Origin of the sequence: Actibacterium pelagium (assembly GCF_002285415.1) — a bacterium.
GTDB lineage: Bacteria > Pseudomonadota > Alphaproteobacteria > Rhodobacterales > Rhodobacteraceae > Actibacterium_B > Actibacterium_B pelagium.
In genome coordinates this window covers 679,996-737,190 of sequence record NZ_NSBU01000004.1, presented here as the reverse complement: position 1 = coordinate 737,190, position 57,195 = coordinate 679,996, and the positions used below count along the sequence as shown (strand labels likewise).

At 56.7% G+C, this 57,195-nt stretch carries 53 protein-coding genes, 1 tRNA gene and 1 riboswitch (1 of these 55 only partly in view); of the genes, 43 read left to right on the top strand and 11 right to left on the bottom strand.

Going from position 1 to position 57,195, the window contains the following annotated elements; translation table 11 throughout:
* Positions 1-577 carry the start of an FtsX-like permease family protein gene (locus tag CLM58_RS03800; protein WP_095594554.1) on the bottom strand. Its footprint begins 1,814 nt before the window's first position, so only the first 577 of its 2,391 coding nucleotides appear in the window; its start codon is at positions 575-577; its stop codon lies beyond the left edge, outside the window.
* Positions 574-1,230 carry an ABC transporter ATP-binding protein gene (locus CLM58_RS03795; RefSeq protein WP_095594553.1) on the bottom strand — a complete coding sequence of 219 codons (657 nt, stop codon included), beginning with the start codon at positions 1,228-1,230 and terminating at the stop codon, positions 574-576. The genes CLM58_RS03800 and CLM58_RS03795 overlap by 4 nt, the downstream gene beginning before the upstream one ends.
* A gap of 327 nt (positions 1,231-1,557) precedes the next feature.
* On the opposite strand from CLM58_RS03795, the gene ffh reads away from it, so the two are divergent.
* The 11 genes from ffh to rpmE all read left to right on the top strand — a co-directional run bounded on the left by ffh (position 1,558) and on the right by rpmE (position 8,308).
* Positions 1,558-3,075 carry a signal recognition particle protein gene (gene ffh / locus CLM58_RS03790; RefSeq protein ID WP_095594552.1) on the top strand — a complete coding sequence of 506 codons (1,518 nt, stop codon included), beginning with the start codon at positions 1,558-1,560 and terminating at the stop codon, positions 3,073-3,075.
* A gap of 6 nt (positions 3,076-3,081) precedes the next feature.
* Positions 3,082-3,645, top strand: coding sequence for a GNAT family N-acetyltransferase (locus CLM58_RS03785; RefSeq protein ID WP_095594551.1), 564 nt, complete (start codon positions 3,082-3,084; stop codon positions 3,643-3,645).
* Positions 3,642-4,250, top strand: coding sequence for a GNAT family N-acetyltransferase (locus tag CLM58_RS03780; RefSeq protein ID WP_095594550.1), 609 nt, complete (start codon positions 3,642-3,644; stop codon positions 4,248-4,250). Before CLM58_RS03785 ends, CLM58_RS03780 begins: the two co-directional genes overlap by 4 nt.
* Positions 4,243-4,539 (top strand): chorismate mutase, encoded by a 297-nt coding sequence (locus CLM58_RS03775; protein WP_095594549.1) that lies wholly within the window; start codon positions 4,243-4,245, stop codon positions 4,537-4,539. The genes CLM58_RS03780 and CLM58_RS03775 overlap by 8 nt, the downstream gene beginning before the upstream one ends.
* Before the next feature lie 41 nt (positions 4,540-4,580).
* A complete protein-coding gene (gene rpsP, locus CLM58_RS03770; RefSeq protein ID WP_095594548.1) occupies positions 4,581-4,970 on the top strand; it encodes a 30S ribosomal protein S16 in 390 nt (129 codons plus the stop codon).
* 54 nt (positions 4,971-5,024) lie between these two features.
* Positions 5,025-5,162, top strand: a complete 138-nt coding sequence (locus tag CLM58_RS17235; RefSeq protein WP_188720525.1) for a hypothetical protein — start codon at positions 5,025-5,027, stop codon at positions 5,160-5,162.
* 5 nt (positions 5,163-5,167) lie between these two features.
* A complete protein-coding gene (gene rimM / locus CLM58_RS03765) occupies positions 5,168-5,671 on the top strand; it encodes a ribosome maturation factor RimM (protein WP_095594547.1) in 504 nt (167 codons plus the stop codon).
* Positions 5,672-5,929: 258 nt separating this feature from the next.
* Positions 5,930-6,739 (top strand): tRNA (guanosine(37)-N1)-methyltransferase TrmD, encoded by an 810-nt coding sequence (gene trmD, locus CLM58_RS03760; RefSeq protein WP_095594825.1) that lies wholly within the window; start codon positions 5,930-5,932, stop codon positions 6,737-6,739.
* A gap of 59 nt (positions 6,740-6,798) precedes the next feature.
* Positions 6,799-7,326: a peroxiredoxin gene (locus tag CLM58_RS03755; protein WP_095594546.1), complete on the top strand. Its 528-nt coding sequence runs from the start codon at positions 6,799-6,801 to the stop codon at positions 7,324-7,326.
* Positions 7,327-7,691: 365 nt separating this feature from the next.
* Positions 7,692-8,075, top strand: a complete 384-nt coding sequence (gene rplS / locus CLM58_RS03750) for a 50S ribosomal protein L19 (protein WP_095594545.1) — start codon at positions 7,692-7,694, stop codon at positions 8,073-8,075.
* Between the two features lie 11 nt (positions 8,076-8,086).
* Entirely contained in the window at positions 8,087-8,308 is a 222-nt protein-coding gene (gene rpmE, locus CLM58_RS03745) for a 50S ribosomal protein L31 (protein ID WP_095594544.1), read from the top strand.
* A 154-nt stretch (positions 8,309-8,462) separates the two neighbouring features.
* Here the strand turns inward: rpmE and CLM58_RS03740 are convergent, their stop codons facing one another.
* A complete protein-coding gene (locus tag CLM58_RS03740) occupies positions 8,463-8,684 on the bottom strand; it encodes a hypothetical protein (RefSeq protein WP_229666191.1) in 222 nt (73 codons plus the stop codon).
* A 217-nt stretch (positions 8,685-8,901) separates the two neighbouring features.
* On the opposite strand from CLM58_RS03740, the gene CLM58_RS03735 reads away from it, so the two are divergent.
* The 15 genes from CLM58_RS03735 to CLM58_RS17230 all read left to right on the top strand — a co-directional run bounded on the left by CLM58_RS03735 (position 8,902) and on the right by CLM58_RS17230 (position 32,481).
* Positions 8,902-9,918, top strand: coding sequence for an Ldh family oxidoreductase (locus CLM58_RS03735; RefSeq protein WP_095594542.1), 1,017 nt, complete (start codon positions 8,902-8,904; stop codon positions 9,916-9,918).
* A gap of 198 nt (positions 9,919-10,116) precedes the next feature.
* Positions 10,117-10,893 carry a hypothetical protein gene (locus CLM58_RS03730; RefSeq protein ID WP_095594541.1) on the top strand — a complete coding sequence of 259 codons (777 nt, stop codon included), beginning with the start codon at positions 10,117-10,119 and terminating at the stop codon, positions 10,891-10,893.
* 315 nt (positions 10,894-11,208) lie between these two features.
* On the top strand, positions 11,209-12,363 hold the full coding sequence (locus CLM58_RS03725) for a tyrosine-type recombinase/integrase (protein WP_095594540.1): 1,155 nt from the start codon (positions 11,209-11,211) through the stop codon (positions 12,361-12,363).
* A gap of 2 nt (positions 12,364-12,365) precedes the next feature.
* Positions 12,366-13,049, top strand: coding sequence for a hypothetical protein (locus CLM58_RS03720; protein ID WP_095594539.1), 684 nt, complete (start codon positions 12,366-12,368; stop codon positions 13,047-13,049).
* Between the two features lie 96 nt (positions 13,050-13,145).
* Entirely contained in the window at positions 13,146-13,322 is a 177-nt protein-coding gene (locus CLM58_RS03715) for a helix-turn-helix transcriptional regulator (protein ID WP_095594538.1), read from the top strand.
* Positions 13,312-16,200 carry a virulence-associated E family protein gene (locus CLM58_RS03710; protein ID WP_158221845.1) on the top strand — a complete coding sequence of 963 codons (2,889 nt, stop codon included), beginning with the start codon at positions 13,312-13,314 and terminating at the stop codon, positions 16,198-16,200. Before CLM58_RS03715 ends, CLM58_RS03710 begins: the two co-directional genes overlap by 11 nt.
* Positions 16,201-17,398: 1,198 nt before the next feature.
* Positions 17,399-17,502, top strand: a riboswitch (SAM-I-IV-variant riboswitch).
* Between the two features lie 47 nt (positions 17,503-17,549).
* Complete coding sequence (locus CLM58_RS16980; protein WP_143226515.1) at positions 17,550-18,164, top strand: twin-arginine translocation signal domain-containing protein; 615 nt, start codon at positions 17,550-17,552, stop codon at positions 18,162-18,164.
* Between the two features lie 1,066 nt (positions 18,165-19,230).
* The gene (locus tag CLM58_RS03690) at positions 19,231-20,892 is read left to right on the top strand and encodes a nuclease-related domain-containing DEAD/DEAH box helicase (RefSeq protein WP_095594533.1); all 1,662 of its coding nucleotides are present in this window, start codon (positions 19,231-19,233) and stop codon (positions 20,890-20,892) included.
* A 114-nt stretch (positions 20,893-21,006) separates the two neighbouring features.
* Positions 21,007-24,225, top strand: a complete 3,219-nt coding sequence (locus CLM58_RS03685) for a DEAD/DEAH box helicase (RefSeq protein WP_143226514.1) — start codon at positions 21,007-21,009, stop codon at positions 24,223-24,225.
* Between the two features lie 4 nt (positions 24,226-24,229).
* Positions 24,230-26,083 (top strand): DUF1998 domain-containing protein, encoded by a 1,854-nt coding sequence (gene drmB, locus CLM58_RS03680; protein WP_229666189.1) that lies wholly within the window; start codon positions 24,230-24,232, stop codon positions 26,081-26,083.
* 2 nt (positions 26,084-26,085) lie between these two features.
* Positions 26,086-27,378 carry an AAA family ATPase gene (locus CLM58_RS03675; RefSeq protein WP_095594530.1) on the top strand — a complete coding sequence of 431 codons (1,293 nt, stop codon included), beginning with the start codon at positions 26,086-26,088 and terminating at the stop codon, positions 27,376-27,378.
* Positions 27,375-28,958 (top strand): hypothetical protein, encoded by a 1,584-nt coding sequence (locus CLM58_RS03670; RefSeq protein WP_095594529.1) that lies wholly within the window; start codon positions 27,375-27,377, stop codon positions 28,956-28,958. Before CLM58_RS03675 ends, CLM58_RS03670 begins: the two co-directional genes overlap by 4 nt.
* A 358-nt stretch (positions 28,959-29,316) precedes the next feature.
* Positions 29,317-30,798 (top strand): DNA cytosine methyltransferase, encoded by a 1,482-nt coding sequence (locus CLM58_RS03665; RefSeq protein ID WP_198950946.1) that lies wholly within the window; start codon positions 29,317-29,319, stop codon positions 30,796-30,798.
* 163 nt (positions 30,799-30,961) lie between these two features.
* On the top strand, positions 30,962-31,612 hold the full coding sequence (locus tag CLM58_RS03660) for an HhH-GPD family protein (protein ID WP_229666188.1): 651 nt from the start codon (positions 30,962-30,964) through the stop codon (positions 31,610-31,612).
* An 11-nt stretch (positions 31,613-31,623) separates the two neighbouring features.
* Positions 31,624-32,481 carry a hypothetical protein gene (locus tag CLM58_RS17230; RefSeq protein WP_198950945.1) on the top strand — a complete coding sequence of 286 codons (858 nt, stop codon included), beginning with the start codon at positions 31,624-31,626 and terminating at the stop codon, positions 32,479-32,481.
* Between the two features lie 290 nt (positions 32,482-32,771).
* On the opposite strand, the gene CLM58_RS03650 is transcribed toward CLM58_RS17230, so the two are convergent.
* A tRNA-Leu gene (locus tag CLM58_RS03650) sits at positions 32,772-32,858 on the bottom strand.
* Positions 32,859-33,011: 153 nt separating this feature from the next.
* Here CLM58_RS03650 and lipB point away from each other — a divergent pair.
* The 6 genes from lipB (at position 33,012) to CLM58_RS03620 (ending at position 38,797) form a co-directional block, all read left to right on the top strand.
* Positions 33,012-33,668 carry a lipoyl(octanoyl) transferase LipB gene (gene lipB, locus CLM58_RS03645; RefSeq protein WP_095594527.1) on the top strand — a complete coding sequence of 219 codons (657 nt, stop codon included), beginning with the start codon at positions 33,012-33,014 and terminating at the stop codon, positions 33,666-33,668.
* Entirely contained in the window at positions 33,659-34,567 is a 909-nt protein-coding gene (locus CLM58_RS03640; protein WP_095594526.1) for an AEC family transporter, read from the top strand. Before lipB ends, CLM58_RS03640 begins: the two co-directional genes overlap by 10 nt.
* A gap of 161 nt (positions 34,568-34,728) precedes the next feature.
* The gene (gene ctaD / locus CLM58_RS03635) at positions 34,729-36,420 is read left to right on the top strand and encodes a cytochrome c oxidase subunit I (RefSeq protein WP_095594525.1); all 1,692 of its coding nucleotides are present in this window, start codon (positions 34,729-34,731) and stop codon (positions 36,418-36,420) included.
* Between the two features lie 72 nt (positions 36,421-36,492).
* The gene (locus tag CLM58_RS03630) at positions 36,493-36,990 is read left to right on the top strand and encodes a DUF2244 domain-containing protein (protein WP_095594524.1); all 498 of its coding nucleotides are present in this window, start codon (positions 36,493-36,495) and stop codon (positions 36,988-36,990) included.
* 180 nt (positions 36,991-37,170) lie between these two features.
* On the top strand, positions 37,171-37,470 hold the full coding sequence (locus CLM58_RS17090) for a hypothetical protein (RefSeq protein WP_158221844.1): 300 nt from the start codon (positions 37,171-37,173) through the stop codon (positions 37,468-37,470).
* A gap of 136 nt (positions 37,471-37,606) precedes the next feature.
* A complete protein-coding gene (locus tag CLM58_RS03620) occupies positions 37,607-38,797 on the top strand; it encodes a PqqD family protein (protein ID WP_158221843.1) in 1,191 nt (396 codons plus the stop codon).
* Here the strand turns inward: CLM58_RS03620 and CLM58_RS03615 are convergent.
* Positions 38,778-39,236 carry a GatB/YqeY domain-containing protein gene (locus CLM58_RS03615; protein WP_095594521.1) on the bottom strand — a complete coding sequence of 153 codons (459 nt, stop codon included), beginning with the start codon at positions 39,234-39,236 and terminating at the stop codon, positions 38,778-38,780. The genes CLM58_RS03620 and CLM58_RS03615 overlap by 20 nt on opposite strands.
* A 172-nt stretch (positions 39,237-39,408) precedes the next feature.
* Between CLM58_RS03615 and carA the strand changes: the two genes are divergently transcribed.
* Both carA and CLM58_RS03605 read left to right on the top strand, forming a co-directional pair.
* Positions 39,409-40,566, top strand: coding sequence for a glutamine-hydrolyzing carbamoyl-phosphate synthase small subunit (gene carA / locus CLM58_RS03610; RefSeq protein ID WP_095594520.1), 1,158 nt, complete (start codon positions 39,409-39,411; stop codon positions 40,564-40,566).
* A gap of 68 nt (positions 40,567-40,634) precedes the next feature.
* The gene (locus CLM58_RS03605; RefSeq protein WP_095594519.1) at positions 40,635-42,329 is read left to right on the top strand and encodes a glycosyltransferase family 2 protein; all 1,695 of its coding nucleotides are present in this window, start codon (positions 40,635-40,637) and stop codon (positions 42,327-42,329) included.
* Here CLM58_RS03605 and CLM58_RS03600 read toward each other — a convergent pair.
* A complete protein-coding gene (locus CLM58_RS03600; protein ID WP_095594518.1) occupies positions 42,311-42,964 on the bottom strand; it encodes a GntR family transcriptional regulator in 654 nt (217 codons plus the stop codon). The genes CLM58_RS03605 and CLM58_RS03600 overlap by 19 nt on opposite strands.
* Positions 42,965-43,061: 97 nt before the next feature.
* On the opposite strand from CLM58_RS03600, the gene CLM58_RS03595 reads away from it, so the two are divergent.
* Together CLM58_RS03595 and CLM58_RS03590 are read left to right on the top strand one after the other, a co-directional pair.
* The gene (locus CLM58_RS03595; RefSeq protein ID WP_095594517.1) at positions 43,062-43,706 is read left to right on the top strand and encodes a pyrimidine 5'-nucleotidase; all 645 of its coding nucleotides are present in this window, start codon (positions 43,062-43,064) and stop codon (positions 43,704-43,706) included.
* Between the two features lie 69 nt (positions 43,707-43,775).
* Positions 43,776-44,966 carry a UbiH/UbiF family hydroxylase gene (locus tag CLM58_RS03590; protein WP_095594822.1) on the top strand — a complete coding sequence of 397 codons (1,191 nt, stop codon included), beginning with the start codon at positions 43,776-43,778 and terminating at the stop codon, positions 44,964-44,966.
* On the opposite strand, the gene CLM58_RS03585 is transcribed toward CLM58_RS03590, so the two are convergent.
* From CLM58_RS03585 to CLM58_RS03575, 3 genes are all read right to left on the bottom strand, one after another.
* Positions 44,963-46,090, bottom strand: a complete 1,128-nt coding sequence (locus CLM58_RS03585) for an aminotransferase class V-fold PLP-dependent enzyme (RefSeq protein WP_095594516.1) — start codon at positions 46,088-46,090, stop codon at positions 44,963-44,965. The two genes, CLM58_RS03590 and CLM58_RS03585, sit on opposite strands and share 4 nt — an antisense overlap.
* A gap of 62 nt (positions 46,091-46,152) precedes the next feature.
* Positions 46,153-46,608: an Lrp/AsnC family transcriptional regulator gene (locus CLM58_RS03580; protein ID WP_095594515.1), complete on the bottom strand. Its 456-nt coding sequence runs from the start codon at positions 46,606-46,608 to the stop codon at positions 46,153-46,155.
* Complete coding sequence (locus CLM58_RS03575) at positions 46,605-47,063, bottom strand: Lrp/AsnC family transcriptional regulator (protein ID WP_095594514.1); 459 nt, start codon at positions 47,061-47,063, stop codon at positions 46,605-46,607. Before CLM58_RS03575 ends, CLM58_RS03580 begins: the two co-directional genes overlap by 4 nt.
* Before the next feature lie 132 nt (positions 47,064-47,195).
* On the opposite strand from CLM58_RS03575, the gene ilvC reads away from it, so the two are divergent.
* Both ilvC and CLM58_RS03565 read left to right on the top strand, forming a co-directional pair.
* Entirely contained in the window at positions 47,196-48,218 is a 1,023-nt protein-coding gene (gene ilvC, locus CLM58_RS03570; protein WP_095594513.1) for a ketol-acid reductoisomerase, read from the top strand.
* Positions 48,219-48,311: 93 nt separating this feature from the next.
* On the top strand, positions 48,312-48,938 hold the full coding sequence (locus CLM58_RS03565) for a CDGSH iron-sulfur domain-containing protein (RefSeq protein WP_095594512.1): 627 nt from the start codon (positions 48,312-48,314) through the stop codon (positions 48,936-48,938).
* Between the two features lie 70 nt (positions 48,939-49,008).
* Here CLM58_RS03565 and mgrA read toward each other — a convergent pair whose 3' ends face one another.
* The gene (gene mgrA, locus CLM58_RS03560) at positions 49,009-50,037 is read right to left on the bottom strand and encodes an L-glyceraldehyde 3-phosphate reductase (RefSeq protein WP_095594821.1); all 1,029 of its coding nucleotides are present in this window, start codon (positions 50,035-50,037) and stop codon (positions 49,009-49,011) included.
* A 219-nt stretch (positions 50,038-50,256) separates the two neighbouring features.
* On the opposite strand from mgrA, the gene rimP reads away from it, so the two are divergent.
* The 5 genes from rimP (at position 50,257) to CLM58_RS03535 (ending at position 56,541) form a co-directional block, all read left to right on the top strand.
* Positions 50,257-50,850 (top strand): ribosome maturation factor RimP, encoded by a 594-nt coding sequence (rimP, locus tag CLM58_RS03555; RefSeq protein ID WP_095594511.1) that lies wholly within the window; start codon positions 50,257-50,259, stop codon positions 50,848-50,850.
* 2 nt (positions 50,851-50,852) lie between these two features.
* Positions 50,853-52,469, top strand: coding sequence for a transcription termination factor NusA (gene nusA / locus CLM58_RS03550; RefSeq protein WP_095594510.1), 1,617 nt, complete (start codon positions 50,853-50,855; stop codon positions 52,467-52,469).
* 24 nt (positions 52,470-52,493) lie between these two features.
* Positions 52,494-53,129, top strand: coding sequence for an RNA-binding protein (locus CLM58_RS03545; protein ID WP_095594509.1), 636 nt, complete (start codon positions 52,494-52,496; stop codon positions 53,127-53,129).
* Complete coding sequence (infB, locus tag CLM58_RS03540; protein WP_095594508.1) at positions 53,126-55,684, top strand: translation initiation factor IF-2; 2,559 nt, start codon at positions 53,126-53,128, stop codon at positions 55,682-55,684. Before CLM58_RS03545 ends, infB begins: the two co-directional genes overlap by 4 nt.
* 161 nt (positions 55,685-55,845) lie before the next feature.
* Positions 55,846-56,541, top strand: a complete 696-nt coding sequence (locus tag CLM58_RS03535; RefSeq protein WP_095594507.1) for a fumarylacetoacetate hydrolase family protein — start codon at positions 55,846-55,848, stop codon at positions 56,539-56,541.
* A gap of 54 nt (positions 56,542-56,595) precedes the next feature.
* On the opposite strand, the gene CLM58_RS03530 is transcribed toward CLM58_RS03535, so the two are convergent.
* Entirely contained in the window at positions 56,596-57,108 is a 513-nt protein-coding gene (locus CLM58_RS03530) for a MarR family winged helix-turn-helix transcriptional regulator (protein ID WP_095594506.1), read from the bottom strand.
* Between the last annotated feature and the right edge of the window lie 87 nt (positions 57,109-57,195).

The following is a 57,195-nucleotide window of genomic DNA, read 5'->3' as shown; positions in this document are numbered from 1 at the left end:
TCGCCCCCTCACCACCATCTGCCAAAACCAGATGAGAGATCTGCCCTTCCATCCCCAACAGGCGCTGCGCCTGCCCGATGTCCAGAAGAACAACGCCTTCAATCAGCCCCTCCAGCGGACGCAGCTCTGGCAAAGGGTCAATCGAAGACCAATTCGCAGCTGTCGCAGGCGCGGCAAACCCGACATTACCTTGAAGGAACCGCAACAATTCATTGGTTTCTGCCAGAGGGGCTGGCGCAGCCGATGCTGGGGCCGACACAGGCTCTACCCCCATCAGCCGTGCCGTCGAACCCGCAACCCGCAGTTCGCCCTCGACCACCGGCGAAACCTTCCACCCCGCCCTGCGCAGTTTGACAAAACTTGCCTGATCGAAGAGTTGCCCGTCCTCTGCCTCGATCCGGGACAGTTGATCCTGACCCAACATCGCGGCTGCCCGTGCATAGCTGGTCCGCGCTTCGGCATTGATTGCCTGCACCCCAGTGAAGAGTGCCGTTGCCAGGGCAAGGCCCAGCAAAAGACTGGCCAGTTGGACCGGCCGCTGCACCCAATGGGACAAAAGTGCCCGCAGCACGATCATTCCAACTGCCCCGCCCGCAGGTGCACACGCCGTGACAGGCGCGCGGCCAGCCGTTCGGAATGGGTTACCATCAAAAGGGCCGCACCACTTTCGCGCACAAGCTCAAGTAACAGGTCCATCACTTTGTCGCCGGTGGCCTCATCCAGACTGCCGGTCGGCTCATCCGCAAGGATCAACGGCGGCCCCGCCGCCAAAGCTCGTCCGATTGCCACACGTTGCTGCTGCCCGCCGGACAGTTCTTCGGGATAGCGTTCCAGCAAATTCTCAAGCCCAAGCCGTTCGGCCAACGCCTCGATACGCAAGCCGCCCTCCCGCCCGGACAGGCGCGCCTGAAACGAAAGGTTCCGGCCGACCGTCAATGAGGGGATCAGGTTGAACTGCTGAAACACCAGGCCGATCTGATCACGACGCACCTTGGCGCGCGCGGCGTCCGACAAAGCGGCCAAAGCCTGCCCGCCAACCCGCACCTCGCCTGCATCCGGCACATCCAGCCCGGCACACAGATGTAATAGCGTGCTTTTTCCGCTGCCGGACTCCCCGGTCAGCGCCACGCTTTCACCCGCTGCAACCGACAGCGACACGCCGCGCAACACCTCTGACCGTCCGGTGCCCGAGCTGAAACTCTTCCAAATATCGTCCGCAACCAAAACCATAAGCCTCAACCTATCCCAAACCGCCCGCGTGAAAAGGTCAGAATACCCGCGCCACAATGTCCCCTCCCCCGGACCGGGGGAGGGTCAGGGAGGGGGCCGATGCATAGGCCTGCGCGGCACGCGCGCAATTCGACAAAGCCTTGACTCTAAGGCCCCAGAGGTCTATCGCCCCTTACCAAATCCGGAAGAGTCGTCACTTTTCCGGTCCTGCACATGCAGGATCGCCCCCCGTCAGCGAGGTTTCGCCCACGGGGGACATTGGCGTTTTGCGGGTCCGTTCCCACATAGGGCGGGCATGAGTGTAACGGTCTTAGGAGGGCCAGAGGCATGTTTGAAAATCTATCCGAACGCCTGTCTGGTGTCTTTGACCGGCTGACCAAACAGGGCGCCCTGTCCGAAGATGACGTCAAAACCGCCCTGCGCGAGGTGCGCGTTGCGCTGCTAGAGGCCGACGTCTCGCTGCCCGTCGCCCGCGACTTCGTCAAAGCGGTTCAGGAAAAGGCCACCGGCCAGACCGTGACCAAATCGGTCACCCCGGGCCAGCAGGTCATCAAGATCGTCCATGACGAACTGGTGCACTTCCTTGCTGGCGACGAAGGCGACATCGGTGCGCTGAAGGTCGATAACCCACCAGCCCCGATCCTGATGGTCGGTCTGCAGGGGGGCGGTAAAACCACCACCACCGCGAAACTGGCCAAGCGCCTGCAAGAAAAAAACGGCAAACGCGTCCTGATGGCCTCGCTTGACGTCTATCGCCCGGCGGCGATGGACCAGCTGAAGGTTCTGGGCGACCAGATCGGCGTCGACACCCTGCCGATCGTGCCCGGCCAATCCCCGGCCGACATCGCCAAGCGTGCCAAGCAGCAGGCGACCATGGGCGGCTACGACGTCTATATGCTGGACACCGCAGGCCGCTTGTCGATCGATGACGCGCTGATGACCGAGGTCGAGGAAATCCGCAACATCACCAACCCGCGTGAGACGCTGCTGGTGGTTGACGGTCTGACCGGTCAGGACGCGGTCCACACGGCCGAGAACTTTGACGAGCGTATCGGCATCTCGGGCGTCATCCTGACCCGTATGGACGGTGACGGCCGTGGTGGTGCAGCGCTGTCGATGCGCGCGGTGACCGGCAAGCCGATCAAATTCGTCGGTCTGGGCGAGAAGATGGACGCGATCGAAGAGTTCCACCCGGAACGGATCGCGGGCCGCATCCTTGGCATGGGCGATATCGTTTCGCTGGTCGAAAAAGCCCAGGAAACCATTGAGGCCGAACAAGCCGAGCGCATGATGAAGCGCTTCCAGAAGGGTCGCTTCAACATGAACGACCTTAAGATGCAGCTGGAACAGATGCTCAAGATGGGCGGCATGGAAGGCATGATGGGCATGATGCCCGGCATGAAGAAAATGTCGAAGCAGATGGAAGGCGCGGGCATCGACGACAAGATGCTGAAACGCCAGATCGCCCTGATCCAGTCCATGACCAAGAAAGAACGCGCCAACCCGCAGCTGCTGCAAGCCAGCCGCAAGAAGCGGATCGCCAAGGGCGCGGGTCTGGAAGTTTCTGAACTGAACAAACTTCTGAAGATGCAGCGCCAGATGGCCGACATGATGAAGAAGATGGGTAAGATGGGCAAAGGCGGCATGCTGAAACAGGCCATGAAAGGCATGTTCGGCAAAGGCGGCATGCCCGAGATGCCAGCTGGCATGGACCCCAACCAGATGGACCCCAAAGCACTGGAAGCAGCGGCCAAACAATTGGGCGGTGGCCTTCCGGGTGGCCTGCCCGGTCTTGGCGGTGGCGGCCTGCCCCCCGGCCTGTCCGGTTTCGGGAAGAAGAAATAAGCTGATATGATTTCGCCCGTCACCCTCCTCTGCCCCGGCGCATCTATTGCCGAAGCCGCACGCGCTGCGCTGCCTGTTCTGAAGACAGAACGGCTGATCCTGCGCGCCCCGGTTCTAGAGGATTATGACCTGTTCTCGCGGCTGTTTTCCTCGCCGTCGAGCAAGTTCATGGGCAAGGCGCCGGACGAGGCCGCAATCTGGGCTCAGTTCAGCAACTATACCGCCGGGTGGGTCCTGCGCGGGGACGGCATGTTCACCGTGACCCTGGATGGCGCGCCGATCGGCTTTGTCTTTGCTGGTGTCGAAATCGGCGATGAAGCGATCGAGCTTGGTTTCTTCATCGCGCCCGAGCATCAGCGACAAGGCTTTGCCTTTGAAGCCGCCGAGGCCGCGCTGATCCATCTGCGCAGCATCGGCCCCGATCAGATCGTCAGCTATGTCTCGCCCCAGAATACCGCCAGCCAGATGCTGGTTGCCAAACTGGGCGGGATCCAAAGCGGCACCCTCGATGGGGCAATGGTGTACACCTATCCGCAGGACACAGATGGCAGCCCGGAGGCCTACGCATGAGCCACTCGGTCAAAATCCCTACTCTGGAAACCGAACGTCTGGTCCTGCGCGGGCCGGAACCTGAAGACTATCCGGACTTCAGAGCGACGTTCAGCTCGTACCGCTCTCGCTTTATGGGCGGGCCGCTGAATAGATACGAAGCTTGGATGCTGTACGCCGCCGAGATCGGCCACTGGGAAATCCGCGGGTTCGGCATGTGGATGATCCACGACATGGACACCGACGAAACCTATGGCATGGCCGGCGGCTGGCAGCCCGCAGGCTGGCCCGAGCGTGAAATTGCTTGGATCATCTGGCCCGAAAAGAGCGGCAAAGGCTATGCGCTAGAGGCCACCCACGCCGCGCGCAAGTATTTCTATGACAAAGCAGGCTGGGAAGGCGCCGTCAGCTATATCGACCCCAAGAATTTGGACTCGATCCGCTTGGCCGAACGCCTTGGTGCCACGAAAGACCACGACGCGCCCACCATCGACGGCAACGACGCAGTCTATCGCCACCCCTCGCCCGAGCAGATGCGGTCTAGCCAGATCGCTGATGGCATCGCGCTTGAGATCAGCCATTACTGCGATCCCCTGTTCAAACCGAAAGGCTGGGCCCTTGACTGATGACGTGACACGCGCCGCAGCGCTTTTGAAAGAACATCGCGAAAGCATCGACCGCTTGGACGCGATCCTTGTCTATACGCTGGCCGAACGGTTCAAGCACACCAAGGCAGTGGGCGTACTGAAGGCCGAACATGCCCTGCCGCCCTCGGACCCTGACCGTGAGGCCAAACAAATTGCCCGTCTGGAAGACTTGGCCACCCGCGCCGATCTGGACCCCGAATTCGCTAAGAAGTTCCTGAATTTCGTCATTCAGGAAGTCATCCAACACCACAAGAAACATCAGAAATAAGCGGCCCTCGCCGCTGATCGCCAATTCAAGGAGAAACTCAAATGGCTATCAAAATTCGTCTGGCCCGTGGCGGCTCGAAAAAACGCCCCTTCTACCGCGTTGTTGCAGCTGACAGCCGCATGCCGCGCGACGGTCGCTACATCGAGCGTCTGGGCACCTACAACCCGCTGCTGCCGAAAGACAGCGAAGAGCGCATAAAGCTGGACATGGAACGTGTTCAGTACTGGCTGGGTGAAGGCGCACAACCGACCGACCGCGTTTCGCGCTTCCTGGAAGCCGCTGGCGTTCTGGACAAGAAAGAGCGTGCAAACCTGAAAAAAGGTAAGCCGGGTGCCAAAGCTGTTGAGCGTGCAGAAGAGAAAGCCGCTAAAGCAGCAGAAGCTGCCGAAGCCGCTGAAGCACCGGCAGAAGAGGCCGCAGCAGAGGAATAAGCCTCTGATCCCGGCAGGCCTTAGGTTTGCCGGGGGCTTTGAAAGGCCGCTTGCATGTTTCGCCTGATCCGTCTTGTGATCCTTTTGATGGTCTCGTTCTTGGCAGGTGCGCTGTATGAGCGGAACCATCAAGGCGAATTGTGCGAACAATCCGGCGGGCAATGGATGCGCGCCGGATTCTGCTCGGAGTGAACGGTATGAGCGACAAGGTCTGCATGGGTGCCATCATGGGCGCCTTCGGAGTGCGCGGAGAAGTGCGGGTGAAAAGCTTCAGCGCCGATCCCGCTGCAATGGGCGACTATGGCCCGTTGACCAATGAAGACGGCAGCCGCGAGTTCAACGTCAAGATCCTCCGCCCTATAAAGAACGCTTTTGCCGCCCGCCTGTCGGGCGTCAATACCAAGGAACAGGCCGACGAGCTGAAAGGCATGCAACTGTTCTTGCCTCGCGAGGCTCTGCCCGATCTTCCCGATGACGAGTTCTACCACGCCGATCTGATCGGCTTGGAAGTGCTGGACACCGGGGGCGAAGTCTTGGGCAAAGTGCGCTCGGTCCAGAACCACGGCGCGACGGATATCCTCGAAATCTTCGCACCGGGCCGCAAGACCACCGCGTTGCTGCCCTTTACCCGCGAAGCCGTGCCCACTGTCGATTTGAAAGCTGGTCGTATCATTGCCGACCCGCCTGAAGGCGTTTTCTAAAGAACCTACGGCTTTTGCGGAGAATGCACCGGATATTCCAGTGCTCAAAAACCTGTGTGATAGGGTCTTGGTGTTTGAAAGCGCTTTGTGCTCACCTACCTGCAAACCGACACGGGCCATAGTGATGTTGGGAAACGCCGGTCGCAATCGGGCGTCGGGGCAGCAGCCGCTTGGCAAACCCTTTTGGCACAGCCCTGACCGTTGAAGAACCCCGCGCTGGCCGCTAAAAGCAGGGCCTTGACCCAACGGACCGCGCATATGCCCAGTGAAAAGACACCCAAATCTCACGGTCGCCTGTCGATCAGTGCCTCGCTTCAGCCCCGGGACCTGATGGGCGAACGCCCCCGTGTCAAAGGCTCTTGGACCGCGAAGATCGTTACCCTGTTCCCACAGGCCTTCCCCGGCGTGCTGGAACAATCGCTGACCGGCCGTGCGCTGGATCAGGGAAAGTGGGCGCTGGAAACCATCGACTTGCGGCCCTTTGGGATAGGCAAACATCGGAACGTGGATGACACGCCCGCTGGCGGGGGCGCGGGCATGGTGTTGCGCGCCGATGTGGTGCACCGCGCCCTGCGGCAGGCTGCCATGGGCACACCAGCCTCACGCAAGGACTGGCCCGTTGTCTATCTGTCGCCCCGTGGAAAGCCCTTCGATCAGGCCACAGCGAAACGCTGGTCTCAGGCCGAGGGGATCACCATGCTTTGCGGGCGGTTTGAAGGCGTTGACCAACGCGTTCTGGATTATCACCGCGTGGAAGAGGTCTCTTTGGGTGACTTTGTCCTGACCGGAGGCGAGATCGCCGCCCAAGCCATGATCGATGCCACCGTGCGCCTGCTGCCGGGTGTACTGGGCAACGAAGAATCGACCGAGGACGAAAGCCACGCAAACGGTCTGTTGGAACATCCTCAATACACGCGTCCTGCCGAATGGGAGGGGCGTCCGATCCCCGAGGTTCTGCTGTCCGGAAACCACGCCAAAATCGACGAATGGCGGCGGGAGCAGGCTGAAAACCTGACCAAAGAGCGCCGCCCCGACATGTGGGACGCCTACAAGGGCACGGCTGACTGAACCTGCAGCATTGACTTCGCTGGCAAGGACGACAACCTTCTCGGTCGAAGGAGACGCCAATGACTGCAAAATCCGTGCCAAACGTGACTTTTCACACCCGGGTCCGCAACGACCAGCTAGAGGGGCCGAACCCTTACGAGTGGAAAGACGTCACCAGCGAAGAGATTTTCGCAGGTCGCAAGGTCGTTGTCTTTGGCTTGCCCGGCGCGTTCACCCCCGCCTGTTCGGAAAGCCACCTTCCGGGGTACGAAGAAACCCATCAGGCCTTTCGCGACCTTGGCATTGACGAAGTGATCTGCGTTTCGGTCAACGACGCCTTTGTCATGTTCCAATGGGGCAAAGCCCTTGGCATTGAGAACGTCCGCTTGCTTCCCGATGGGAACGGAGAGTTCTCGGAAGGCATTGGAATGCTGGTGAAACGGACAGCACAGGGCATGGGCAATCGCAGCTGGCGGTATGCGATGTATGTCGAGGATGGCCAGATCGAAAAGGTCTTCTCGGAACCCGGGTTCATGGACAATCCACCCGGTGTCCCGGTTCAGATATCCGACGCGAAGACCATGCTGGACTATCTGAAACAAAGGTAGGTCACAGTTGATCCGCTTTTGAAGTGAAACAGGGGCTTGGGCGCTTCAAAACATCTTGCAAGTCGCCTGCCCCCCATTCGAGCCTGGCAAAACCCGCATAAAGCCCTAAAAACGAGGGATCTGCGGTTGATTTACCCCCCGTTTGGCAGTAGCAAGCGACGTCCGCGGTCTCGAATGAGTCGTTCGGACCCTTTTTGTTATGGGCTTGTGGCATGCTTCTGCCGCGATCACGCCCCGCAAATCGGACTTAAGAAATCGACCTGAAGCCTCTGGCGGGCGCATCATGCGGACCCGGTGAAGACCAAGAGCTCTGAGGACGGCAGCAAACTTCGCGGGCAAACCGTGAGCAAATTAGGAGAGATGCGATGGACCTGATCGCACAGCTTGAAGCCGAGCAGATTGAAGCTCTCGGCAAGAAGATCCCGGATTTCAAAGCCGGTGACACCATCCGCGTCGGTTACAAAGTGACCGAAGGCAGCCGCACCCGTGTTCAGAACTACGAAGGTGTGTGCATTTCGCGTAAAAACGGTTCGGGCATCGCTGGCTCGTTCACCGTTCGCAAGATTTCGTTCGGCGAAGGCGTAGAACGTGTGTTCCCGCTGTACTCGACCAACATCGACAGCATCGAAGTTGTTCGCCGTGGCCGCGTACGTCGCGCCAAACTGTACTATCTGCGCTCGCGCCGTGGTAAGTCCGCGCGTATCGCAGAGGTCACCAACTACAAGCCCAAAGCTGGCGCTGAAGCGTAAGGAGACGGGACATGAAAAAAGACATCCACCCCGATTACCACTTCATCGACGTCAAGATGACCGACGGCACCATCGTCAAGATGCGCTCCACCTGGGGCAGCGAAGGCGAAACGCTGGCACTGGACATTGACCCCTCGGCTCACCCGGCATGGACCGGTGGCGGCACCCGCCTGATGGACGCTGGCGGCCGCGTGTCGAAGTTCAAAAAGAAATACGAAGGCCTGGGCTTCTAAGACCTGCCTTTTTCACAATTGCAAAACGCCGTCCATTTTGGGCGGCGTTTTCATTTGGGATTGGGTCAATCGTAACAGGACATCTGAAACAGAAAAGGCCCCCGAAATTCGGAGGCCTCTTTCAACTGCTTCTGCAAGCGTCAGGTTTTCGGCATCAAATGCCGCTGCCACCAAACACGCGGATAACAAGCTCTTCGCGCTTCAGTCCGCGCTCTTCCAGCTGTTCGTCAGTCAAGGCAGACAGTGCCTGCAGTTGTTTCACACGGACATTGTTCTCTGCGATATACATCAAAGCGTTGCCGATCGCCTGAAACGGAGCGGCGAATGCTTTGCTTACCGAGAACGACGACCCGGCGGTTTGTTCCATCATAGACATGGGTCTTCCTTCGTTTTTTTTAGTCCAGAAAATTATGTTTCATAACTAGGAGGTCTGCAGGAACAGCACCACGCACAATACTGCATAGCCGCTCTGCACTGCAGCGAAACGTCGGGAAGGGCTGCCCCGGAAGGGCAGTTCAGTTGAAATCCCCCGCAGTTCGAATGATGCTGGCACGACGTTCCGCCCTTAGAAGATACCGATTGAAGGAAAAAGCTTGGTTGCCTTGGTTCAAATCCGCCTAGACGAAATAAAACCCCTGTGCATGGACATCCTGACCACCGCTGGTTTCGGTGGTCCACAGGCTGAAGCAATCACCGAGATGCTTTACACCTGCCAGTTGGATGATTGCCAGTCCCACGGCCTGTTCCGTCTGGTTATGTGCGTGGAAACGATGCGCGCGGGCAAAATCGACGGCTCGGCCCTTCCAGTGGTTCACCGCTCTGAAGACGCGATTGTCCGGGCTGATGCGCAAAACGGCATGTCACTGCTTGCCGTGAACGAAGCGATGCCAGACCTCATCGCGAAGGCAAGGAAGTTTGGGGTAGCCGTCATGGCGGTGAACAACTGCTTCCATTTCTCAGCGCTTTGGCCAGAGGTAGAAGCCTTGGCGTCAGAGGGTCTGGCGGCAATCTCGATGGTTCCAAGCCACGCATGGGTTGCCCCCGCTGGTGGTACACGAGGCGCGCTTGGCACAAATCCGTTGGCATTCAGCTGGCCGCGACAAGGACAAAACCCGTTCTCCTTCGACTTCGCGACCAGCGGCTTCGCACGCGGAGAGATCGAGCTGTACCTTCGTGCCGGAAAACCGCTTCCTGAAGGGGTCGCGATTGACAAGAACGGCAACCCAACCACCGACCCCGCGGCCGCAATGGAAGGCGCGATGCTGACGTTCGGCGGACACAAGGGGTCCGCGCTGTCGATTATGATCGAACTCATGGCGGGTCCGCTCATCAACGACCTGACCAGCATCGAAAGCATGCAGGCCGCCGAGGGGAGAGGCGGCGCGCCGCTCCACGGCCAGATCATCATCGCATTCAACCCCACCCAGCTAAACGGCGGAACATCCAAGATGAACGACGCCCGGGCCGAGATGCTGTTTGCGGAAATACTGGATCAGGGCGCACGTTTACCGTCACAACGCAGGTTCGCTGCACGTAAACGAAACCTAGCAAGAGGTTACGTGGAAATCCCCAGATCGCTTCTGGATGAACTGAACAACCTGAATTCGTAGGCTTACTGCTGCCTCTCAGGCCATCTGTCGCTATTGCGGGTGTAATATTGGCTGACGGCCGCTCATTTCGAGCAAGCATAATGTGCCGCACAATGATCTACATCAAAGATCACGAGATTTTCTGTCGGCAGGCTACACCCTCAAAAGTCGATTAAATCCAAATGTTTTCTTTGATCTGTTTCGAGGGGAGGGAACAGAATGTCTACAACACTCAATGATCGCAATATTAAGAAAGTCCTTTCGCAGCTTGGCAAGAATGCCGTCGATGCCAAGTGGTGGAAAGAATATCGATCAAATGCAGTGGCGAGCGCCGGAGTCGAAAAAGCACTTGCTAAGTTAGAGAAGCTTGACGTCCCAAAGGACGGAAGGTGGAAAGCCAGCAAAGAAAACTTCAAAAATTTCGACAAGATTCTTCAGGCCATGGATGAGTTGGGCAACGCGCTAATCAAGGCGAGAAACAAGTGCGGAAAAGCGCAGAGTCACACCAAGCAACTGGTCGAAAAATATTCTGATTTTGCCCGTATTGCTCATGCGTACATAACTGACGAAGGCCAAAACCACATCAATATGAAGGTTGGTAATAATTATCACCACATCACAGGTACAATACGTACATTTATGATGTTTACCGACAACGCCGTCGCGGACTTTGAAAAGCAAGAGAAGGAACTTGCAGTATTCTTCAAAGGTGCAAATGGCGCAGCCGCAAAGAAACTTCTTATTCAGATCGCCAACGACGTAAAAAAGGCAAACGCCGAGTACAATAAGCACTCTAAGAAGGTGTTTGAAGCCATGAAGCTCTACGAAAAAATGAAGCTGCCCAGCTTCGCAAATGCTGAAGCGATTAAGCAACAAAAACTTGCGGGCAAAGCCTATGAAGCCGCGAAGCGGCGTGTAAAAGACTGGTCCAAGCGGATCACGGCTGTCGAGAAGACATTGAAAGCTGCAGCAAAGAAGCTGAAAGAATTCAGCTAAGACAAACGACACCGCCGGCCCTTTGATATCGCTTCATAAATGCGCGGATTATCGATCGATCCCAGCCCCCCGTAGCTTACTTGGGGTTTCTTAGGCAAACCAGACGGGAAAAGACTGCCGCAAACGGCTGAAACAAAATGAACTCTTTGAGAGAAATGGTGCGGCCGAGAGGCAAAATGGGCATGTTTCACCTTGTTTCATGGTGACCTCTTAACCCTCTAAAATATTTGAACTTTTCACTTTTTTGTCTCAGGGTACTTCAACCTGTTTCAGGGTATCCCATATAGAAAGGTGGATATTAAGGGGGACGAAAAAATGCGTGCATCGAACAAGATTTCTGCCGTCCAGGTCCGGTCTCTTCCTCCTGGAAAATACAACGACGGTGCCGGATTGTGGCTGGTTAAGCGGGATGATGGCGGCGGCCAGTGGGTTCTACGTCTGACGGTCTACGGCCGACGACGCGAGATGGGTCTTGGCGGCATCGGCGAAGTGACACTGAAAGAAGCGCGCGAGGAAGCTGCGAAGTGGCGCAGTATGGCGCGGCAGGGCAAAGACCCCATCAAAGAACGGGAACGCATGCGGCGTGAGATGTTCCGCGAAGACCAATCTCTATCCATCATCACGCATGAAGCATTCGAGGCTCGCAAGGCATCTCTCAAGAATGATGGAGAGGCCGGACGATGGATGTCGCCTTTAGATGTTCATGTGCTTCCGAAACTCGGACGTGTCCCGATCACTGAGATAGATCAGCGAGACATCAAGAACACGATTAACCCGATCTGGCATGACAAACCCGATGCTGCGCGAAAGGCTATTAACCGCCTTGGTATCGTAATGAAACACGCAGCCGCCCTTGGCTTGGATGTGGACCTTCAGGCCGTCGACAAGGCGAAGGCCCTGCTCGGAAAACAACGCCACAAAGTGAAGCATATCCCATCTCTTCCTTGGCAAGAGGTTCCGGATTTCTATCAAAGCCTGACAGATGGTAGTATAGCGCAACTCTCGCTACGACTGCTTATCCTGACAGCGGCACGCTCCGCCGAAATACGCAATCTGAATCTGAGTGAGATTGATAGTGATGTTTGGACACTCCCCGCCGAGCGTATGAAGGCAGGCCGCGAACATCGGATCCCGTTGAGCAAAGAAGCTTTGCGTACCATTGAGGAAGCGATGCCATTTGAGCGGGAAGGGTTCCTTTTTCCTGGAACTCGAAAGGGTGTTATCTCTGATGCGACCTGGACGCAAATTATGAAGCGCCGAGGCATGGAAGCACGCCCCCATGGGTTCCGCTCGTCATTTCGGACCTGGTGCGCTGAGGCGACGGACACGCCGCGGGAAGTCGCAGAGACAGCCCTTGCACATGTCGTCGGTGGCGCTGTTGAGCGTGCTTATCGCAGGACTGATTACCTCGACCAACGCCGGGAATTAATGGAAAGATGGGCCGATCATGTTTCTGGAAAGGTCGACTAAGAATGGGAGACGCAAAGAGTGAGCCATCGGAAGACGAATTCAATCAGGTTGGTGTCGCGCTCAAAGATTTCGCTGACAAAATGTCCCCAGCACAAAGGCGATCTGCTTGGGACTTTTGGCACGGGTCGAGATTAAGAAAGGAAGCCCACGGCCTGATAAAAGGATGGTCATACTTTGAAGCCCTTTGGAATGCTGGGGGGCGACTTGTTTGGAATGAGGGGGCATATGAAATCGAAAAAGATGACTTTGCTGAACTCTTCAACCATGCGCGAACATCAGTCGAGGCGTTTGATCTATTGAAAGTGGTTTGCGCCTCGCGGGTCTCTGCCGGTCTGGAACTGAGTGCCGAGCAAAAAGTTGTTGCGGCTGCTCTAATACGCGGTGATTTAAAGCGCCCTCCGAAAAAAGGTAGAAGCAGAGCCGAAAATTGGGCTCGAAACGTATTGATCATTCGTGGGGTCCAAGCTGCGATGCGTCTAGGGTTTCAGCTTGAGAGATCGGAAGGTAGCGGGTCTGATTGTGCGTTTTCCATTGTGGCTGAGACCTTCAACGAGGCGGGATACCATATGGTAACCTACGATACCGTCGCGGGGGTTTGGCGTAGAAATAAAGCTCAGCTCGGAAAAGAAATTGAGAAACTGAATTTTTCCGCTGCAGCGGCCCAGAGGCAGGAAGGTGACCAATAGTACGGGCGGACCATCTGTGAGAATGCCTGATTGTAACAGATGAACTGGCTTTGCCTGTTCAACTAAATTCGTGCTGAACCTAGATGGAGCAGCGTGATGCGTCTTTTAACCTTCAAAGAGTTGGGCGAAATCCTCGGCGGACGGAGCCGATCGTCGATCTACCGAGACGTCGAAAAGGGGCGCTTGCCAAAGCCCGTACATCTCGGCGGTCGCGTCTATTGGCGTTCGAATGAAGTTGAGGAGTTCCTCGGAGGGTTGGCTAGTGCAAATTGACCCTGCTGAGCGCGACCCGACCAAAATCCGTATCAGTGCGGTGCAGTATGATCAGCCTGTTGGCAAACGCCTGTGGCTGTCTGACGATGGTAGCGGGGTTCTGAAGGAACCCCTTCTAGGTGCTCGCAGCACCGCAGGGAAACTAGTGAACCTAACCTTCGTGACCGCAAAACAGGCGCTCGAATATCGTCTGAATTCTGGCCCTGAAACGATGTTCTTTGCGGGGACTTTCGATCCCGGCATTGAGGAAGCGTATGTCGTTCCAGAGCAGCGTCTGGAACGCGCCCGAGGTGCCCGAGACGGACAGGTCGTCGCGGCAACCGGCGAATTTCTGAACTTTCGCAAGGGCCCTGGCCTGATCAGCATCGATATCGATGTGAAGTCTCCCGACGAAGTTGCCGGAATGTACCCACCGCAAGGTATACCGCCGCTGCAATCAACGGGTGAAGTTCTCGACGCTCTGTACGAACTCCTTCCTGAGGCGGTGGGTTGCCCAATTCTGGTTATGCCGAGTTCCAGCAGTATGATTGAACGCGCTAAAGATGGTACCTCTTTGAAAGGGCCTGGTGGATGGCGTGTGATGCTGCCGACGACAGATGCGAGCCAAACGCCTCGCATCCTGAACCTGATCCATGAGCGTAGCTGGGCGCTGGGCGAGCACAACTTCGCTTTCGTTTCGAACGGAGGGGACGTGCTCGACCGCAGCCTTGCGGACCAAGCATTGGCGAGACCGACACAACCGGACTTTCCCACAGCAACGCTCGGAGAAGGCCTTCGCAAGGTAGTAGGTAGTCATCTGATGGACAATCTGGAGGCAGACCTTTTTGATCCTTCCTCCGTGAAACTCAAGGACGATGAGCGACACGCGGCTACGAAAAACAAAGAAGTAGCCAAGCGAGCTCTGGAGCCCATCGCCAAGCGCGTAAAAGAGGAACGTAAGGGCGAAGAAGTAGAGCGATTGGTCGAAGGTGGGGTGCCCCGCCCCAATGCGCGCCGCATTGCCGAAAGGAAGTTTGAGAAGGGGTATCTTCTCGGATCGGATAGCGTGGTATTCGCTGGAGACGAAAGTGTTCCAGTGAGTGTTCTCATGTCCTCACAGGGGGAGGAGCATGACGGACACGTGTGTCTCGACCCGATCGAGCCCGGTTATGACGGAGGGCGCGCGGTCGCAATATTCTACTGGAACGAAGGAGAAGCGTCTGGCGTACACAGCTTTGCGCATGGCTCGCGCTTCTACTTGATGAAGCATGACCTTGACAGCGTTGTGGCGGCAATAAGGGAAGCTGGGAGCGACCATGCTCAAGTCGTAACAGCTTTGGCGCGAGCTGATCTGGCTGAGACCGAAGTGAAATCTGCAGAGAGAGAAGCTTCAAGAGCGCTCGCTCTTGGCAACAGTAGGCGCGAGCTACGTATCGAGGTCACGCGAGAGCGTGAGCGCTTGAATGCGCGTCTGCGCCCCTTTGCTGTCGATGATAGTACGGGTGATCCGGCGGAGGGTCCGTTGCCCCTAGATCAGCGGCCCCCTGTTTCGTCGTTTCCGCAGACGCGGACGTCTGTTCAGGGTGCAGTCTCTGTAATTGACTGCCGAGAAAATGTTGGTCATCTGACGGAAACCTACGGAATTGACGTCAGATACAACGTCATTGCGAAACGGTTGGAGTGGGATCATCCCGCGATCCCGATGCAAGGGGACAACGCTGAAAACAATCTGCACTCCCGCCTCGTTGGGTTAGCAGATATGAACAGTGTCCCGAAGGGTCATCTTGACCTTCACCTGACCGCGCTAGGGGAGACTAACGCGTACAATCCCGTGACCGACTACCTATCGGGCTTGAACTGGGACGGGGCCGAACGGATCAATGAGGCAGCAGAAAAGCTGAATTCCAGCGACGCTGAAATTGCGAGGATTGCGCTTCGCCTGTTTTTTATCCAGGCCTGTGCTGCCGCTGACAACGGCGAAATTGCGCGATCGCGAAACGACAATATAGAGGCGCATTTCGAGTATGTGCTGGTACTGGTCGGTGACCAAGGCGTTGGGAAAACCAAGGGTTTTAGGAGGCTTCTTCCCCCACCGCTCCGGAAGTACTATGGCGAGGGTCAGGTCTTGAATGTGAACGACAAAGATAGCGTGAAGCGTGTCGTGTCATTCTGGGTTGTTGAGCTCGGCGAATTGGACGCGACCTTCAATAAGTCTGATGTCTCTCATCTGAAAGCGTTTACGTCGCAAAGCGAAGATCGGATCCGCGCGCCGTATGCGCGGAAAGCTTCTAACTATGCGCGTCGAACGGTCTTTGTCGGGACTGTCAACGAGGAGAGCTTCCTTGCTGACGAGACAGGAAATCGGCGCTATCTCCCCTTAAAAGTCGGCGGGGTGGACGCGGACTGGAGCGACGATTTCGTCGAACAGCTTTGGGCAGAAGCATGGCAACTGTATGAGAATGGCGCTCAGTGGTGGCCAACTGAAGAAGAGGCCCAACTCCTCGCCGCTAACGCAGAAAAGTACCGCATTAAGAGCGAAGTCGAAGAGCGTATTGAAAAGAAATACGCTTGGGGCACGGCCGACTTTGAGGAATGCAGGCGCATGACCGCGTCTGAAATCTATGAGGATGCGATGCCTCACGGCGCTCGTCGCCCGGGCCCCAAAGATCTCAAGACCACCGCGGCTGCGGTGAAGATCGCCTGGCGAAACACAGGCCGCACCGAAAGCCAGAACGGAGTGTTGATGCTGCGGAAGTCAGACGGATCCCTCGTCAAGTTAAACGCAGAAAGCGGGAAAAACCGGGGCTGGCTGATGCCTCCGAAAAGAAGTGATATGGGCCTAGACTTGGCCCAAGGGGCTGAACAGGCCGCACAGATTGGCCGGGCTCGACTGTCGTGATGAGTTGGACGCAGCGTTTCGGCTCGCCGGAAGACGCGCCCTGCTCGCGCTTTGAGGGGGTGAAGGGGTGAAGGGGTAATTACTAAGGTAAATCGGATGAAGAATGAGACTATAATATAACCTAATTATACTCTCATTTGAGGCCGAATTTTTGAGAACGTACCCCTTCACCTTCACACACGCGCGAGGCCCATTCGGAACCCGAAAGGTGTTGAAGTTTTGAAAACGATGGTGGGACCAACTTCTTTGAACACCGAAATTCAATTGATTTCGAGGAAGTGAGTACATGGCAAGGCGCTCAGTGAAACGGTTGGCTGACACATTTCTTCAAGTCAGTATCGGCCAAATTCTCGATGTTATCCGAGCTAGCGGATCAGGAATTGTCCCGATCGGGACCGCTGTCGACGAGGCGCGCCTTGCCGCTTGGGTTGAGCACGACGAGAACCACATTTTGTTCGAAATGGCGGTAGGCTGGGGCAACGTTGAACAAAGAATAGAACTGTCAGAAACCCCTTGCCACTTCGGTGGTAAAAGGAATTGGTTTCTATGCCCGTGCTGTGAGCGCCGCTGCGGAGTTCTCTATATCGGCAAACACGTCGCCTGCCGAATATGTCACGACCTTATGTACGAATGCCAGTTCGAGGCGCCACGCGACCGCACGCTCCGCAGGTTGAAGAAGATCCGAAGATTGATCGGTGCGGGCATGGAGCTTGGTGGGCCACTTAACCCTCCTCCGAAAGGTATGTCATTGCGGCGTTGGCGCGCGCTGATTGAAGATTATAATCGACTGCGGGAAGCCTATTACATAGAGAGCCGGTTTCCGCGGAAGTGGAAGAATGACGCCCCTCGGGGCAGGAGATGAAAGATCAAGACAGTTGGATACATTCCGAGGCCGACGCGGCTGTGAAGCCTGAAAAGTTTGCAGCTTAAGATTCCCACTTAAGTTTAGTCCATTCAGCAGAAAACACCCTATTTGCGGCCACAGGTGCCGACATGCGGCACCGCATTAGTCGGCTAAATAACTAATTAAGTTACGTAATTTCTTTGTCTTTCTTGGCTTGTCCAACTATTTATCCACCTCAATACTTAGCCCCCTCTTCGCCTTTTAAGGTCTGGGAGGTATAAGATGTTGGTAATGCAAACCGGCGGGCGTTGCTCGGCCATACCTTGAGTTCTCGATCTGTTACTTCTAGTTTGAGCTGTGCATCAAGAGCGGGGCGATAGCCCCCACCAACCTGCCAAACCCGGCAAGGTGGTCGCCCGCAAGGGGATGTGGCCGGTTCGGCAAAGAATGGGTTTGCATCATCCAAACAGCGATCATCGCGCCGGTCTTAGCCCTGGAGACCGACATGATTACACGTAGAAAATTTTTAAAAACGGCAGCAGCTAGCACTGCTGCGACACCTCTAGCAGAGAACGCGGGCGCGACCCCCGACGAGCGTTCAGCGGACCGGAGCAGGCGCCCCTTACGCGCTGAACCAAGGCGACGCATCATCTTTGCGAAATCGGCTCCCAACGGTGCGCTGCGCCTTTATAGTGATGGCTCGCCTGACCCACGACCGCTCATCCGCACTGAGGCGCTAGAGAGAGAGTTTGGTAAGGGTATTGAGCAATCTCTACGACAGCCGGATCATTGGCGAATGATCGACGAGGGTTGGTTTAAAGGAGACGAACTCTTCGAACTGAACGACCTCGGTTCTTGGAGCTATGCAGTTTGGAAAGCCAACTACCATCCAGAATGCGAAGCCCATGATCTTCTTTTTGAATTCTTTCGCTCCGGAATGTTTCCCGGCGGGGGCATAAACAAGGAATTTGATCTTGCGTTCTCGGAACACCCCTGCACACCCCGCTTCGCCACAGTGACGCTTCTCAATGAAAACCGCCTAACTAAACTGGCGACACGGGTTGCCGCCCTTACGGAATGGGTGTCGATTGCGCGAGATGCTTGGGGGAGCGACGGGTGACAGAAAAGGCAGGATGAACGGGAGCGAATGTACGGCTTTTCAACCGATCTTGTTTTTTACAACCTTGACCGCTTCACCTCCACTCTGCTTCGATATTTGATCAATGCAATGAAAGCGAATGAACTGTCACCAAGTCTAGTCAATCATAGCCGCAGGATGTTGTAGATGCGCGATTTCTCTGAGATACGAATGCTTCCGAATAAATCAGGGGTTTACTGCCTGCTAGGGAGCAGCGTCCGTAGCCCGTATCCTGCATACGTTGGTATTGGAACTAACCTCAGAAACCGTGTCTCGCAGCATCTTGAGTACCGTAACTCAAGTGTGACAACCGGTGCTTCAGCCGTGTCCTTGGACGCAAGTCAGGTAGGGGGATGCCAATGGTGGACTGACCCGGTTCTCGAAGACGCCATACGCCTTCATGCATTCGAGTTGGTAGCATTCGACCACCTAAACCCCACCCTACGGAGCCGAGGGGGTATCAGATCAGAAGCGCGCAAACTTAGCAAAGAAGGCGAATTTCGAACTTGGGCTATCGAGCTATTGGAAAACCCAAGTGGCACTGTTCACTTTCCTGGAATTTCTGAACTGACAAAGACTGTACAGGCACTGACAGAACGGGTGATGGAACTGGAACGTAGCCTGCAGAAATAGCGCTTCTCATTCGCTAGCTTGCCCGACCTCCTTCGCCGCCTTCATTTCCAGCTGCATTGCCTTCAATCACTTCGGGACCGTTTGGTTCTGGAAAGCCTCCTAGGCAACGTCTTTGAAAGATGTCGAGACAATCGATGTATATTACTCACGGCAGCCAATGTGGACTGGAGAACCCGTGCTAGTTCCACAGGCGTGTTGAGGCGGTCGGCTCCTAGCTAACATTCAGAGTTTACGCTACGAAAAGGGCAAAGGTTTGCAGCGTGGACTTTGCGGAATTCGAATTGCGGAGAAACACCCTTATAGTGAATTTTATATTCACGTTTACAACCTACATGCTTTGGGCGATCATTTTGTTAACGACGGTTGTGGATGTGAATCACCGGCAAAGAAGTAAGAAAAGAGCAGAACTAATTTCATGAAAATGCTTCCACCGTCAGTACTTGAGTTCAAGAGTTCAGCGGAAGAGCGTGTTTTCCGGATGCTTGAGCAGATCAAGTTCGGTCCAGCGGACGTGGCGCTACACTCGCTCAACCTTGGCAAACATAAGTATAAGCGTTGGGGAGAAATCGACTTCCTACTTGTCACGCGGAAAGGAATCATCGCGCTCGAGGTAAAGGGGGGGCGCGTTGCGTGTCGAAATGGCATTTGGGAATATACCAACCGCTTCGGGGAGGTCTCACGGCGCAAGGAAAGTCCTGCGGCCCAAGCGGTGTCGGCTTTCTTTTCCTTGATGGATAACTACCTTAAGCCGAGATTTCGGAAAGAGCTTGATGGCATCCCCGCAGGCTGGGCGCTCCTGTTTGAGGGAATTGACCGCGTCGTTACGGTCGGAACCTCGAAAATGCCAGAGCTTCCTGATGAAATAACAGGCTACAAACCCGAATGCGCAGGTCATAATACGTTCAAGGCTTACATTGATCGGGTCTTGGATCACTTCGGAGAGCGGGAAAGAGGCACGAGCCAGCAGATACCCGACGGACTCATTTCCGATATCGTTTCCTTTCTACGCCCAAATTTCGAGCAAGTGCCGCCGCTTAACAGCCAATTGCAGGAGTTCGACAAGGAACTGTGCGAGTTGAGCGAGGAGCAAGTTCGTCGTCTTGATGAACTACAGGAAAACGATCGCATGTCGATCTTCGGTGGGGCAGGAACGGGCAAGACTTTTTTGGCGATGGCGACTGCTCGGTACGATGCTGCAGAGGGAAAGACAGTTCTCGTCGTGACACGAAGCCGTTTTCTTTCGAGTTTCTTGGAATCGCATGAATTGCCGGAAGGCATCCGAGTTTGCTGCCTTGATGATCTAACCGCAGAAATAGCCGAGAACGGGAAGCGGGACGTACTCGTAATCGACGAGGGGCAAGACCTTTGCCAGATTGAAACCTTGGAAACCTTGGAGGGGGCAGTACATCAGGGTTTGGAGGGCGGGAGATGGCGTTGGTTCGGCGACCCGAACAACCAGCTAAGCTCGGCCTTTCACTTCGACGATTTCGCCTACGACTACATCAAGAGCCACTCATTCACGCGGCGCCTGTTAGACAACATCAGGAATGCGCCACCGATCGTGGAGTCCATGACATCAATAGCGGAAGTTGATCTCGGCACGCCGCGCTCGCTTGGAGTTGGTAGCGAGGTCAAGGTATCGCGTGTTGGCTCCGCCGCGGATATCCCGTCAAGGTGCGCAGCAATTGTTGCCAAGATCGTGTCTGGCAATCAGCCTGTTCAAAGATCAGACGTTGCCGTTTTACTCGCAGGTGACGTAGCCGTTCAGGATACAGTGGAAGAACTGAGGTCAGCCGGGGTTCGAACCGAGCCGCTATCAAGCAGAGCACTCTCTGGGCGCAAACGAGACTGCGTTCTTGTTTCCACAGCCGAGGAATTCAAGGGCCTTGAACGCAAGGTGATATTCGTTGCCGGGCTTGGCGATTGTAAAGAGGAGATAAGTTTCAAGCGTTCCGCGTACGCCGCCTTTTCACGCGCAAATCATACCTTGCAAATCATTTGTACAGAGGAGCAGGCAAACCTCTTGAGCAAGCTTCAGGTTGAAAGAGAGCGCAAGAAAACGATTAGACAGGGGTAAACTGTGCCAGGAAGAGACGACATTGTAGAATGGCTAGAGCGCAAGATTGTCGGGCCGGGTCTTGGAATACCGGACGACGAGCATGGATGGGAGAGAGAAGTCATCGAGGGTCGGATGAGCCTCGCCTACATGCAGGGCATGCTATACCCGCGATCATCGGCCCAGTCGGGTGACACGGGCGGCGATGACGAGGGTGAGAACACCGATGGTGGCGGTTTCGAAACCTCCGATGACCCACTCGCCATGGCGACCGCCTTAATGCCCGCATCTATGGGGATCACGTTTTGTGTGTCCAGAGAGACCGAGTTCGAAATCGTCGTCGAAGGTGCCTTGTACCACAAAGTCGACGGGGTAGGTGAAGTTGAGAACGACTTGCCAGACCGTGACTCGGACGAAAATGCTGCTGGAAAGGGCGACAAATCGAATAGCTCGGAGTGCTGGAAAAGGCATCCAATCGAACCTTCAAGGTTACCGTTGAAAGCTGGGGAGTCCCTCGCTGAGCCCAAAAAATGTTTGGCCGAAATGGCCTCGATCTCGATTCTCCCCAGAAAGCTTCCCGACGATCGCTGGCTAATGACGGTCAGCTTATCCAATGACAACGAGGCAGGCAGGCCGGACCCTTCAAAAACCATTTACCAGGCAAAGCTCAGCGTGGTTCCTAAAAGTGGGACAATAGCTCCATACCCAACCGGGGAGTATCTACCTCCGAGCGAAGAGGAACGCGAACTGCAAGTGATCTACGGCACGCACGAGGTCTACGCGGTTGGTCATGGGGTATCCGCAGACTGGGAACTCGATGCAGCCGGAAATTGTATCCGCGTCTGCACCCAAGGAATGCCGATTGCACATGTTTGGCGGCCACGCTTCGATCAACTGATCATTCGCGAAGGCGAGGCACCGTTCGCCGACACAGAAATTTTCAATTTGTCGTTCTTAGCTTCTGGCAAAGCGGGCCGGCGAGTTCTTGGAGAGCGTCTCAAAAAATTTGTAGCCTTCTACGAGGAATGGATCGGCGCGCAGGAGGATATCGATGTACCGACGCGGTTACAGGTCGATGCCGACAGGATACTAAGCAGGTGCCGGAGAAGCGCGGCGAGAATGCATGAAGGGGTTGTCTTGCTGTCGCAAGACGAGGAAGTTTTCAAGGCATTCACCCTCGCAAACAAGGCGATGCTAATGTCGATGTCGCATTTCGCGCGCGCGAGCGGCGCGGCCCGTAACGATGGTAAACAAGGCCCATTCGAACTGGGAGAAGCGGAAACTGGCGAAATCGACTACCTGTCGAATACAAAGCCTTCTTGGCGAGCATTCCAACTCGCATTCATCCTGCAACTGCTGCCTTCGCTTTGCGATGGCCAACACGAAGACCGGGATGCGGTTGACGTGATTTGGTTTCCTACCGGTGGCGGCAAGACAGAGGCCTATTTGCTGGCCGCAGCATTGGAACTAATCAGAAGGCGACTTGTCGCCGGAGACGCAGGTGGCGGCACCAGCGTAATCAACCGATACACTTACCGCTTCCTTACATCCGACCAGTTCCAAAGAACAGCTGGCATGATTTGCGCCCTCGAGAAGTTGCGGCGCGATCTCGCGATCGAAGGTGACCGATCGCTTGGCGAGACGGAATTCTCAATTGGACTTTTCGTCGGGGGAGAAGTGAGCCCGAACCGGATAACTGATTCGTACGGGAGCGGCGCTTACCAATGGTGCCTCGAGCTCTATGATGCGAAGCAACCGCGTGCGGACAATCCCTTCCCCATCGAAAGCTGCCCGTGTTGCGGTACGCTCTTGGTCCCAGGCGTGGAACGCAGACTCCCGGATGGCCAGATCGACGAGACATATTTTGGCTTTTTGGCATCACAAAGAGATTTCGTTATCCGTTGCCCAGAGGAGGACTGCGACTTCCACGAGGGCATTCCCGCTTATATCGTCGATGAACAAATCTTGGAGTCTCCACCTTCTTTCCTGCTTGGTACGATAGACAAGTTCGCGATGATCCCGTGGAAAGAAAACGGTGGCCGAATTCTGGGTGTCGGAACTACCAACCATCCCCCGTCGCTTATTATACAGGACGAGCTACACTTGATCTCAGGCCCCCTCGGGACGCTCGCCGGTATCTACGAAGCAGCCTTCGAAACCCTGATGCGGTCTGGTTCAGGTGCAAGCCCTAAGGTAATAGCAGCCACGGCGACCATCAGGAACGCGGGAGCGCAGTGTCGCCGCATCTACGGGCGCGAAGGCGTTGTTTTCCCATCGCCGGGACTGAGCGCCAACGACTCGTTCTTCTCTAGCATGGACGTAGGCAATACAGATCGTTCACGACTCTACGTCGGGCTTATGGGCCAAGGGTTAAGAAGCACTGTCGCCGTTTCGTGGGCAATGGCGGCGATTCTGCAGGCGGTGCAAGAGCTGGAGAAGGACGACAGGTTGACGGCAAAAGAGCTCGATGCTTACTGGTCGCTTGTCGCGTACCATAACAGCAAGCGTGAGCTTGGCCGGATCGCGAACGCCACACGAGACGAGATCCCAGCCAGATTGAAGGTCTATGCCACTGCTGAGGACGTGGAACGAAGCACAGACTTCCATGTTCTGGAACTGAAAGCACACGCCGAAACTCCAATCCCGGTGGCTCGGCAACTCTTGGGGCAGCGGCACGACCCGCCAGAAAGCCCAGCGATCGACATCGTTCCCTGTACGAACATCATTTCGGTCGGGGTTGACATCAACCGCCTCGGGTTGATGCTCGTGAACGGACAACCAAAACTCACCGCCGAGTACATTCAGGCATCGAGTCGCGTTGGACGCGGTGACGTGCCCGGGCTCGTCTTCACGTGTTTTTCGCCAAGCAAGCCAAGGGATAGATCACACTACGAGGCGTTCCGTACCTTCCACGAACGATTTTACAGTTACGTTGAGCCCACGAGCGTTACACCGGGCTCGATACCGGCAATTGAGCGCGCTTTGCACGCCGCTCTGGTTACAGCAATTAGGCACGGAACGTCATACAAAAGTAATGCAGGCGCTTCGAAATTCGAGCCCTCCGATAAAAGGGTTGCCGATATAATCGATATTCTCTTGTCCCGGTTGCAAGCCGCTTACGACGCGCCAGAAGATCGAGAAATTCGGGATCGATTGGCAAAAAAGCTTAACCATCGGATAGAGCAATGGCTGGAATGGACAAAAGTGCACAAAGACCTGCGTTATAGCGCTTCGCGTGGACAGCAGCAGGCTGCGTTGCTCCGGCGGTTCGAAGACAAACTCATCGACGGGGTGGGTTGGCACACGCTGCAATCGATGCGTCACGTCGACAGCGAAATAAAGTTGAAGGCATGAGAAGATGAGCACCAAGTCTCTCAGGAGGGCACAACTCGTATCGCCGTTTGGCGTTGGAGCTCTGTGCGAAATTGACGGGCAATCTTTCTTTGTTAAGGGAACCCACCGTTGGCCTAAGGGTAAGAACTTAAAGGAGGTTAAACTACAGTCTCTCACTGGCAAGCTTCACGGCGTTTCGCGCCTCATGAGACCAGAGTACGCGGTTTCGGTGACCAGATTCCCACGTTGGCATTTCTGTCCCGGTTGTCGCGGAATGGTACAGTGGACATCGCAAGATGATCGCCATGACGACGATAAGCCTCTACCTGTCCCGAGGTGCAAGAACACGAGTTGCAAGAACCGCGCACTCGTTCCTATGCGGTTCGTTGCTGTTTGTGACAACGGCCACGTTGACGAGATCGACTGGTATTACTGGGCGCATAGGGGTGCTCAACAAGCCCGGACAGGTTCGTGCAGCCGAGCCGAGGCAAAACTTACGTTCAAAGTGACCGGTAGAAGCGGTGGCGACTTCAAGAGCATGCACGTCGCATGTTCTTGCGGAGCCAAGAACTCGCTTGAGGGCATCAGTGAACGTCCTCTTCTGCAAGGGTGTAAGGGCTACCAACCAGGAGAGGGTAACAGCGGCTGCACAGGCGAAGATGGGCGCCCGTCCAAGATGTGGATGGAGCCCCGTGGTTCAAGCGCCTTGCACTATCCATCGGTAATATCGGCGCTCGACATCGCGCAAGCATCGATGGGAAGCGCTCTCGCCACCAAACTCGCACACGACACTGTTTTTGAAAACTGGGTTAATCTAGCAACGCGTCAAGTGAAAAGTGGTCAGCTCGCCATCGAGCAATTGGAGTCGTTTTACAAAGCCAACTTGCAAGACATCGCAGATGAACATGACGCGGAACTCGACGATATTTGGGCAATTTTCCTCGAGCGGGTTGCTCCGGGTGACGACGACACCACTGCGTCTGGCGGTCTTATCCAAGAATTCGACCAAAGGGACGTGATGGCAGACGAGTTTCCTGTTCTCGGGTCAATGCGAGGATTTCAAGGCGCTAACCTCACCACCGTAGCGCACACGCCTCCAAGTCATTTTGCTCTTGATAGCTTACTCGAGCGAGTTGTTCAGGTCGAACGCCTACGCGAAGTCCGTGTCTTCCGAGGGTTCCAGCGCCGTGATGTGGGTTCCGAGAACTCTTTGATACCACCAGACCTAGGCACGGGGGCTGCAGATTGGCTTCCTGCTATAGAAGTCTCAGGAGAGGGTATTTTCCTCCAGTTCAAGAACGAGGCGATAGCAAGCTGGCTTGACGACAATGGCCCATCAATCGACGAGTTCACGGCTTCACAACTGAGGGCTGCAGAGGAAGCGGACTTACCGCGCCGCATGGGTTTCAACGCGAACCCAGCGTTCATCATGCTTCACACGTTCGCACACATGCTCATCAATCAGCTGTCTTTCGACTGTGGATATTCATCTACGTCACTGAGAGAGCGCGTTTATTGCGGGCCAGAAAGTAATCTCTACTGCGGCATTCTTATCTACACCGCTGACTCGGACTCGGAGGGATCCATGGGCGGGTTGGTCGAGATGGGTGGGCCTGAAAGGATAGCAGAAGTGATCTACAGGTCGGTTGCAAAAAGTGAATGGTGCTCGGGAGACCCGGTTTGTCGAGAGCTTGAAAGTCAGGGCATCGGAAACATGAACCGGGCGGCTTGTCACGCTTGCTCCCTAGTTGCTGAGACGAGTTGTACCTACTCAAATATTCTCTTGAACCGGGTTCTCGTGTCCGGCCGTGGTTCTAAGAACGGTCGCGGCGTCGCCGAACCATTTGGCTTTTTCCACAAGGTGATTGAGGGGCATTAATTATGAGGTTTCCGAATTTCTCAGACCTCGATGAGGAACAACTGAGAGTTTACGGCAAAGCACCGACAGATGGCGCCATCTTGGTAGTTGGACCTCCCGGAACCGGCAAGACAGTCATGGCATTTCACCGCGCGCAACGCCTCAAAAAACTTGGGCAACGGCCATCGGTGATCATGTTCAACAAGGTGCTGCGCAAATACTCGGAGTCTCGAGACGGTGTTGCGCCCGACGTACCGGTCATGACCATGCACAAGTGGGTTTCAAATTGGTGGCTGAAGGCAAAGTTAGGCCGTGCTCCGTCAGAAGTAGATGACAAGTGGAGCTATGACTGGCATGCAATGTTGTCCAAGACACTGGATCTAGATGACGACGATCCCAGGCTAGAGAAACTCAACTGGGGCCATCTTATCATCGACGAGGGTCAAGATTTCCCGGAGAACATGTACTTCGCGCTCGGACGACTGCTTGAGCGGCTGAGGTCATGTGGCCACGAACCGAGGATCACGGTCTTCGCGGACGACAATCAAAGGCTCGCCGCCGAAAAAAATTCTAGTGTAAAGAACATCGCCCGCCATCTTGGTATTGCTAGCGAAAAAGACAGGGTTTTATTTCTTTCGAAGAACTACCGGAACACGAAGGAAGTTGCGGGGTTCGCGCGCTACTTCCAGGTGGGCAAAACAAGCGGTACTACGAAGATGCCAGACAGGTCAGGTGAGCTCCCAGAAGTTGGGTTGTTCTCTACCGAGGCGGAGATGCTGGACTTCGTTTCGAGGAGAATTGGACTGGCTCCAAGCAAACAAGTCGGAGTTATCGTGCATGGTTCCATCGGTGACGTGAAAAGCACCTATAACAAGCTGAAACATAGGATCAAGGCGCCTTATGAGATCCAGAGGTACTTCAGTGCTGGTAGACTGGCACTGGACGAAGAGCTGAATTTTGAGAGTACAAATACTATCACAGTTCTGCATGAGCGTTCGGCGAAGGGGCTGGAGTTCGACATCGTATTCTACGTCGGTCTTGAAAGAGCGAACCTAGATGACTCTGGATTGCTCAACGAGCGGATGTCGGCTTATGTCATGTCGTCCCGCGCACGAGACGAGCTGATCGTGCCAGTTTGCGGAATAGGCGTCGGCAAGAGGATACCTGACGGGCTCACAGTATTGCCACGCGACGGCCTGAGTATTTGCCGCTACGATGGATTTGGTGAGATCGCCGACTGTGTGAATAATATACTGACAACTGTAAATTGGCGTGAACCACCAAGGGAATCTCCCTTCTGGGATAGAGGATCATGATGCAAGCAGGGAAAGAAAGAGATCTATTCGACAAAGGGACCTTGCTGGTCCCGCTAAGGGCCACCGAACTCGCCCGATCCCTCGCCTCCGCTTACGTCGTGAGCAACACTCCCGTGGGTCATGACGGAGACGACAAGACGCACGAAGGCGTGACTATTGGTTTTCGAACGCACTTGCCAAGATGGGCCGATCGTTCATCCGAAGGTGACCCATTGGTCGTTTTAAAAGTAGAGGCAACCGGCGAGGAAGTAGAGACGAATGTTCCAGGTTGTGTTCGCTTCAAATCACCACTTCGAATAACGGGCGTGTCCTGCGCTTCATTCGAAACGAAGGACCTGATGCAGGATTTCGTCGCTACCTACCTTTCTTTTCCTGACATTCCGGAAAACCTAGTCAAACTCGAAGTCTCGGAAATACCAAGATTAGAAAAAGACGCGGCAGGGGAGAGCGTGCTCGAACTTGGTACACCCTCGCTAGAAGCCTTATCAAGGGATACCATGGACGGCTTGGCCGGCTGGTGCCGCGTACTCGTCGAAAACATGAACAAGGGCGAATTCGATCAGGAAATTTCCGGCATCGTATCACGAGGTTGCAAAGGTCCTGAAGTTACTTGGTCCTGGAAGCGACTAGCGGAAAATGCTCTGGAAGAATTGGACTCAGACGCGAAGCAAGCCGACAAAGTGATCTGGGGGGAGCTCGTCTCTTTGCTGTTGAAACACCGTTCTGAGCGAGGTTTCGACAGGAGAGCAGTTCTGCAGCAATTGGAGATGGAGCTATCTCGAGAGGGCGAAATCGACGAAAACACCAGCCGATGGATCTCAGTTTCGCGTGACATCGCTGCCGCTCGCCGTGATATGGCACCATTGTCGGACGAAGGATCAGTTGGCCAGCGTGCAGCACTCGCTATCTTCGTGGCCCAGGACCCGCGAGGCATCGACGGGCTAGGCGCAGGCCGCAGAGTCGCATTCTTGGCTAAACTTTTCGCCGGGGCATTTCAGGGCATTTCCCGTGCTGCAGGCGAGCTTAAGAACGATCCGGCGCAGCTAGACGCGGCACTAGAAATCGCAGAGCGGATCCCAGCTGGGCAAACGTCCGAATTGGAGATCGGGTCGAGAAGCTACGATAGTGACCTCCGGAGTTCGGACGACATTATCCTGAACGGATCTGTAATTGGACGGCGTGTTTCCGAGCCGACACCTTACCGAATCATGCTCCGTGCGCGCGCCATGGAGACCAACCAAAAAATCTTACCTGAAAGAGAGACGGGTAGGCTTCGGATTGTCTCGAGAGACGGAGACAAGGTCAAGATCTACCTCGAAGACGAGCCTGGATCTATCCTGTCCAACCCGCTCGTGAGATTCTGGACCCCATTGCAAAAGGTTACGGCGCGATCACCGAGTGCGAAGAAACTCAAGGAGATCTTGGCCGAGTCTTGGCGAACAGGTTGTGCAGTGGGTATTTACGAAGTTGATGGAACGCAGATGCTGTGTTGCTACGTGGTCATTCTTACGAACACTCTAGACCGCGAGGAATTTGAGCACCATGTCGCATCGCTCAGATCTTTCGCTGAAGCCTTCTAGAAAATATAATATGCCAAGTTTTGCCAGCAAAGCCCGCAAAACCGTAGTGAGAGCAGTTTCTCGAGTGAAGTGCATTCAGAAAGTGTATGACGAGGCAGTAGTTGAACGGACCAAGCCGCGCTCTGATTTCTAATCCGCCGGTCCTGCTGAGAGCGATGCACGCAAGCGGATCGCTTTTGAGCGAATGGTCGCGCTCGAGCACGGGCGCTAGGATGGTCTGGTGGCTTTGGTCAAAATCAAGCCTGACTGCACCCCTAAAGAGAAAGTGCAACTGGTCGGAGAAGTTGCCCAATGTTGCGGCATGAGCCTGAACATAGCGTACGAGATTTAGTAGTTTTCACAGAAGTCTTCGCCAGATATGGTTGAGGAAGTCAAGGAATCAAGAATATCAGGACGAGTTGTGAACATCCTGCATGATGCCGCCGAATTCGAAGGCAATCTGGCCAAAGCAGGCCAAGATGGAGACCAACGTCAACAGGTAACAGACGATCGGTTTTACTCGATGGTGGATCTGTTTGCGGGTTGCGGTGGGCTCTCTCTTGGCTTCGAGAACTCTGGCTTCACACCTGTATTTGTCAACGAGCTCAACAAGGACGCGCAGGCAACATACTTAGCCAACCGTCACCACGATCTTGGCGGGCTACGATTCGCAGAGAACCCAGACCTGCGCTGCCACGACGCTCACGAGCTAAAGGGTAAGAGGCTGGGCCAGCTGAAGTCCGATCTGGCGAACTTACCGGAAGTGCAATTCTCGCTCGAAAGGTCAGTCAATCGCAAGAACGGCGGTGGTAGCAACATTGACATCTTGGCCGGCGGCCCGCCTTGCCAAGGGTTTTCCAACATCGGGCTGCGGAGATCTTACTCGGTCGATAAAAAGGACTTACCTTCGAACCAACTCTACGCACGGATGGCTTCCATCATAGATGTATTGCGTCCGCGAATTTTCCTGTTTGAGAACGTACGTGGCTTACTCAATGCCAAGTGGACCAACGCGGGTGGTGAATTGGTCTTCCCCGACGTATTGGCGCGCTTCCGTGCCATCCCAGGTTACGAGGTCCGCTGGTCTCTGGTCTACGCAAAGGACTATGGTGTTCCGCAGAACCGTCCACGCGTCCTCCTAGTCGGGGTTCGGAAAGACATCCTAGAGAAGTGCAACTTCCTCGACTATTCCGCCCACGATGAAGATGCCGTCACATGCGGCTTCCTACCGCGCGGTCAAAAGGGCGCCTTCCCCCACCTTAGCGACCTACTCAGTGACCTTGTCGACCCTAGGATCGGCGAGTTCTTCAAAAATGGAGAGTATCCCAAAGGCACGCTGAAAACGATGGAATATCCGGATTCTGGTCCGATAACCTCCATACAACGCCAACTGCGTAAGAAACCTTGCTGGATGAAGGGCAAAAGACTCACCCTGACCGAGCAAGAATACAGTAAGCACAGCCGCCGTGTAGTCGCGAAATTTCTGGCTATGCATGCGAGCGGTGGCGAAATTCCGGACGAGTTCAAAACCAAGAAGTTCGCGCAGAAACTTCTGCCCGCCACATGGGGCAACGGTGAGCCAACCATCACGGCGACTTCGCTGCCGGATGATTACGTGCACTTTGCACAACCACGCATCCTTACAGTACGAGAGTGGGCGCGCTTGCAACTTTTCCCCGACTGGTACTTATTCAAAGGCAAGCGTACGACGGGTGGCCTACGCCGCGCGGGGAATCCGCGCGAGGGGATCTTCGACCGAGAAGTGCCGAAATACACTCAGATCGGGAATGCTGTGCCAGTGGGCCTTGCCGAGCATGTCGGCCGACACTTCAAGAAGGTGCTCGATGAAGCGCTCGGATAACCGTTGTACTTGTCTGTTCCTGACGTAGCCAGAAGACCATCACCGGCAAAGCCAATCGATGCGGAACGTATGGCGCGCGAAAACCGAGGGTTGCATTTTGGCGATGGTAGCGCAAAAGCGGCTGGACAATTTGACGAGGTCCGACAAAGCTCGGATATCCCGCTTGCGAACCAAGTTACTCGACTGGTTCACCGAGAATGGGCGGGGCTTGCCTTGGCGTTCTTCCCGTGCGAGCACCTACGAGAAGATCTGCGTCGAAGTTCTCCTCCAACGAACACGCGCTGAAACTGTCGCCAACTTTTACAGCGCCTTTTATAGTAAATATCCTGACTGGGGTGCTCTGGCCGCTACGCCGGTCGAGGATCTCGAAGAAATCCTCAAACCCATCGGTCTCTGGAAGCGGCGGGCTGTCTCGCTGAATGCCCTCGCCAAATACGCAGCGGAGCACGGTGGTCTCTTCCCGTCGGAGCGCAAAAGGCTGTCGAAGGTGCCGGCAGTCGGCCAGTACGTCGCCAACTCCATACTGTTGTTTCAGCATGGGGTACCCAGCCCCCTCGTCGACGTAAACATGTCGCGCGTTCTCGAACGCTACCTGCGTCCGCGCGAGCTCTCCGACATCCGCCATGATCCTTGGCTGCAGGATGCCGCTCATTGGTTGGTATGCTGCAACGATCCAGCTCGTGTGAACTGGGCGACGCTTGATTTCGCGGCGATGGTTTGCAGGGCGAGAAACCCCACATGCCCCGAATGCCCGCTCCGATTGCTTTGCAATTTTGCTCGTAAACTGCACGGTAAGGTCGCGGAGGCATCGTAAAGGGATAGAACATGAACAGTATCATCGAGCGCTATCGCCATGACATCGTCCAGCAATTGTTCACGGTAAAGTCGTTTGCCGACGCTTGGCCGACGTGGAGACACGAAATCGATAGGCTCACGTCCGGAATGACGGATGCTCGCGGAGTTTTCGACCTCGGTGGTCACCTAGCAGACATCTTCTGCACGACCGGACAAGAAGGAAGGGCGCAATCCTCTCTCTCCGGCGGTGGTATCGCCTGGGAATGCCTCGTTTGTTGGTACATGAACACAGTCATGGCTGGCAGCCTCGGTGTCGTGATGCGCCCAGTCAAAGAACTCATCCCACCAGCAATCCTAGACGCTACCTGCATCGTCTACGGCAATGCTCAGACGAATACGGAATCAGACCTCGTCGCTGTTGTGTTTCCACCGGGTAACTTTGGTGGAGTTTATTCTACGGCGGCCGTCGGAGATATCGTCGCCCGAAATGCAAGGGACACCACCGTAGGCATTATCCAGTGCAAGACCAACTGGAACGACAACGCACAGATCCCAATGCTTTGGGATATGGTGTACAGGGCAACAGGATTTGCAGAGCACTCGGTACGTGTCGGACGAAATGGCTATTCTCCGAGGCACTTCAAAGGATTTTCCTATTCCTTCATTACGGTACCCAGTCAAGGTGACACGTCGAAGTTCAAACCACAGAGCATGTCAGTCAAGCGTGTGCGGGGGCTGTCAGGGGGTAATTACTGGGGACACCCAAGCAAATCGGACGTAGCCCTGAGCGTATCAGAGATTTTCAACCGGAATTTTGGGATGGCTTTCGATGACAACATCTTGTCGCACGTTGGCCGCGCAATCGACGCCCGACTAGTCAAGTTTTAGTCGAGATTGATAGTTTTGCATACAACCCACTGATCGCACCCAGTCATGAGAATGGCACGAAATTCTATCTACAAACAAAAACTGAGAATCCGCTTGTAACAACGCGGGGAAGACAAGCTCGGCAAATTGAACAGCCTCTTCAAGCGCAGGAAGATGACCGTAACCAGAGGGAGATCTATGTGCTCGCTCCATCAAACCTTCATGCCAATCAATAGGGTGGATGCCGAGATGGACAAAGGGATCATCCAAACACCTAACGATATGATTTAAAATGATTTTTTAAAGATTTCTGGTGCGGCCGAGAAGACTCGAACTTCCACGGGAGTTACCCCACAGCGACCTCAACGCTGCGCGTCTACCAATTCCGCCACGGCCGCACGCCTTGGTGGTGGGCGGTGTCTTAGCCGCTTCAAACGGGGATGTGAAGTCGATTCTTGCGCCTGCGCACATCTCGCCCTGCGGTCGGACCATTGCCATTCCTGTGGTTCCCGTGCCATGACCTCTTTCGTTCCACATCCGGAGTCCGAAAAATGGTCGAATGGCGCATATCCGACGGTCTGACTGACTATGACGAGGCAGTGGCCTTCATGGAGGCGCGCGCCACGGCCATCGCAAACGGAGAGGCCGGAGAGTTGATCTGGCTGGTGGAGCACCCGCCGCTTTATACCGCCGGCACCTCGGCCAAGCCTGCAGACCTGACCGACCCGGACCGTTTCCCCGTTTATGAAAGCAAGCGGGGTGGGCAGTACACCTATCACGGCCCCGGTCAGCGAGTTGCCTATGTGATGCTGGACGTGGGCAAGCGCGGGCATGACGTGCGCAAATTCGTCCAGCAACTGGAAGAATGGGTCATCGCCACCCTGGCCGAGTTCAATCTGAAGGGCGAGATCCGTGAAGGCCGCGTAGGCGTTTGGATCACACGCGACGACAAACCACTAAACGTGGACGGCTCAAAGCGCGAAGACAAGATCGCCGCGATCGGCATTCGGTTGCGCAAGTGGGTCAGCTTTCATGGCATTGCGATTAACGTCGAGCCTGATCTAAGCCACTTTGACGGAATCGTCCCCTGCGGGATCAAAGAGCATGGCGTCACCAGCCTGATCGACCTTGGGCTGCCCGTCACGATGGACGACGTGGATGTCGCCCTGCGCCGCAGCTTTGAAGATGTGTTCGGGCCATGTGGCTGATCTTTACTGCGATTGCACCGGTTTTCTTGCTTATTGTCATGGGCTACGGCCTTCGGCGCGGCGGAATCCCCTCGACTGAATTTTGGAACCTCAACGACAAGCTGGTCTACTGGGTTTTGATGCCCGCGCTGTTCTTTGCCAAAATCTCTGCCGCTGATCTGGGCGGGGACCTGAAGAACTTGGCGACCCTGTTGTACCCCGGCTTCTTCGTGGCAATCCTATTGGGGGCGGCCATCGGAATGGCTGTTGCAGCTCCGCAAGCGGCCTCGCTTATGCAGGGGTCTGCGCGGTTTAACACCTTCATCGCACTGGCCATCGCCGAATCCCTGTTTGGGGCTCCTGGGCTTCAAGTTGCGGTCCTTGCCTCTGCGATTCTGGTTCCCGTGGTCAACGTCACAGTCGTGACCATGATGACCTATCGGCTTGGCGGCAGCAGAAAAGGTGTCTTTAAGGGGTTGGCGCGCAACCCACTGATCCTAAGCATCGGGGCCGGAGTGATCTTTAACCTCATCGGGTTGCGAGAGGTCCCGGTCCTGCACGATTCGGCACAGATCCTTGGCAACGCTGCACTTCCCATCATGCTGCTATGCGTCGGTGCCAGCCTGAAGCTACGCGGGTTAAGCGGTTCGCGTACCATCATCGCCCTGTCGATGGTGCCAAAGTTCCTTTTGTTTCCCATTGTCGTGTTCAGTATCGGGTATCTTCTGAAGCTGGATCCGCTGCTGATACAGGTCGCCTTGATCTATGCAGCCCTGCCTACCGGGGTTGCCAGTTACACGCTTGCCCGTGAAATGGGCGGGGACGCACCCCTCATGGCTGCGATCATCACGGTTCAAACACTGATCAGCTTTTTGACGATCCCGCTGACGTTGTTTCTGGCCCAGACCGTACTTTCCTAAATGCGACAACTCGTCTCTTAGGGCTTGAATCCGCATTTTTTTTCACACCTGCGGCACCAAGGTCCATTGCCGAATAGCGGGTGCTGCATTAGAACCGCTAGGAATCTGCGCATCAGAAGCTCTCTGCTGCGCTTTAATTGTATCGAAACGGGAGGCACGACATGGCAGACGCAGCCATTCACGGCCACGAGCACGAGGACACCCGGGGGTTCTTTACCCGCTGGTTCATGTCCACCAACCACAAAGACATTGGTCTTCTGTACCTGATCACGTCGGCAATCGCCGGCTTTATCTCGGTCGCATTCACCGTCTACATGCGGATGGAGCTGATGGAACCGGGCGTTCAGTTCATGTGTCTGAACGAAGCAGGCGAAGCTGCAGCACGGTTCCTGTCGGGCATCGGCGGTGAAGAATGTACCCCGAACGGCCACCTTTGGAACGTTATGATCACCGCGCACGGCATCCTGATGATGTTCTTCGTGGTTATTCCTGCGCTCTTCGGCGGTTTTGGTAACTATTTCATGCCGTTGCAGATTGGTGCGCCGGACATGGCCTTCCCGCGTATGAACAACCTGTCGTTCTGGCTGTACTTCGCTGGTACCTCGCTGGCGGTGGCCTCGGTTCTTGCACCGGGTGGCAATGGTCAGGCCGGTTCGGGCGTAGGCTGGGTTCTGTACCCGCCGCTGTCCACCAACGAAGCAGGCTGGTCGATGGACCTGGCAATCTTCGCTGTGCACGTCTCGGGTGCATCCTCGATCCTGGGTGCGATCAACATGATTACCACCTTCCTGAACATGCGTGCGCCGGGCATGACCCTGCACAAAGTTCCGCTGTTCTCTTGGTCGATCTTCGTTACCTCGTGGCTGATTCTGCTGTCGCTGCCGGTTCTGGCGGGCGCCATCACCATGCTGCTGACCGACCGTAACTTCGGCACAACCTTCTTCGACCCTGCCGGTGGCGGTGACCCCGTCCTGTACCAGCACATCCTGTGGTTCTTCGGTCACCCTGAAGTTTACATCGTTATCGTGCCGGGCTTCGGTATCATCTCGCACGTTATCGCAACCTTCTCGCGCAAGCCGATCTTCGGCTACCTGCCGATGGTTTACGCGATGGTCGCGATTGGTGCGCTGGGCTTCGTTGTTTGGGCACACCACATGTACACCGTTGGTATGTCGCTGACCCAGCAGTCCTACTTCATGCTGGCAACCATGGTTATCGCGGTTCCGACCGGCGTTAAGATTTTCTCGTGGATCGCCACCATGTGGGGCGGCTCGATCGAGTTCAAAGCACCTATGGTCTGGGCCTTCGGCTTCCTGTTCCTGTTCACCGTTGGCGGTGTAACCGGTATCGTTCTGTCGCAGGCGGGCGTCGACCGCGCTTATCACGACACCTACTATGTGGTTGCTCACTTCCACTACGTAATGTCGTTGGGTGCTGTCTTTGCGATCTTCGCGGGTATCTACTTCTACTTCTCGAAGATGACCGGTCGTCACTACTCCGAGTTCTGGGCCAAAGTTCACTTCTGGCTGATGTTCATCGGTGCGAACCTGACCTTCTTCCCGCAGCACTTCCTGGGTCGTCAGGGTATGCCGCGCCGCTACATCGACTATCCGGAAGCGTTTGCCTACTGGAACAAGATCTCGTCGATCGGTGCGTTCCTGTCCTTTGCTTCGTTCCTGCTGTTCATCGGCATCGTTGTATACGCCCTGACCAAGGGTAAGAAAGCGACCGAGAACAACCCGTGGAACGAATACGCGGACACTCTGGAGTGGACCCTGCCGTCCCCGCCGCCAGAGCACACCTTCGAAACCCTGCCTAAGCAGGAAGACTGGGACAAAGGCCACGCGCACTAAGCGCCCAAGCCTGACTAAATTGGAAGGGGCGCCCGATAGGGCGCCCTTTCTCGTTTCAAGGACCTGACGCTGATGCCTTACGAATGGATCGCCCCCAACCAAGATGGTGAGCCGACAGAGCTGCACCTATGGCCATACCGGTCCTTGCCCAAGCGCGGGTTCGTGATTTTCATTGGGGTGACGGCAGCTTTTGTCCTTTTGCCCCTGATCGCCGTCCTTGGATCTCCGATCCTATGGGGGATTCTGCCGTTCATCGTCGGCGCAGTTTGGGCGATGTGGTACTTCCTGCAACGGTCTTACAAGGACGGTGAGGTTCTGGAAGAGCTGTGCATCTGGGATGATCGCATGACCTTGACGCGCCACAATCCACGCGCGCCCAAGCAAGAGTGGGAAGCAAACCCCTATTGGGTGAAAGTAGAGCTTCTCGCCAAGGGTGGCCCGGTTGAACACTACCTGATCCTAAAGGGTGGCAACCGCACCGTTGAATTGGGCGCCTTCCTGACACCGGAAGAGCGTGAAAGACTTGCCGAAGAGATTCCCAGAATCCTGCAGAAGGTGTCTGCACCTTAAGAATATCGCGCATAGTCTTTCAGGTATTCGGCGCGGATTAATTCCATATTTCCCCAAGCATTTGCTATTTTTTAGGTATATTTCGGCTGAATAAACCAAAGTAATATTGCCGATTTTCAAATTTTCGGCACAGTTTCGTGGTGAACACTTCTTTTAGTTTCTCAATCGATGGAGCAGACAATGTCTGAAGAAAACAAAAAAGAGCTCTCCCGCCGCGCCGCTCTTGGTCGCATCAGCGCACTTGCGCTTGGTGCCTATGCCGCCCCAAGCTTCACAACGCTAAGCGTCGCACGAGCCAGCGGCGGATCTGATGGGTCTTCTGGTAGTGATGGCTCTGAATCTTCCGCCAGCGAAGAATCCGTATCGTCGGTCAGCGAAGAATCCGTATCGTCGGCCAGCGAAGAGTCGCTGGTGTCCTGTTCGTCTTCTTCGGAAGGTGAATGCGCCCCGACAGAACCTGTGGCACCGCAGACTCAATAAGACTTCTGCACCACTCAGAACAAAAATAGTATTGCCCCGTCGTTCCGGCGGGGCAATTTTATTGAGAGGGAAAGAGGCGAAGGCATTGAGTTTGGGCAAACAGTATATTTTTTTCGCGGAAACAGAGTCTCCTCTGTTGTTAGATAACTGCGAAGAGTTGCTGGCGCTGATCGACACCATCATGCCGGGGTGGCCATATCGCGTGTCGTCCGAAGACAACGGACAATCGCCGTTTTTCGAAATTGGGCCCGCCAAAGCGGACGGCAAGTACCCAACCCGCGCTATTATCAAGGGGACCGACCCCAAAAACCTCGTTCCGGTAAACGCGATTTGCGATGTCTCCGCCGCGCTATCGACAGAGCCCTCCTTTTTAGACAAAGGACTGCTTTGCATGCACACAGCAGCGGTCGAAATGAATGGACGCCTGGTTCTGTTCCCCAACAACCGGCGCGCAGGGAAAAGCACTTTGACCGTCAGCATGTCGGCGAAGGGATACCCCATCTTTACCGATGACTACCTGTCCCTCTCATTAGATGATGACATGCACATTTCCGGCAAGGCCAACGGCATTCTTCCGCGCGCCAGGCTCCCATTGCCCAACAGCGTAGAAGACCTGCTGGCGCAAGGAACCGACTTGGACAAAAGCGTTGGCAACAAACAGTACCGCTATATCGCGCCGTTCGATCTTCCGCCTCATGGCACAAAGTGCCCCGTTGGCGCGATCGTCTTTCTGGATCGTGCAGAAGGTGAAAGCACGCGTCTTGAAAGCGTCGATCCCGATGAGACGATCGACAACCTCCTGTACCAGAACTTCGGGCGTCACGTTCACTCCGGCGTAACCTTGGCTCTGCTTAGCCACATGGCGATGAAACTGCCGGTGCTCAAACTGAAATACGCCGAAGCGGCCGAAGCAACGTCCTATCTGGGTGAATACTTTTCCGAATGGACGGAAGAACTGCCCCGGCTTGACGCCGCCGACGCCAAACTGATCCAATCCAAATCTGAAGGGGTGCCCCCCGTTCCGCCGCGTTTTGATCCAGAGAAACCTTACGCGGCCCGCGACGGGGCGCTTTTGAAACGCGCTGGCGAACAGACCTATGTGTCTGACCCGGAGGGCCGTACCGTGGTCAGGTTAGATCCGTTGGCTCAAACGATTTGGGCAATCTTGGAAGACCCGATGCCCATGGCAGAGGTCATCTCGATATTGACCGAGGCCTTCCCGGACGCGCCAAAAGACAAGATCGGGGAAGACACTTTGGAATTGATGAAATGGCTTTGCCGGAAAGCGCTGATCGAAGCGGTGCCGGTTAGCCCAGCCGATCCTTGACCATCGGGCCAACGCTGCCGAAATCCATCTGGCCGGTGTATTTGCCCTTCAGGATGCCCATCACCTTGCCCATGTCGCGAATCGAATCTGCGCCAGCCTCGGTGATCGCCGAAGAGATCGCAGCCTTGATTTCATCTTCGTCCAATTTCTTGGGCAGGAAGTCTTCGATCACAGTGATCTCGGCCATCTCACGCTCGGCCAGATCAAGGCGTCCGCCTTCCTCATAGGTCCGGGCGCTTTCCTGACGCTGTTTCACCATTTTCCCAAGGATTGCGAGGACTTCAGTGTCATTCACACCCTCGTCATTGCCCTCACCACGGGCCGCGATATCGCGGTCCTTGATGGCAGCATTGATCAGGCGCAACGTGGCAAGCCGCGTTGCTTCCTTTGCTTTCATCGCGTCTTTGAGTGCCGCATTAATGCGGGTACGCATATCCATGTGCTTGGTCCATCTATCCCCAATGATCCAGCCACGGACGCTAGCGCAAACACATTTGGTTCGCAACCGATCCCCCTTGTTTTCCTGACGTCACACAAGTTTTACCCATCCCCCTTGACGAGGTGCATGGCGGTGCATAGTTATCGCGCAATTTGAGTACAGGAGCCCTCTCATGCCTGCCGACGCTGCCCTCGAAAAACCGACCGCCTGCCTTGTCCTTGCCGATGGGACTGTTTTCTACGGCCGAGGCTTTGGCGCAACCGGCGATACCGTGGCAGAGCTGTGCTTCAACACGGCGATGACGGGCTATCAGGAAATCATGACCGACCCCTCGTACGCGGGTCAGGTCGTGACCTTTACCTTCCCGCATATCGGCAACACCGGCGTGAACCCCGAAGACGACGAAACCGCCGACCCTGTCGCCGCAGGCATGGTTGTCAAATGGGACCCGACCGAGCCCAGCAACTGGCGCTCTACCGAAGAACTGACCGCTTGGCTTGGCCGCCGTGGCCGGATCGGCATCGGCGGTATCGACACCCGTCGCCTGACCCGCGCAATCCGCCAGCAAGGCGCACCGCACGTGGCACTGGCCCATGACCCCGAAGGCGACTTCGACATCGAAGCGCTGGTTGAGAAGGCACGCGCCTTCCCGGGCCTTGAAGGTCTGGATCTGGCAAAAGAAGTCACCTGCGCCCAAAGCTACCAATGGGATGAGATGCGTTGGGCATGGCCGGACGGTTTCACCAAACGAACCGAACCGGGGCACAAGGTCGTTGCCGTCGACTTCGGCGCGAAACGCAACATCCTGCGCTGCCTGGCCTCGGCTGGCTGTGACGTGACCGTCCTTCCTGCCACCGCGACGGCAGAAGAAGTTCTGGCCCACAATCCCGATGGCGTCTTCCTGTCAAACGGTCCGGGCGACCCCGCCGCGACCGGCGAATACGCCGTGCCGATGATCAAGGAAGTTCTGAAGGCTGATCTGCCTGTCTTCGGCATCTGCCTTGGCCACCAGATGCTGGCACTGGCGCTTGGTGCCAAGACCATCAAGATGAACCACGGCCACCACGGTGCGAACCACCCGGTCAAGGACCACGACACCGGCAAGGTCGAAATCACCTCGATGAACCACGGCTTTACGGTAGACACGCAAACCCTGCCAAAAGGCGTCCGTGAAACGCACGTGTCGCTGTTTGACGGGTCGAACTGCGGAATCGCGCTGGATAACCGGCCGGTCTTCTCGGTCCAATACCACCCCGAGGCCTCTCCGGGTCCGCAGGACAGCTATTACCTGTTCGAGCGTTTCTCGGCGGCGATGAACGCCCGCAAGTAAGCACATTTACCGCTGCTTAACCATAAAAGCGCAGGCTGAGTTCATCCGACATAGCCTGAGCTTTTCCCATGGCGATTCCATCCGTCTTGCCTTTACCGCGCCGTCCGCGCCCTGCGCTGCAGAACAGCCAGTTTTCAAAAATCGACCTTGGGCTGTTTCCCCCCGACCCTCATCTGGTGCGCGCGATGGGTCCCGCGACCTGCCTTCGGCACGCGGCCGTTCCGGTTATGCGGATCGGAAACACCACCGTTTTTGCGTCTGAAAAGGCCGAGGTAACGGCAAGATTCCGCAACGCTATTCCAGCCGAATTCGGGGAAGCCGTGATCGCAAAGGCATTACGGTCAGAGATCGAACGCGCGGTTATCGCGGCCTGTGGTGGTTTGTTGTCCGCACAAGCCGAAACCCGAGTCGCGGAGCACGAAAGCTGCCGGTTCTGGTATGATGGATCTCCGCGTCGGGTACTTCTTATAGCTGTCGCTTCGCTGCTGGTGGCCAGCTTCCTGGCACCGGTCGCAGTGTTCGCACTGGCCTTTGGCTGGACCCTTCTGACGCTGCTTGGCGTCACGGCCATGAAGCTGGCGGCTTTCTGGCCCCGTCCAAAAAGCAAACAAGCGGCCATCGCGAACAAACAAGATCAGGTGCCCGGCATTTCCATGATGGTCCCTTTGTTTCGTGAAGAGGACATTCTGCCCAGATTGATTTCTCGACTGTCAAAGCTGGATTACCCGCGTGACCGGCTAGAAATCTGCCTTGTGACCGAAGGTGACGATGTCGTCACGCGCCAGATGCTGTCGCAGACAGTCTTACCAAGCTGGATGCGCACCATCACCGTTCCCCCCGGGCAGCTGCGCACCAAACCGAAAGCATTGAATTTCGCGCTGGATATGTGTCGCGGAGACATCATCGGGATCTGGGATGCAGAAGACGCGCCGGAACCCGATCAGCTTTTGAAAGTCGCGCAACACTTCGCGACCGCCCCGCCAGAGCTTGCCTGCCTTCAAGGTGCCTTGGACTATTACAACAGCAAACAGAACTGGCTGACCCGCTGCTTCACGATCGAATATGGCGCATGGTGGCGGGTTGTTCTGCCCGGCGTCGCGCGGCTTGGATTTATCCTGCCGCTTGGTGGCACGTCACTATTCCTGCGGCGTGACGTGATCGAAAAGCTGGATCGGTGGGACGCCCATAATGTGACCGAAGACGCCGATCTGGGGGTACGGCTCGCACGGCACGGATATCGGACCGAGATTATTCCAACTGCCACCCATGAAGAGGCGACAAGCCAGATCTGGCCGTGGGTGCGGCAGCGATCGCGCTGGCTGAAAGGCTTTATGATGACCTGGTGCACACATATGCGATTTCCCGGCCTTTTGCTGCGCCAGATCGGGCTTTGGCGGTTCATCGGGTTGCAGGTTTTGTTCCTTTGCAGCCTGTCTCAGGTTCTTTTGGCCCCGCTCCTGTGGTCGCTTTGGCTGGTGCCACTTGGGGTCGGCCACCCATTGGAACCCTATATCAGCGCAACCACGCTAATCGTTATCCTTGGGCTATTTCTGGCCACCGAATTCATCACGATGGCAACCGGATGTCTGGGGGCCATCAGGTCTGGCAAGCCGTCATTGGTCCTATGGGTCCCGACCTTACACCTGTACTACCCGCTGGCGACCCTCGCCGCCTACAAAGCCCTGTGGGAAATGGTCTTCAAACCCTTCTACTGGGACAAGACCCAGCACGGGCACTCGGGCGATCAAACCTCGTTGGCATAGCCTTCGGCGTCGCTGCGCAACCGGGTTTCAAAGGCAACCGAGATATGCGCCTTCAAGGCATTATAGGCCGCATCGCCGTCGTGGTTGGCAATCGCCTCTACAATGGCCGAATGCTCTTGCAGAGCGGTCACGTCCCGCCCCTCGACCGCAAGGGAAGACGTCGCCAGAAGCGCCATCGAGCGGTGGACAAGGTCAAGCTGCTGCACAAGGAACCGGTTATGGGACGCAAGGTGCACCTGCTTGTGAAAACGGCGGTTGGCGCGGGACAAGGCTTGGGGATCCCCCAGAAGCGCCTCATCCTCTTTCACCATGGCGCGCAGAACTTTCACCTCTTCCTCGGTGGCGTGGCGGGCAGCTAGGCGGGCAGCCAGCCCTTCCAACTCTGCACGAACAACATACAGTTCTGCCAGTTGCGTATGAGACAGCGACGAGACGATCAGACTGCGGCCATCACGCGACAACAACGATTGGGTTTCCAACCGCTGCAACGCCTCGCGGATCGGGGTGCGCGACACGCCAAACCGTTCGGCCAGTTCGCTTTCGACCAATCGGTCACCTGGCTTGTAGATGCCGACGTCGATCGCGTCTAAGATCAACTGATAGGCGTCCTTGTTCTGTGTCTTCGTCTGTGACATCCATGTCTCCGTCGCACAATGCCCCACGCTATTCGCGGCAGCGCCCGGAAATCAAGGTGAAGCTGGGGAAAACAACAAATTCAAGGGGTTCAAACCCATGGTCCGCGCAAATTTCACCCATGTCGACACTTGGGTCTTCGATCTGGACAACACGCTTTACCCGCCAGAGATCCGACTGTTCGACCAGATCGAGGTCAAGATGACCGAATATGTCATGCGTACTTTGGGTGTGGCCCGGGACGAGGCGAACCGTCTTCGGGGCGACTATTGGTCGACTTATGGCACGACACTGGCGGGGCTGATGTCACTGCACGATGTCGACCCGGAACCCTATCTGGTCGAAGTACATGACATCGACATGTCCGCCATTCCGTCCGATCCGACCCTGCGGGGTCGAATAGAAGAGCTGCCCGGACGCAAGCTGGTTTATACCAACGGGGCCGCCGATTACGCGGGGCGGGTGCTAGAGGCGCGCGGGCTGGACGGGGTTTTTGATGCGATCTACGGGGTTGAGCATGCCGGGTTCCGTCCCAAGCCAGAACGCGCCGCGTTTGAGGCGATCTTTGCCGCCGACAGGCTGACCCCGACCAGCGCAGCGATGTTTGAGGATGACCAGCGCAACCTTCAGGTCCCCCATCAGTTGGGCATGCGCACAGTTCATGTGGCGCCTGAACATGATCCGGCTGATCACGTGCACCACCACACCGATGATCTAAGCAGTTTTCTAGCCAAGCTTCTGTAACCGGGACGAGATGCCGCTTGGAAACCCCCGGGGCAACGGCCTATGTGTGATCCAAGCAAAGAGGATACGATGCGGGAAAAGACAGATATTCTGATCTCGGGCGGCGGCGTTGCCGGCCTGACAGCGGCGGCAGCCTTTGGCAGCGCCGGGTTCAATGTGATCTGTGTCGATCCCATGCCGCCTGTCACACAGGAACACGCACAAGGCGCAGACCTGCGCACGACCGCATTTTTGCAGCCTTCGGTCGATTTGCTACGGGCCGCTGGCCTTTGGGACCGGCTAGAGCCCGAGGCAGCCCCCCTTCAAATCATGCGGATTGTGGACGCTGGCGGCGAAGAAGCCGAACCGCGCCTGACCAAGGACTTCAACGCGGCCGATATCTCGGACCAGCCCTTTGGCTGGAACCTGTCGAACTGGCTTTTGCGGCGCGAGATGGTGGCACGTCTGGAAGAACTTCCCAATGTCGATTTCCGGCCCGGCGTCGCAACGAAATCAGTGCTGACCCGCCTGCGCGAGGCCCGGGTTTCATTAAGTGACGGATCGCAAATCAGTGCGAAAATGTTGGTGGCAGCGGACGGGCGGAATTCTCCGGTGCGCGAGGCCGTTGGCATCAAGGCGCAGACCACGCGCTATGGCCAAAAGGCGCTGACCTTTGCCGTGACGCATCCCGAACCGCACGCCAATATCTCGACCGAGGTGCATCGCAGTGGCGGCCCATTCACATTGGTGCCGCTGCCCGATCTGGACGGTAAACCCTGTTCTGCCGTTGTGTGGATGGAGGCCGGGCCAGAGGTCAAACGCCTCGCCGAGCTGGACGAAGGAACCTTCACCACGGAGATGAACATGCGCTCGGCTGGGGTGAACGGGCCACTGACGTTGGCGTCTCGCCGGATGGTCTGGCCGATTATCAGCCAGATTGCAGAACGGTTTACGGCGGAACGCACGGCTCTGATCGCCGAAACCGCCCATGTCGTGCCGCCAATTGGGGCGCAGGGTTTGAACATGTCGCTGGCCGACACGGCCTGCCTGTTGGAACTGGCGCAGACCTATGAACTGGGCAGCCCGGACATGCTGTCGCGCTATCAGCGCCGCCGTTGGCCAGAGGTCAAAGCGCGGGTCACCGGGATCGACGCGCTGAACCGCGCCTCGATGGTGGGCGCGCCGGAATTGCGGGACTTGCGGGCGAAAATGTTGAACGCGCTTTACGGCGCGGCGCCGGTGCGCAAGACACTGATGCGCACCGGGATGGGGATGCGTTAAAGCACCTTGTCCAGAACGGCCGTCAACCGCGAGACACTGCCGTCGACATCATAAAGCTTGTCCAATCCGAACAGCCCAAGGCGGAAGGTTTTGAACGCGTCGCCCTCGTCACAGGCCAGCGGGACACCAGCCGCAATCTGCATCCCCTCGGCAAGGAACTTCTTGCCGTTCTGGATGTCAGGATCGTCGGTATAGCTGACAACGACGCCCGGGGCACCGAACCCGTCGGCCGCGACAGACTTGATGCCTTTTGAAGCAAGGTATTCGCGGACACGATTGCCCTGTTCCCACTGGGCCGCGCGAAGGCGATCAAAGCCATAGTCGCGGGTCTCGGCCACGGTGTCACGGAAGGCCCGCAGGGCGTCAGTGGGCATAGTGGCGTGATAGGCGTGGCCACCCGCTTCGTAAGCCTGCATGATCTGCAGCCACTTCTTCAGGTCGATGGCGAAACTGTCGGATTGCGTGTCCTCGATCCGCGCCAAAGCGCGATCGGACAGCATCACCAATCCAGCAGAAGGTGAGGCCGACCACCCCTTTTGCGGGGCCGAGATCAGAACATCGACGCCCGTGGCCTCCATGTCGACCCAGATGCAGCCCGATGCGATGCAGTCCAGAACCATCAGCGCGCCGACCTCATGCGCAGCCGTGGACAGCGCTTTGATATAGTCGTCGGGCAGGATCACCCCGGCAGAGGTCTCAACATGCGGAGCAAAAACGACGGCCGGCTTGATCTCTTTGATCTTGGCAACAACTTCGTCAATTGGGGCAGGCGCGAAAGGGGCCGTGGGTTCATTTCCCGTGCGCCGGGCTTTCATCACGGAGGCCTCGGCGGTCAGGTCACCGGATTCGATGATCTGGCTCCAGCGGTAAGAGAACCAGCCGTTGCGGACCACCAGCACCGATTGGTCGCGGGCGAACTGACGCGCGACGGCCTCCATCCCGAAGGTGCCACCACCGGGAATCAGGGCCACGGCCTTGGCGTTGTAGACTTCTTTCAACATCGAAGAGATGTCGTTCATCACCTCTTGGAAAGAGGCGCTCATATGGTTCAGGGACCGGTCGGTGAAGACGACCGAGTATTCCAGCAGTCCGTCAGGATCGACGGTATCAAGTAGGGCTGTCATGGGGGCTCCTTCGGTTTGGGCAAATGGTGCCTTGAAGACGGCCCGTGTGCAAGGGTCGAGGGTCAGATTGGACCCGGGCGGCGCTCTTCGCTTAGCAGAACATTCGCCTCGACATTACCGACGCCCGGCATGGTCATAATCCGACGACGCAGGACACGTTCGAAGTCCGCGATGTCACGCGCCACTACCCGCAGGCGATAATCGTACAGGCCCAGAACATGCTGGACCGATTGCACCTCGGGGATGGCAGATACGGCGCGTTCAAAGTCCTCAAGGCTGACGCGCCCCTTGGTCGCAAGCTTGACGCCCAGAAAGACGGTCACACCGAATCCCAATGCCTCTTGGTCCAGATCAACGCGACGCCCTGTCAGGATGCCGTCGTCCTGCAGGCGTTTGATCCGCCGCCAAGTTGCAGGCTGGGACATGTCCAGTTTGCGCCCGATGGCGCCCGCGCTTTGGGTGGCGTCTTCGGACAGGATACGCAGGATTTGGCGGTCGATCTCGTCAAGCGGGGTCATAGAGGCAGCGCCTCGTCCAGCTTGATGTTCGAGACCAGCATCAGCGCTTCGATATCGGCGATGTGAGGCAATTGCAGGATTTGGTCCCGGTAAAGCTGCTGATAATGCGCCATGTCTCTTGCGATGATGTTCAGGCGAACATCGACCCGACCAAGGAAGGTTTGGATCTCGGTCACCTCGGGGACATCACGCGCGGCATCAAGGAATTCGTCAAAAGCACGCGGAGCGGTTTTGTCGAGAGTGAAACGCAGGCTGACCTCGACCGTATAGCCAAGTGCGGCCCAGTCGATTACGGCGCGCGTGGCCCGCAAGACGCCTTCGGCCCGCAGCTTTTCAAGGCGGCGCCAGCAGGTGGCCTGAGTCAGCCCCGCTTTATCCGCCAGATCGGCGGTTGGCAGATCGGGATCGGCTTGAAGATAGCGCAAAAGGCGGCGGTCTGTAGCGTCGATTTGCATGGTTATTTCACGATTCTATATTTTGAAGAATGATATTTTATATATTCTGCAAAAATCAGCAAGCAAACCGATGGATCACCCGGTCAAAATGCCTATTGTCTGCCGTCAGACACCAATAGAAGGAACGCTGTTATGCGCGTCTATTATGACCAAGATTGCGACATCAACCTGATCAAGGACAAGAAAGTAGCCATTCTGGGCTATGGCTCCCAAGGTCACGCCCACGCGCTGAACCTGCGCGACTCGGGTGCGAAGAACCTTGTTGTTGCCCTGCGCGAAGGTTCGCCCTCGGCCAAGAAAGCAGAAGCAGAAGGCCTGCAGGTTATGGGTATCGCCGAAGCGGCCGCATGGTGCGACGTCATCATGTTCACCATGCCCGATGAACTTCAGGCAGAGACCTACAAGAAATACGTCCACGACAACATCAAGCCGGGCGCCGCGATTGCATTCGCACACGGCCTGAACGTTCACTTCGGCCTGATCGAGCCGAAAGAAGGCGTCGACGTCATCATGATGGCGCCGAAAGGTCCGGGCCACACCGTTCGTGGCGAATACACCAAAGGCGGCGGCGTGCCCTGCCTTGTTGCTGTCGACACCGACGCAACCGGCAAAGCGCTGGAAATCGGCCTGTCCTATTGCTCGGCCATCGGTGGCGGCCGCTCGGGCATCATCGAAACCAACTTCCGCGAAGAGTGCGAAACCGACCTATTCGGCGAACAAGCTGTTCTGTGCGGCGGCCTGGTAGAACTTATCCGCTGCGGCTTCGAAACTCTGGTTGAAGCCGGTTACGCGCCGGAGATGGCCTATTTCGAATGTCTGCACGAAGTGAAGCTGATCGTAGACCTGATCTACGAAGGCGGCATCGCGAACATGGACTACTCGATCTCGAACACTGCGGAATACGGCCAGTACGTCACCGGCCCGCGCATCCTGCAGTACGACGAAACCAAAGCCCGCATGAAGGCCGTTCTGGAGGACATCCAGCAGGGCAAATTCGTTCGCGACTTCATGCTGGAGAACGCCGTAGGCCAGCCGACCATCAAAGCGTCGCGCCGCGCCAACGACGAGCACCTGATCGAAGCCACCGGCGAGAAACTGCGCGGCATGATGCCGTGGATCTCGGCTGGTAAAATGGTCGACAAGTCGAAGAACTAAGTATCGCAAAATCGCGAAAGTTCGAAGGGCGTCCATTCGGGCGCCCTTTTCTTTTGAACTGGGCAGGCTAGGGTTTTTAGTCAGGAGGTTCTGATGTCTGACAAACCCGAAATCATTGAACGTGAAAATGGACCGCTGGTCATCAAGGGTCTGAGCAGCCTAGAGGGAGAGGACGGTCAGGCGCTGGACACCAAAGCTGTTGTGGCTTTGTGCCGATGCGGACAGTCGAAGAACAAGCCGTTCTGTGATGGGTCCCACAACGCGGCCGGGTTCGAATCCCGTGGCGGCAAACCCGAAGGCCCAGACCGCATCTTCAAGTACGAAGGCGCCGAGGTAACCGTCACCTTCAACCCCCGCCTTTGCAGCCACGCCGCAGAGTGTGGTCGGATCGCCAAGCACATTTTCAATGCGAAAGAAAAGCCTTGGGTGCAGCCCGACAATGGCACTGTGGAAGAAGTTAAGGCCGTTGTTGCTGCCTGCCCGTCGGGCGCCTTGCAGATGGTCGAAGGCGAGCGCCAAGTCTTCATCATTCCTGAGGACAGAGCACAGGTAAAAGTTCAGAAGAACGGTCCCTATTGGGTGACTGGATGCCAGATCGAGACCGATGCGGGGGCGAAGGGTGTTCTGGAAGAAAAGTTCGTTCTGTGCCGCTGCGGATTGTCCGGCAATAAACCCTATTGCGACGGAACACACCGAAGCGCGGGCTGGAAAAGCGGCTAAGGCGCAGGCCTTAACCGCTTCGTCCGCAAGATCAGTTTCGTTGGCGATCTATCAGCAAGCCGCCTTGCTTCTAGTCAGACGATGACTTTGCCCAAATGTTTACATCGCCCCCTTGGCTAAGGGCATCGATCGCAGCCAGCTCATCGGCCGAGAACTCAAGGTTCTCAACCGCACCTGCGCAGTCCTCGACTTGCTCTGGCTTCGACGCACCAATAAGCGCCGTGGTGATCCGCTGCTCGCGAAGCACCCATGCGATGGCCATCTGGGCCAAGGTCTGGCCACGGGCGGCCGCAATGTCATTCAGGCCATTCAGGTTTTCGATCATCTTCGGGGTCAGCCAATCTGGGGCCAGAGATTTGCCCTGCGCGGCACGGCTGTCCTGTGGCACGCCCTTCAGATATTTCTTGGTCAACATCCCCTGCGCCAGCGGGGTAAAGGCAATCGAACCTACCCCAAGCTCGTCCAACGTATCCGTCAAACCATCCGTTTCAATCCAACGGTTCAGCATGTTGTAGCTGGGCTGGTGGATAATGCAGGGCGTCCCCAGATCGTTCAGGATCGCGACAGCCTCTCGTGTGCGCTGCGAATTATAGCTAGAGATACCGACATAAAGCGCCCGACCCGAACGCACGATGTGATCCAGTGCGCCCATGGTTTCTTCCAGCGGGGTATCGGGATCGAAGCGGTGCGAATAGAAGATATCGACATAGTCGACCCCCATCCGCTTTAGCGACTGATCACAAGACGAAATAAGGTACTTGCGGCTGCCGAACTCGCCATAGGGGCCGGGCCACATGCGATACCCTGCCTTGGAACTGATGATCAGCTCATCCCGATATCCGGCGAAATCGGTGCGGAGAATCTCTCCAAATGCCTCTTCGGCGCTGCCCGGAGGCGGGCCATAGTTGTTGGCAAGATCGAAATGGGTGATGCCAAGATCAAAGGCTTTGCGGCAGATATCCCGCTTGTTCTGGTGTCCGAAGTCGTGACCGAAATTGTGCCACAACCCAAGAGAAATGGCGGGAAGTTTCAATCCGGACCGACCACAATACCTATAGGGCATGGTGTCATAACGGGTCTCGGCGGGGGTATATGTCATCTGGACAAGCTCCGGCTTGGGGGTGTTGCGCAGACGATAATCGGCAATCGGAAGAAAGGGAAACAATTGGATTTCCCCAGCCCCCTTGCAGACTCGGGTCAAGGCGCGTATATCCCCTTTCAACAGCGGCGCGCTGGTCACCCCGACCGACGCTCCACCGGGAAATACCAACGGGCCGCGGGCCCGTTTTTTTGTGCCTGTATCAAGGCAAGGATAAAGATGAACGATCTGATCGCAAAAGCTGCTATTGATCGCCGTTTGGCCGAGATCATCCAGCCCGTCGTTGAAGGGCTGGGGTTTGAACTTGTGCGCCTGCGTCTGATGGGCGGCAAGACCCCCATTCTGCAGATCATGGCGGAACGCCCCGACGGCGGGATCGAGGTGGACGAATGCGCCGATATCTCGACCGCGGTTTCGGCCATCATGGATGTCGAAGACCCGATCGAGGACAACTATACGCTGGAAGTTTCCAGCCCGGGCATCGACCGCCCCCTGACCCGCCTGAAAGATTTCGAGGCGTTCGAGGGCTATGAAGCCAAGCTGGAAACTTCGGAACTGATCGACGGCCGCAAGCGCTTTAAGGGCACCTTGGCCGGGGTCGAGGACGGCGAAGTCCTGATTGAAATCCCGTCCGAAGGCAAAGGCAGCGAGCCGATCATCATCGGGTTGCAGTTCGATTGGCTGGCCGATGCCAAGCTGGTCCTGACCGACGAGTTGATCCGCGAGATGCTGCGCCAGCGCAAGGCCGCCGGCATCGTGGACGAAGACGCATTTGACGAAATTGAAACAACCGACGCTTCCGAGGAGGAGTGACAATGGCAATTACTTCCGCAAACCAGCTGGAACTGTTGCAGACCGCAGAGGCCGTGGCCCGCGAGAAGATGATCGACCCCGATCTGGTCGTTCAGGCAATGGAAGAATCACTCGCCCGTGCGGCAAAGTCGCGTTACGGCGCCGAGATGGACATTCGTGTCTCGATCGACCGCAAGACCGGCAAGGCGACCTTCACGCGCATCCGTACCGTGGTCGAGGATGAAGAGCTTGAGAACTATCAGGCGGAGCTGACCGTCGAACAGGCGAAGCAATACATGGAGAACCCGCAGGTCGGTGACGAGCTGAAAGACGAGGTTCCGCCGGTAGAACTGGGCCGCATCGCCGCGCAATCGGCCAAGCAGGTCATCCTGCAGAAGGTTCGCGAAGCCGAGCGTGATCGCCAGTACGAAGAATTCAAAGACCGCGCAGGCACCATCATCAACGGTGTCGTCAAGCGTGAAGAATACGGCAACATCATCGTCGATATCGGACGTGGCGAAGCTGTTCTGCGCCGGAACGAAAAGATCGGCCGCGAAAGCTATCGCCCGAACGACCGTATCCGCGTCTACATCAAAGACGTCCGTCGTGAACCGCGCGGCCCGCAGATCTTCCTGTCGCGTACCGCGCCGGAATTCATGGCCGAGCTGTTCAAGATGGAAGTGCCGGAAATCTATGATGGCATCATCGAGATCAAAGCCGTGGCCCGTGACCCGGGTTCGCGCGCGAAGATCGCTGTGATCTCTTATGACGGCTCAATCGACCCGGTTGGTGCCTGTGTGGGTATGCGTGGCTCTCGTGTGCAGGCCGTTGTGAACGAACTGCAGGGCGAGAAGATCGACATCATCCCGTGGAACGAAGACCAGCCGACCTTCCTTGTGAACGCGCTTCAGCCCGCAGAAGTGTCCAAGGTTGTTCTGGACGAAGAAGCAGAACGCATCGAAGTTGTTGTGCCCGACGAACAGCTGTCGCTGGCCATTGGCCGCCGCGGTCAGAACGTACGTCTGGCGTCTCAGCTGACCGGTCTGGACATCGACATCATGACCGAGGCCGAAGAATCGGAACGTCGCCAGAAAGAATTCGAAGAGCGGACCCGCCTGTTCATGGCCGCGCTTGATCTGGACGAATTCTTCGCTCAGCTGCTGGTTTCCGAAGGTTTCGCGACCTTGGAAGAGGTTGCTTACGTCGAAGTTGACGAGCTTCTGGCCATCGACGGTGTCGACGAAGGCACAGCAGAAGAGCTGCAGGCCCGTGCCCGCGACTGTCTGGAAGAGATGAACCGCAAAGCGCTGGCGCGCGCCCAGGAACTGGGTGTCGAGCAAAGCCTGATTGACTTTGACGGCCTGACACCCCAGATGATTGAAGCACTGGCCGAAGATGGCGTGAAAACGCTGGAAGACTTCGCGACCTGTGCCGACTGGGAACTGGCCGGTGGTTGGACCACCGTTGACGGTCAGCGCGTCAAGGACGACGGCGTTCTGGAAAAATTCGACGTCAGCCTGGAAGAAGCTCAGAACCTTGTCATGACCGCCCGCGTTATCCTGGGCTGGGTTGATCCGGAAGATCTGACCGCAGATGCCGAAGAAGAAGGCATCGAAGACGAAGAGGAGACCGAGGTCTGATCTCAGGCCTCGGGAAGCTTGGCCTTGGGGCGCGGCGGACGGAAATCACGGCCTGAAGAGCCGGAACGCAAGTGCATTGCCACGGGCGAGGTTCAACCCAAAGACGGGATGATCCGCTTTGTTGTCGGCCCCGACAACGGGATCGTTCCTGATCTGGCGGAAAAGCTGCCGGGTCGCGGGATTTGGGTCTCGGCCAATCGTCATGCACTGGAACTGGCGATCCAGAAACGCCAGTTCGCACGCGGTGCGAAGCAGTCGGTCAAAGTGCCCGACGATCTGATCGATCAGGTCGAACGGCTGCTGACCCGCCGGGTGATCGACAGCATTTCACTGGCCCGAAAGGCCGGTAGTGCGGTCGCCGGGTTCGAAAAGGTCAAGGGCTGGCTGGCCACTGAAGAAGCCCGCGTTTTGCTTCAGGCCAACGATGGCTCGGAACGCGGAAAGACGAAATTGCGGCCTCCGGCTGGACCGGAAAGCCACATCACCTGCCTAAGCGCTCAGGAACTGGGTTTAGCTTTTGGACGGGACCATGTAATACACGGCGCACTTGCTGCTGGTGGACTCACGCAACGTGTTGTAGAGGATGCCACCAAGCTTCAGGCAATGCGCCAGACGACGGATGGGGGAGTGTCCCCCGCGAAAGGTACGAAGACCAGATGAGCGATAGCGACGGCAAAAAAACACTGGGTCTGCGCGGCGGACCTCGGTCGGGTCAGGTAAAGCAAAGCTTTAGCCATGGCCGGACCAAGAATGTGGTGGTCGAAACCAAGCGCAAGCGCGTTGTGGTGCCCAAGCCGGGTGCCGGCAAACCTGGTGCGGCACAAGGTGGCCAGGGCAAAGCTGGCGGCGTGACCGACAGCGAAATGGAACGTCGCCTGAAGGCCTTGCAGGCTGCCAAGGCCCGCGAAGCTGACGAAGCTAAGCAGCGCGCCGAAGACGAGCGCCGCCGCGAGGAAGAGCGCAAGCGTCGCCGCGAGGAAATCGAGGCGAAAGAGCGCGAAGAAAAAGAACGTGCAGAGCGCGCCCGCCAGAAGGCGGAAGACGACGAGCGCAAGCGCAAGGAAGAAGCCGAAGCCCGTAAGCGCGAGGCCGAGGAACGCAAAAAGGCCGTTCTGGGCACCAAAGGTCGCAACGCGTCCAAGCCAGAGCCCAAGAAGCCTGCCGACAAGAAACCTGCCCCGACCCCTGCGGATGCTCAGGCAGCCGAAGCGGGTGCTGGTACGCGCAGCGGTGGTCCGAAGCCGTCGCAGCGTCGTGACCGTGATGGTCAGGACAAAGACCGCAACCGCGGCAAGGGCAAGGGTGGCGATGGCCGTCGCTCTGGCAAGCTGACGCTGAACCAGGCCCTGTCTGGTGGTGACGGTCGCCAACGTTCTGTCGCCGCGATGAAGCGGAAGCAAGAGCGCCTGCGCCAGAAAGCCATGAGCGGTAGCAATGAGCCGCGCGAAAAGGTTGTTCGTGACGTTCAGGTCCCCGAGGCTATCGTGGTTTCGGAGCTGGCGAACCGTATGGCCGAGCGCGTTGCTGACGTCGTCAAAGAGCTCATGAAAATGGGCATGATGGTTACGCAGAACCAGTCGATCGACCAGGACACTGCGGAACTGATCATCGAAGAGTTCGGTCACAACATCGTGCGCGTATCCGACGCCGACGTTGAAGACGTGATCGATACCGTCGAAGACAAAGAAGAAGATCTGCAGCCGCGTCCGCCGGTCATTACCATCATGGGTCACGTTGACCACGGTAAGACCTCGCTTCTGGACGCGATCCGTGACGCGAAGGTTGTTGCTGGCGAAGCCGGCGGCATTACCCAGCACATCGGCGCCTATCAGGTCACAACCGACAGCGGCACTGTCCTGTCGTTCCTCGATACGCCGGGTCACGCGGCCTTTACCTCTATGCGGGCCCGTGGTGCGCAGGTAACGGATATCGTTGTTCTGGTTGTTGCGGCGGATGACTCGGTCATGCCGCAGACAATCGAAGCGATTAACCACTCGAAAGCGGCTGGCGTGCCGATGATCGTTGCGATCAACAAATGCGACAAGCCGACCGCCGATCCGATGAAAGTTCGCACCGAACTGCTGCAACACGAAGTGATCGTGGAAGCCATGTCTGGTGAGGTTCAGGACGTCGAGGTTTCGGCCCACACCGGCCAAGGTCTGGACGAACTGCTGGAAGCCATCGCGCTGCAGTCGGAAATTCTGGAACTGAAAGCCAACCCGACCCGCGCCGCATCTGGCGCTGTGATCGAAGCTCAGCTCGACGTGGGTCGCGGCCCGGTCGCGACCGTTCTGGTTCAGAACGGCACGCTGCGCCAAGGCGACATCTTCGTCGTGGGCGAGCAGTGGGGTAAGGTCCGCGCGCTGGTCAACGACAAGGGCGACCGCGTGCAAGAAGCTGGCCCCTCGGTTCCGGTCGAGGTTTTGGGTCTGAACGGCACCCCCGAAGCGGGCGACGTTCTGAACGTGGTCGACACCGAAGCGCAAGCGCGCGAGATCGCCGACTATCGTATCCAGGCCGCGAAAGACAAACGCGCGGCAGCTGGTGCAGCAACCACACTGGACCAGATGATGGCCAAGGCGAAGGCGGACGAGAACGTGGCAGAACTGCCGCTGATCGTGAAAGCCGACGTGCAGGGTTCTGCCGAAGCGATCGTTCAGGCGATGGAAAAGATCGGCAACGACGAAGTGCGTGTCCGTGTCATCCACACTGGCGTTGGCGCGATCACCGAATCCGACGTTGGTCTGGCGGAAGCCTCCAGCGCGCCGGTCATGGGCTTTAACGTTCGTGCAAACGCCCCGGCCCGGAACGCGGCCAACCAGAAGGGTGTCGAAATCCGTTACTACTCGGTCATTTATGACCTTGTAGACGACGTGAAAGCGGCGGCCTCTGGCCTGCTGTCGGCCGAGATTCGCGAAAACTTCATCGGTTACGCCGAGATCAAGGAAGTCTTCAAAGTGTCGGGCGTTGGCAAGGTTGCTGGCTGTATCGTCACCGAAGGCGTGGCGCGCCGCTCTGCCGGTGTCCGCCTGCTGCGCGACAACGTGGTGATCCACGAAGGTACGCTGAAGACCCTGAAGCGCTTCAAAGACGAAGTGGCCGAGGTTCAGTCGGGTCAGGAATGCGGTATGGCGTTCGAGAACTACGACGATATCCGCCCGGCCGACGTGATCGAGATCTTCGAGCGCGAAGAAATCGAACGCAAGCTGGACTAATCCAGACTACAGAATTGCAAAAGGGCGGTGCTTGGCACCGCCCTTTTTCGTTTGCCCATGAAATGCCTTTAGCACCTTCTTGGCCCTGCGCCTGAACCTGCTATGGTTTTACCAACGAACCCGCAGAACAGCCGGGCTGAATACAAAACAGAGAGAAATAAATGGCCTACGTCATCGACCCCACCCCAACTCCGTCCGTTGCCGTAGCTGACAGTACTGACCGGTTTCCCGTGCGGCGTATCTTTTGCGTGGGGCGCAACTACGCCGCCCACGCCCGCGAAATGGGACGCGACCCAGATCGTGAGCCGCCGTTTTTCTTTACCAAACCCGCTGACGCCGTCGTCATGGACGGGGCAACCATCCCCTATCCACCAGAGACCCAAGACTTGCAGCATGAAGGAGAGTTGGTGGTCGCAATCGGGGTTGGCGGGCGCAACATCTCTGAAGCGGACAGCCTTGGCCATGTTTGGGGCTACGGCATTGGCAATGACCTGACCCGCCGAGATCTTCAGTCTGCGGCCAAGAAACTTGGGCGTCCGTGGGACTGGGGCAAGGCCTTTGACAACTCTGCAGTGATTGGCCCCCTACATCCGGTCGAACAGGTGGGTCACCCTGACCAAGGTGCGATCCGGGTTCTTGTGAATGGTGATCTGCGGCAGGAAGGCGACCTGTCAGAGATGATCTGGACCATCCCGGAAGTGATCTCGATCCTGTCCCACAGCATGTCCTTACAACCCGGAGATCTGATCATGACCGGGACGCCGGCAGGTGTCAGCGCACTGGTGGCGGGCGATACATGTGTTGTTCAGGTCGACGGGCTGGGCGAAATCACCACAATAATCGGTCCCGCTGATTAAGGATGGGAACCGATCGCCTGCCTCTGTCAGGGGCGGGCTTCTGGCGGATTGACCCTAAGGGTCCGTCAGTTTCCGCATAGGGGCGGAACTGTCGGTGATCATAGAATTGACCAGCGCCCGAATACCGCGGTCCAGGGCTTCGAAATCCTCGGGCGCCAATTTGCCAAGCACACCGTCCACGCGCGCCTCGATCTTCGGCAGAATCTTCTGAAACAGGGCGCGCCCCTGATCGGTCGCCTGATATGTGCGCAGCCGTTTGTCTTCGTCACCGACACGCCGCGAAATAAGGCCTTTTTCTTCTAGCTTTTGCGAGGCCCGAGAGATTTGCACCTTGGACAGCGTCGCCCGACGGGACAAATCGATAGAAGAAACTTCGGGCTCTTGCTGCAACAGGAACAACAGGCGCCATTCCTCACGGGACAGGCCAAATTCGCGCCCATAAACTTCGGTCAACTGCGCTGAAAAAAGTTCCGCAGCAACCGCGAAGCGATACGGGAAAAAGCCCTCTAGAACCATGATCTGACACCCGCTCCCTTCGCCGCTTGTGGGTTGCAGGAACAAAACCACAGCTACAGCTGAAGTTGCAATGCCCTCGGTCCCGTTTTCCGAGAACTGGGTTTCGGGGCCAACACGACAATACGTTACATTTTAACC

Excerpts from the sequence above, each read along its gene's own strand:
- CLM58_RS03795 (WP_095594553.1), bottom strand. The coding sequence starts at position 1,230 with ATGGTTTTGGTTGCGGACGATATTTGGAAGAGTTTCAGCTCGGGCACC.
- ffh (WP_095594552.1), top strand. The coding sequence starts at position 1,558 with ATGTTTGAAAATCTATCCGAACGCCTGTCTGGTGTCTTTGACCGGCTG.
- CLM58_RS03785 (WP_095594551.1), top strand. The coding sequence starts at position 3,082 with ATGATTTCGCCCGTCACCCTCCTCTGCCCCGGCGCATCTATTGCCGAA.
- CLM58_RS03780 (WP_095594550.1), top strand. The coding sequence starts at position 3,642 with ATGAGCCACTCGGTCAAAATCCCTACTCTGGAAACCGAACGTCTGGTC.
- rpsP (WP_095594548.1), top strand. The coding sequence starts at position 4,581 with ATGGCTATCAAAATTCGTCTGGCCCGTGGCGGCTCGAAAAAACGCCCC.
- CLM58_RS17235 (WP_188720525.1), top strand. The coding sequence starts at position 5,025 with ATGTTTCGCCTGATCCGTCTTGTGATCCTTTTGATGGTCTCGTTCTTG.
- rimM (WP_095594547.1), top strand. The coding sequence starts at position 5,168 with ATGAGCGACAAGGTCTGCATGGGTGCCATCATGGGCGCCTTCGGAGTG.
- trmD (WP_095594825.1), top strand. The coding sequence starts at position 5,930 with ATGCCCAGTGAAAAGACACCCAAATCTCACGGTCGCCTGTCGATCAGT.
- CLM58_RS03755 (WP_095594546.1), top strand. The coding sequence starts at position 6,799 with ATGACTGCAAAATCCGTGCCAAACGTGACTTTTCACACCCGGGTCCGC.
- rplS (WP_095594545.1), top strand. The coding sequence starts at position 7,692 with ATGGACCTGATCGCACAGCTTGAAGCCGAGCAGATTGAAGCTCTCGGC.
- rpmE (WP_095594544.1), top strand. The coding sequence starts at position 8,087 with ATGAAAAAAGACATCCACCCCGATTACCACTTCATCGACGTCAAGATG.
- CLM58_RS03740 (WP_229666191.1), bottom strand. The coding sequence starts at position 8,684 with ATGTCTATGATGGAACAAACCGCCGGGTCGTCGTTCTCGGTAAGCAAA.
- CLM58_RS03730 (WP_095594541.1), top strand. The coding sequence starts at position 10,117 with ATGTCTACAACACTCAATGATCGCAATATTAAGAAAGTCCTTTCGCAG.
- CLM58_RS03725 (WP_095594540.1), top strand. The coding sequence starts at position 11,209 with ATGCGTGCATCGAACAAGATTTCTGCCGTCCAGGTCCGGTCTCTTCCT.
- CLM58_RS03720 (WP_095594539.1), top strand. The coding sequence starts at position 12,366 with ATGGGAGACGCAAAGAGTGAGCCATCGGAAGACGAATTCAATCAGGTT.
- CLM58_RS03715 (WP_095594538.1), top strand. The coding sequence starts at position 13,146 with ATGCGTCTTTTAACCTTCAAAGAGTTGGGCGAAATCCTCGGCGGACGG.
- CLM58_RS16980 (WP_143226515.1), top strand. The coding sequence starts at position 17,550 with ATGATTACACGTAGAAAATTTTTAAAAACGGCAGCAGCTAGCACTGCT.
- CLM58_RS03690 (WP_095594533.1), top strand. The coding sequence starts at position 19,231 with ATGAAAATGCTTCCACCGTCAGTACTTGAGTTCAAGAGTTCAGCGGAA.
- CLM58_RS03685 (WP_143226514.1), top strand. The coding sequence starts at position 21,007 with ATGAGCCTCGCCTACATGCAGGGCATGCTATACCCGCGATCATCGGCC.
- drmB (WP_229666189.1), top strand. The coding sequence starts at position 24,230 with ATGAGCACCAAGTCTCTCAGGAGGGCACAACTCGTATCGCCGTTTGGC.
- CLM58_RS03675 (WP_095594530.1), top strand. The coding sequence starts at position 26,086 with ATGAGGTTTCCGAATTTCTCAGACCTCGATGAGGAACAACTGAGAGTT.
- CLM58_RS03670 (WP_095594529.1), top strand. The coding sequence starts at position 27,375 with ATGATGCAAGCAGGGAAAGAAAGAGATCTATTCGACAAAGGGACCTTG.
- CLM58_RS03665 (WP_198950946.1), top strand. The coding sequence starts at position 29,317 with ATGGTTGAGGAAGTCAAGGAATCAAGAATATCAGGACGAGTTGTGAAC.
- CLM58_RS17230 (WP_198950945.1), top strand. The coding sequence starts at position 31,624 with ATGAACAGTATCATCGAGCGCTATCGCCATGACATCGTCCAGCAATTG.
- lipB (WP_095594527.1), top strand. The coding sequence starts at position 33,012 with ATGGTCGAATGGCGCATATCCGACGGTCTGACTGACTATGACGAGGCA.
- CLM58_RS03640 (WP_095594526.1), top strand. The coding sequence starts at position 33,659 with ATGTGGCTGATCTTTACTGCGATTGCACCGGTTTTCTTGCTTATTGTC.
- ctaD (WP_095594525.1), top strand. The coding sequence starts at position 34,729 with ATGGCAGACGCAGCCATTCACGGCCACGAGCACGAGGACACCCGGGGG.
- CLM58_RS03630 (WP_095594524.1), top strand. The coding sequence starts at position 36,493 with ATGCCTTACGAATGGATCGCCCCCAACCAAGATGGTGAGCCGACAGAG.
- CLM58_RS17090 (WP_158221844.1), top strand. The coding sequence starts at position 37,171 with ATGTCTGAAGAAAACAAAAAAGAGCTCTCCCGCCGCGCCGCTCTTGGT.
- CLM58_RS03615 (WP_095594521.1), bottom strand. The coding sequence starts at position 39,236 with ATGGATATGCGTACCCGCATTAATGCGGCACTCAAAGACGCGATGAAA.
- carA (WP_095594520.1), top strand. The coding sequence starts at position 39,409 with ATGCCTGCCGACGCTGCCCTCGAAAAACCGACCGCCTGCCTTGTCCTT.
- CLM58_RS03605 (WP_095594519.1), top strand. The coding sequence starts at position 40,635 with ATGGCGATTCCATCCGTCTTGCCTTTACCGCGCCGTCCGCGCCCTGCG.
- CLM58_RS03600 (WP_095594518.1), bottom strand. The coding sequence starts at position 42,964 with ATGTCACAGACGAAGACACAGAACAAGGACGCCTATCAGTTGATCTTA.
- CLM58_RS03595 (WP_095594517.1), top strand. The coding sequence starts at position 43,062 with ATGGTCCGCGCAAATTTCACCCATGTCGACACTTGGGTCTTCGATCTG.
- CLM58_RS03590 (WP_095594822.1), top strand. The coding sequence starts at position 43,776 with ATGCGGGAAAAGACAGATATTCTGATCTCGGGCGGCGGCGTTGCCGGC.
- CLM58_RS03585 (WP_095594516.1), bottom strand. The coding sequence starts at position 46,090 with ATGACAGCCCTACTTGATACCGTCGATCCTGACGGACTGCTGGAATAC.
- CLM58_RS03580 (WP_095594515.1), bottom strand. The coding sequence starts at position 46,608 with ATGACCCCGCTTGACGAGATCGACCGCCAAATCCTGCGTATCCTGTCC.
- CLM58_RS03575 (WP_095594514.1), bottom strand. The coding sequence starts at position 47,063 with ATGCAAATCGACGCTACAGACCGCCGCCTTTTGCGCTATCTTCAAGCC.
- ilvC (WP_095594513.1), top strand. The coding sequence starts at position 47,196 with ATGCGCGTCTATTATGACCAAGATTGCGACATCAACCTGATCAAGGAC.
- CLM58_RS03565 (WP_095594512.1), top strand. The coding sequence starts at position 48,312 with ATGTCTGACAAACCCGAAATCATTGAACGTGAAAATGGACCGCTGGTC.
- mgrA (WP_095594821.1), bottom strand. The coding sequence starts at position 50,037 with ATGACATATACCCCCGCCGAGACCCGTTATGACACCATGCCCTATAGG.
- rimP (WP_095594511.1), top strand. The coding sequence starts at position 50,257 with ATGAACGATCTGATCGCAAAAGCTGCTATTGATCGCCGTTTGGCCGAG.
- nusA (WP_095594510.1), top strand. The coding sequence starts at position 50,853 with ATGGCAATTACTTCCGCAAACCAGCTGGAACTGTTGCAGACCGCAGAG.
- infB (WP_095594508.1), top strand. The coding sequence starts at position 53,126 with ATGAGCGATAGCGACGGCAAAAAAACACTGGGTCTGCGCGGCGGACCT.
- CLM58_RS03535 (WP_095594507.1), top strand. The coding sequence starts at position 55,846 with ATGGCCTACGTCATCGACCCCACCCCAACTCCGTCCGTTGCCGTAGCT.